This is a genomic window from Paractinoplanes lichenicola, from assembly GCF_016785085.1.
Taxonomy (GTDB): Bacteria; Actinomycetota; Actinomycetes; order Mycobacteriales; family Micromonosporaceae; genus Actinoplanes; species Actinoplanes lichenicola.
Window position 1 is genome coordinate 1 of record NZ_JAENHO010000011.1, and the last position, 56,698, is coordinate 56,698.

At 69.7% G+C, this 56,698-nt stretch carries 54 protein-coding genes (1 of these 54 cut by a window edge); 15 read left to right on the forward strand and 39 right to left on the reverse strand.

Annotated features, from left to right (window positions below; translation table 11 throughout):
• Positions 1–328: 328 nt before the first annotated feature.
• From JKJ07_RS33760 to JKJ07_RS33770, 3 genes are read right to left on the reverse strand one after another with little or no spacing between them, the layout of a single operon-like run.
• Positions 329–937: a LysE family translocator gene (locus JKJ07_RS33760; protein WP_307834542.1), complete on the reverse strand. Its 609-nt coding sequence runs from the start codon at positions 935–937 to the stop codon at positions 329–331.
• Positions 934–1,428, reverse strand: a complete 495-nt coding sequence (locus JKJ07_RS33765; RefSeq protein WP_202996008.1) for an SMI1/KNR4 family protein — start codon at positions 1,426–1,428, stop codon at positions 934–936. Before JKJ07_RS33765 ends, JKJ07_RS33760 begins: the two co-directional genes overlap by 4 nt.
• Positions 1,425–2,192 (reverse strand): hypothetical protein, encoded by a 768-nt coding sequence (locus JKJ07_RS33770; RefSeq protein WP_202996009.1) that lies wholly within the window; start codon positions 2,190–2,192, stop codon positions 1,425–1,427. Before JKJ07_RS33770 ends, JKJ07_RS33765 begins: the two co-directional genes overlap by 4 nt.
• 58 nt (positions 2,193–2,250) lie before the next feature.
• Here JKJ07_RS33770 and JKJ07_RS33775 point away from each other — a divergent pair, with 58 nt between their 5' ends.
• From JKJ07_RS33775 to JKJ07_RS33785, 3 genes are all read left to right on the forward strand, one after another.
• Complete coding sequence (locus tag JKJ07_RS33775) at positions 2,251–2,859, forward strand: DUF4232 domain-containing protein (RefSeq protein ID WP_202996010.1); 609 nt, start codon at positions 2,251–2,253, stop codon at positions 2,857–2,859.
• Positions 2,860–3,203: 344 nt separating this feature from the next.
• Positions 3,204–3,515: a hypothetical protein gene (locus JKJ07_RS33780; protein ID WP_202996011.1), complete on the forward strand. Its 312-nt coding sequence runs from the start codon at positions 3,204–3,206 to the stop codon at positions 3,513–3,515.
• On the forward strand, positions 3,508–5,109 hold the full coding sequence (locus JKJ07_RS33785; protein WP_202996012.1) for a hypothetical protein: 1,602 nt from the start codon (positions 3,508–3,510) through the stop codon (positions 5,107–5,109). The genes JKJ07_RS33780 and JKJ07_RS33785 overlap by 8 nt, the downstream gene beginning before the upstream one ends.
• 31 nt (positions 5,110–5,140) lie before the next feature.
• On the opposite strand, the gene JKJ07_RS33790 is transcribed toward JKJ07_RS33785, so the two are convergent.
• From JKJ07_RS33790 to JKJ07_RS33805, 4 genes are all read right to left on the reverse strand, one after another.
• Positions 5,141–5,797: a phosphate signaling complex PhoU family protein gene (locus JKJ07_RS33790; RefSeq protein WP_202996013.1), complete on the reverse strand. Its 657-nt coding sequence runs from the start codon at positions 5,795–5,797 to the stop codon at positions 5,141–5,143.
• Positions 5,798–5,947: 150 nt separating this feature from the next.
• The gene (locus JKJ07_RS33795; protein ID WP_202996014.1) at positions 5,948–6,406 is read right to left on the reverse strand and encodes a nuclear transport factor 2 family protein; all 459 of its coding nucleotides are present in this window, start codon (positions 6,404–6,406) and stop codon (positions 5,948–5,950) included.
• Positions 6,407–6,481: 75 nt separating this feature from the next.
• A complete protein-coding gene (locus JKJ07_RS33800; protein WP_202996015.1) occupies positions 6,482–9,628 on the reverse strand; it encodes an NACHT domain-containing protein in 3,147 nt (1,048 codons plus the stop codon).
• Positions 9,629–9,918: 290 nt separating this feature from the next.
• Positions 9,919–10,635 carry a DUF4386 domain-containing protein gene (locus JKJ07_RS33805; RefSeq protein ID WP_202996016.1) on the reverse strand — a complete coding sequence of 239 codons (717 nt, stop codon included), beginning with the start codon at positions 10,633–10,635 and terminating at the stop codon, positions 9,919–9,921.
• Positions 10,636–10,687: 52 nt separating this feature from the next.
• Between JKJ07_RS33805 and JKJ07_RS33810 the strand changes: the two genes are divergently transcribed.
• Positions 10,688–11,344 (forward strand): TetR/AcrR family transcriptional regulator, encoded by a 657-nt coding sequence (locus JKJ07_RS33810; RefSeq protein ID WP_307834543.1) that lies wholly within the window; start codon positions 10,688–10,690, stop codon positions 11,342–11,344.
• A 56-nt stretch (positions 11,345–11,400) separates the two neighbouring features.
• Here JKJ07_RS33810 and JKJ07_RS33815 read toward each other — a convergent pair whose 3' ends face one another.
• Positions 11,401–12,498, reverse strand: a complete 1,098-nt coding sequence (locus JKJ07_RS33815) for a diguanylate cyclase domain-containing protein (protein WP_202996017.1) — start codon at positions 12,496–12,498, stop codon at positions 11,401–11,403.
• A 180-nt stretch (positions 12,499–12,678) separates the two neighbouring features.
• Between JKJ07_RS33815 and JKJ07_RS33820 the strand changes: the two genes are divergently transcribed.
• On the forward strand, positions 12,679–14,571 hold the full coding sequence (locus tag JKJ07_RS33820) for a Na+/H+ antiporter NhaA (RefSeq protein ID WP_202996018.1): 1,893 nt from the start codon (positions 12,679–12,681) through the stop codon (positions 14,569–14,571).
• A gap of 120 nt (positions 14,572–14,691) precedes the next feature.
• Here the strand turns inward: JKJ07_RS33820 and JKJ07_RS33825 are convergent, their stop codons facing one another.
• Complete coding sequence (locus tag JKJ07_RS33825) at positions 14,692–15,042, reverse strand: hypothetical protein (RefSeq protein ID WP_202996019.1); 351 nt, start codon at positions 15,040–15,042, stop codon at positions 14,692–14,694.
• Between the two features lie 120 nt (positions 15,043–15,162).
• Between JKJ07_RS33825 and JKJ07_RS33830 the strand changes: the two genes are divergently transcribed.
• Entirely contained in the window at positions 15,163–17,679 is a 2,517-nt protein-coding gene (locus JKJ07_RS33830; RefSeq protein WP_307834544.1) for a tetratricopeptide repeat protein, read from the forward strand.
• A gap of 26 nt (positions 17,680–17,705) precedes the next feature.
• Here the strand turns inward: JKJ07_RS33830 and JKJ07_RS33835 are convergent, their stop codons facing one another.
• Positions 17,706–18,686, reverse strand: coding sequence for a hypothetical protein (locus JKJ07_RS33835; protein ID WP_202996021.1), 981 nt, complete (start codon positions 18,684–18,686; stop codon positions 17,706–17,708).
• A gap of 47 nt (positions 18,687–18,733) precedes the next feature.
• A complete protein-coding gene (locus JKJ07_RS33840) occupies positions 18,734–20,131 on the reverse strand; it encodes an Nramp family divalent metal transporter (protein WP_202996022.1) in 1,398 nt (465 codons plus the stop codon).
• 178 nt (positions 20,132–20,309) lie between these two features.
• Between JKJ07_RS33840 and JKJ07_RS33845 the strand changes: the two genes are divergently transcribed.
• Positions 20,310–23,261 carry a 3-keto-alpha-glucoside-1,2-lyase-like domain-containing protein gene (locus JKJ07_RS33845; RefSeq protein WP_202996023.1) on the forward strand — a complete coding sequence of 984 codons (2,952 nt, stop codon included), beginning with the start codon at positions 20,310–20,312 and terminating at the stop codon, positions 23,259–23,261.
• On the opposite strand, the gene JKJ07_RS33850 is transcribed toward JKJ07_RS33845, so the two are convergent.
• Positions 23,258–25,510 (reverse strand): putative bifunctional diguanylate cyclase/phosphodiesterase, encoded by a 2,253-nt coding sequence (locus JKJ07_RS33850; RefSeq protein ID WP_202996024.1) that lies wholly within the window; start codon positions 25,508–25,510, stop codon positions 23,258–23,260. The two genes, JKJ07_RS33845 and JKJ07_RS33850, sit on opposite strands and share 4 nt — an antisense overlap.
• A 167-nt stretch (positions 25,511–25,677) precedes the next feature.
• Here JKJ07_RS33850 and JKJ07_RS33855 point away from each other — a divergent pair, with 167 nt between their 5' ends.
• Entirely contained in the window at positions 25,678–26,169 is a 492-nt protein-coding gene (locus JKJ07_RS33855) for an anthrone oxygenase family protein (protein WP_236030387.1), read from the forward strand.
• Here the strand turns inward: JKJ07_RS33855 and JKJ07_RS33860 are convergent.
• The 6 genes from JKJ07_RS33860 to JKJ07_RS33885 form a co-directional block, all read right to left on the reverse strand.
• Complete coding sequence (locus JKJ07_RS33860; protein ID WP_202996025.1) at positions 26,166–26,789, reverse strand: response regulator; 624 nt, start codon at positions 26,787–26,789, stop codon at positions 26,166–26,168. The genes JKJ07_RS33855 and JKJ07_RS33860 overlap by 4 nt on opposite strands.
• Positions 26,786–27,964 (reverse strand): GAF domain-containing sensor histidine kinase, encoded by a 1,179-nt coding sequence (locus JKJ07_RS51950; protein WP_202996026.1) that lies wholly within the window; start codon positions 27,962–27,964, stop codon positions 26,786–26,788. The genes JKJ07_RS33860 and JKJ07_RS51950 overlap by 4 nt, the downstream gene beginning before the upstream one ends.
• Positions 27,954–28,325 (reverse strand): hypothetical protein, encoded by a 372-nt coding sequence (locus tag JKJ07_RS33870; RefSeq protein ID WP_202996027.1) that lies wholly within the window; start codon positions 28,323–28,325, stop codon positions 27,954–27,956. Before JKJ07_RS33870 ends, JKJ07_RS51950 begins: the two co-directional genes overlap by 11 nt.
• 86 nt (positions 28,326–28,411) lie before the next feature.
• On the reverse strand, positions 28,412–28,561 hold the full coding sequence (locus JKJ07_RS33875) for a DUF6461 domain-containing protein (RefSeq protein WP_202996028.1): 150 nt from the start codon (positions 28,559–28,561) through the stop codon (positions 28,412–28,414).
• A gap of 144 nt (positions 28,562–28,705) precedes the next feature.
• Positions 28,706–29,068 carry a nuclear transport factor 2 family protein gene (locus tag JKJ07_RS33880; protein ID WP_202996029.1) on the reverse strand — a complete coding sequence of 121 codons (363 nt, stop codon included), beginning with the start codon at positions 29,066–29,068 and terminating at the stop codon, positions 28,706–28,708.
• Positions 29,065–30,069, reverse strand: coding sequence for a quinone oxidoreductase family protein (locus JKJ07_RS33885; RefSeq protein ID WP_202996030.1), 1,005 nt, complete (start codon positions 30,067–30,069; stop codon positions 29,065–29,067). The genes JKJ07_RS33880 and JKJ07_RS33885 overlap by 4 nt, the downstream gene beginning before the upstream one ends.
• Positions 30,070–30,156: 87 nt before the next feature.
• Between JKJ07_RS33885 and JKJ07_RS33890 the strand changes: the two genes are divergently transcribed.
• From JKJ07_RS33890 to JKJ07_RS33900, 3 genes are read left to right on the forward strand one after another with little or no spacing between them, the layout of a single operon-like run.
• Positions 30,157–30,678 carry a MarR family winged helix-turn-helix transcriptional regulator gene (locus JKJ07_RS33890; RefSeq protein WP_202996031.1) on the forward strand — a complete coding sequence of 174 codons (522 nt, stop codon included), beginning with the start codon at positions 30,157–30,159 and terminating at the stop codon, positions 30,676–30,678.
• Entirely contained in the window at positions 30,675–31,616 is a 942-nt protein-coding gene (locus JKJ07_RS33895; RefSeq protein ID WP_202996032.1) for a phosphotransferase family protein, read from the forward strand. Before JKJ07_RS33890 ends, JKJ07_RS33895 begins: the two co-directional genes overlap by 4 nt.
• 9 nt (positions 31,617–31,625) lie before the next feature.
• Positions 31,626–32,072: an NUDIX hydrolase gene (locus JKJ07_RS33900; protein ID WP_202996033.1), complete on the forward strand. Its 447-nt coding sequence runs from the start codon at positions 31,626–31,628 to the stop codon at positions 32,070–32,072.
• Between the two features lie 160 nt (positions 32,073–32,232).
• Here the strand turns inward: JKJ07_RS33900 and JKJ07_RS33905 are convergent, their stop codons facing one another.
• The 10 genes from JKJ07_RS33905 to JKJ07_RS33950 all read right to left on the reverse strand — a co-directional run bounded on the left by JKJ07_RS33905 (position 32,233) and on the right by JKJ07_RS33950 (position 41,178).
• Entirely contained in the window at positions 32,233–32,919 is a 687-nt protein-coding gene (locus JKJ07_RS33905) for a GNAT family N-acetyltransferase (protein WP_202996034.1), read from the reverse strand.
• A 152-nt stretch (positions 32,920–33,071) separates the two neighbouring features.
• A complete protein-coding gene (locus JKJ07_RS33910) occupies positions 33,072–33,503 on the reverse strand; it encodes a DUF4259 domain-containing protein (protein WP_202996035.1) in 432 nt (143 codons plus the stop codon).
• A gap of 146 nt (positions 33,504–33,649) precedes the next feature.
• Positions 33,650–34,006, reverse strand: coding sequence for a hypothetical protein (locus JKJ07_RS33915; protein WP_202996036.1), 357 nt, complete (start codon positions 34,004–34,006; stop codon positions 33,650–33,652).
• A 116-nt stretch (positions 34,007–34,122) separates the two neighbouring features.
• On the reverse strand, positions 34,123–35,358 hold the full coding sequence (locus tag JKJ07_RS33920; RefSeq protein ID WP_307834545.1) for a DUF6461 domain-containing protein: 1,236 nt from the start codon (positions 35,356–35,358) through the stop codon (positions 34,123–34,125).
• 62 nt (positions 35,359–35,420) lie between these two features.
• Positions 35,421–36,812 (reverse strand): pyridoxal phosphate-dependent decarboxylase family protein, encoded by a 1,392-nt coding sequence (locus JKJ07_RS33925; RefSeq protein WP_202996038.1) that lies wholly within the window; start codon positions 36,810–36,812, stop codon positions 35,421–35,423.
• A 9-nt stretch (positions 36,813–36,821) separates the two neighbouring features.
• Positions 36,822–37,769 carry an ABC transporter substrate-binding protein gene (locus JKJ07_RS33930; protein WP_202996355.1) on the reverse strand — a complete coding sequence of 316 codons (948 nt, stop codon included), beginning with the start codon at positions 37,767–37,769 and terminating at the stop codon, positions 36,822–36,824.
• Positions 37,766–38,362, reverse strand: a complete 597-nt coding sequence (locus JKJ07_RS33935) for a GTP-binding protein (RefSeq protein WP_202996039.1) — start codon at positions 38,360–38,362, stop codon at positions 37,766–37,768. The genes JKJ07_RS33930 and JKJ07_RS33935 overlap by 4 nt, the downstream gene beginning before the upstream one ends.
• Positions 38,346–38,687 (reverse strand): DUF742 domain-containing protein, encoded by a 342-nt coding sequence (locus JKJ07_RS33940; RefSeq protein WP_202996040.1) that lies wholly within the window; start codon positions 38,685–38,687, stop codon positions 38,346–38,348. Before JKJ07_RS33940 ends, JKJ07_RS33935 begins: the two co-directional genes overlap by 17 nt.
• Complete coding sequence (locus JKJ07_RS33945) at positions 38,684–39,109, reverse strand: roadblock/LC7 domain-containing protein (RefSeq protein WP_202996041.1); 426 nt, start codon at positions 39,107–39,109, stop codon at positions 38,684–38,686. The genes JKJ07_RS33940 and JKJ07_RS33945 overlap by 4 nt, the downstream gene beginning before the upstream one ends.
• Positions 39,110–39,120: 11 nt before the next feature.
• Positions 39,121–41,178: a sensor histidine kinase gene (locus tag JKJ07_RS33950; RefSeq protein WP_202996042.1), complete on the reverse strand. Its 2,058-nt coding sequence runs from the start codon at positions 41,176–41,178 to the stop codon at positions 39,121–39,123.
• A gap of 147 nt (positions 41,179–41,325) precedes the next feature.
• On the opposite strand from JKJ07_RS33950, the gene JKJ07_RS33955 reads away from it, so the two are divergent.
• Entirely contained in the window at positions 41,326–41,958 is a 633-nt protein-coding gene (locus JKJ07_RS33955) for a DUF2278 family protein (RefSeq protein WP_202996043.1), read from the forward strand.
• A 112-nt stretch (positions 41,959–42,070) separates the two neighbouring features.
• Positions 42,071–42,922: an NAD(P)H-binding protein gene (locus JKJ07_RS33960; RefSeq protein ID WP_202996044.1), complete on the forward strand. Its 852-nt coding sequence runs from the start codon at positions 42,071–42,073 to the stop codon at positions 42,920–42,922.
• Positions 42,923–43,261: 339 nt separating this feature from the next.
• Here the strand turns inward: JKJ07_RS33960 and JKJ07_RS33965 are convergent, their stop codons facing one another.
• The 4 genes from JKJ07_RS33965 to JKJ07_RS33975 form a co-directional block, all read right to left on the reverse strand.
• A complete protein-coding gene (locus JKJ07_RS33965) occupies positions 43,262–43,879 on the reverse strand; it encodes a hypothetical protein (protein WP_202996045.1) in 618 nt (205 codons plus the stop codon).
• 118 nt (positions 43,880–43,997) lie between these two features.
• Positions 43,998–44,525, reverse strand: coding sequence for an alpha/beta hydrolase (locus JKJ07_RS33970; protein WP_202996046.1), 528 nt, complete (start codon positions 44,523–44,525; stop codon positions 43,998–44,000).
• 100 nt (positions 44,526–44,625) lie between these two features.
• A complete protein-coding gene (locus JKJ07_RS52465; protein WP_438871459.1) occupies positions 44,626–44,790 on the reverse strand; it encodes a DUF7662 domain-containing protein in 165 nt (54 codons plus the stop codon).
• Positions 44,791–44,867: 77 nt separating this feature from the next.
• Positions 44,868–45,296: a hypothetical protein gene (locus JKJ07_RS33975; protein WP_202996047.1), complete on the reverse strand. Its 429-nt coding sequence runs from the start codon at positions 45,294–45,296 to the stop codon at positions 44,868–44,870.
• A 580-nt stretch (positions 45,297–45,876) separates the two neighbouring features.
• Between JKJ07_RS33975 and JKJ07_RS33980 the strand changes: the two genes are divergently transcribed.
• Both JKJ07_RS33980 and JKJ07_RS33985 read left to right on the forward strand, forming a co-directional pair.
• Positions 45,877–47,610, forward strand: a complete 1,734-nt coding sequence (locus JKJ07_RS33980; RefSeq protein WP_202996048.1) for a phosphatidylglycerol lysyltransferase domain-containing protein — start codon at positions 45,877–45,879, stop codon at positions 47,608–47,610.
• Positions 47,607–48,863 carry an alpha/beta hydrolase gene (locus JKJ07_RS33985; protein WP_307834546.1) on the forward strand — a complete coding sequence of 419 codons (1,257 nt, stop codon included), beginning with the start codon at positions 47,607–47,609 and terminating at the stop codon, positions 48,861–48,863. Before JKJ07_RS33980 ends, JKJ07_RS33985 begins: the two co-directional genes overlap by 4 nt.
• Positions 48,864–48,974: 111 nt before the next feature.
• Here JKJ07_RS33985 and JKJ07_RS33990 read toward each other — a convergent pair whose 3' ends face one another.
• The 7 genes from JKJ07_RS33990 to JKJ07_RS34025 all read right to left on the reverse strand — a co-directional run.
• Complete coding sequence (locus JKJ07_RS33990) at positions 48,975–49,190, reverse strand: hypothetical protein (RefSeq protein WP_202996049.1); 216 nt, start codon at positions 49,188–49,190, stop codon at positions 48,975–48,977.
• A 174-nt stretch (positions 49,191–49,364) separates the two neighbouring features.
• Positions 49,365–50,666: a nitrate/nitrite transporter gene (locus JKJ07_RS33995; RefSeq protein WP_202996050.1), complete on the reverse strand. Its 1,302-nt coding sequence runs from the start codon at positions 50,664–50,666 to the stop codon at positions 49,365–49,367.
• A complete protein-coding gene (locus JKJ07_RS34000) occupies positions 50,663–50,962 on the reverse strand; it encodes a Rieske (2Fe-2S) protein (RefSeq protein WP_202996051.1) in 300 nt (99 codons plus the stop codon). Before JKJ07_RS34000 ends, JKJ07_RS33995 begins: the two co-directional genes overlap by 4 nt.
• Positions 50,959–53,397, reverse strand: coding sequence for a nitrite reductase large subunit NirB (gene nirB / locus JKJ07_RS34005; protein ID WP_202996052.1), 2,439 nt, complete (start codon positions 53,395–53,397; stop codon positions 50,959–50,961). Before nirB ends, JKJ07_RS34000 begins: the two co-directional genes overlap by 4 nt.
• On the reverse strand, positions 53,397–55,430 hold the full coding sequence (locus JKJ07_RS34010) for a molybdopterin oxidoreductase family protein (protein ID WP_202996053.1): 2,034 nt from the start codon (positions 55,428–55,430) through the stop codon (positions 53,397–53,399). The genes nirB and JKJ07_RS34010 overlap by 1 nt, the downstream gene beginning before the upstream one ends.
• Positions 55,431–55,498: 68 nt before the next feature.
• Positions 55,499–56,284 carry a sirohydrochlorin chelatase gene (locus JKJ07_RS50400; protein ID WP_307834547.1) on the reverse strand — a complete coding sequence of 262 codons (786 nt, stop codon included), beginning with the start codon at positions 56,282–56,284 and terminating at the stop codon, positions 55,499–55,501.
• On the reverse strand, positions 56,281–56,698 hold the final stretch of the coding sequence (locus JKJ07_RS34025) for a uroporphyrinogen-III synthase (protein ID WP_202996054.1). It continues 689 nt past the right edge of the window; only the last 418 of its 1,107 coding nucleotides appear in the window; its start codon lies off the right edge, out of view — the gene reads right to left on this strand; its stop codon occupies positions 56,281–56,283. Before JKJ07_RS34025 ends, JKJ07_RS50400 begins: the two co-directional genes overlap by 4 nt.

A 56,698-nucleotide genomic window follows, 5' to 3' on the forward strand; every position in this document is an offset into this window, starting at 1 on the left:
ATCCGCAGCAACGCCCACTACCGGGCAATCGCCACCGCCAACCGCGCGGCACTCGCGCACCAAACGCGCAACCAACACCGATCCGCAGCAACGCCCACTACCGGGCAATCGCCACCGCCAACCGCGCGGCACTCGCGCACCAAACGCGCAACCAACACCGATCCGCAGCAACGCCCACTACCGGGCAATCGCCACCGCCAACCGCGCAGCACTCGCGCACCAAACGCGCAACCAACACCGATTTCCAGCAAACGCTCACTATATGGGCGGTCGCCACCGCCAACCGCGCAGTACTCGCGCACCAAACGCCGATGTGCAGGAACGCTCGCTATCGGGCGGTCGTTACCGCCAGCCGCACGCCGAGGGCGATCAGTGCCACGCCGGTCAGCCGGTCGATCGCGCGGCGGACCGGGGCGCGGTCGAGCAGGCGACGTAGGGCGGAGACGAGCAGGGCCACGCTCGTGAACCAGACGATCGTGATCGCCACGGCCAGGCCGGACAGCACCACTGTGTCAACGATGCCGGGGTCGGCCGGCAGGAACTGTGGCAGCAACGCCACGAAGAACACGGCCGCCTTCGGGTTGAGCACGTTGCAGAGCAGGCCGTCCCGGAAGGCCGCGCCTCTCGACTTACGCGTACCCGGTTCGACTGTCGCCGCCTGGCCACCCGAGCGCAGGGAGCGCACCCCCAGATAGAGCAGGTACGCCGCCCCCACCAGCTTCAGCGCGGTCAGGGCACCCGGCGCCCAGGCGATCAGCGCCGCTACCCCGGACGCGGCCGCGGCCGCCCAGACGAACACGCCCGCGGCGATGCCGGCCGCGGTGGCCAGCCCGTGCCCGCGGCCCGACACCACCGAATGGCGCACGACGACGGCGAAATCCGGCCCCGGCGACATCGCACCCAAGGCGACCACCAGGACGAACGCCCACACGTTCACGACCCGACCAGCGCGTGCGGGTCGAGCGTCCCGGAAAGCCAGCGCGTCAGCCACCCCGAGAGCGTCAGGTCGGCTGCGAAGATCTCCCGGCCGTCCAGGAACGAGAGGCGCCCCTCCGGGCTGCGGCAGTCGAGCACCGCCCACACCGCATACCCTGAGTCGCCCAGGATCACGACGCCCGGGGTCCACGGCGGGTCGCCCGGGTCGGCGGGGGTGTCGCGCCAGTCGACGTAGTCGCCGAGCATCGAGCCGACGCAGCCATGACCGTTCTCGCCGACTCCGTTGACCCCGCAGGACGGCCCGAAGCCGCCGTCGGCCACCTCGAGATAGAGGCGGCGCAGCAACGGCGGGAACGGGTGGCCGATCAGCGCCTCGGCGGCGGCCACGGCTTCGGGAGTGGCGGGCTCGTGGTCTAGATGCCAGTCCCCATCGCAGGGACGCCCGGCCCGCACCCGCTCGCGGACGGCCACGAAGATCTCGTCGTCGGTCACGGCCGCTTCTTCGGGTCGCGGGCCCGCAGCTCCGGCACCCGCGCCACTGAGCCCACGCCCGCCGTGCCCCGTTCGACGGCGAGCAGGGACAGAAGCCGTACGGGGTGGTCTGTCTCGGCCGCCGCCTGGAGCCGGTGATGGCCGTCGAGCAGGAAATGGGTGAGCGCCCAGTGGGTGTAGTGGTCGGGCCCGTCGGCGCCCGCGGGTTCGCTCACGTCGAGCAACGACACGGCAACCAGCGTCGGCGTCTCCCCCGAGGCCAGCTCGGCGGCGTATTTCTCGACCTGCGCCCGCTCGTTCCAGGACGGCGGGACCATCGGCACCACGAACTCGTAGAAGTGCGCCTCGTCGTCGACCGCGGTCTCGAACGTACGGTAATAGGGTGTTCTCGGGTAAACCGGCAAGCCCCAGAACGAGTCGAGCCCCCACGTCGCCACCTGCTCCTCGGCGAAGTAGTCGCCCGGCCCCGACGGTTGCACGAGCCGCGGCCGCACCTCCAGCAGCAGCGGCTGATACTCCCCCCGCGGCAGCAACGACCCGAACGCCTCGATCGGATCGTCCCCCTCGGGCGAGAACGTCTCGGTCGAGCCCGCCCGCCGCTGGAACAGGATCTGGCAGGTGCCGCACCAGAACGTCAGCTCGAACGCCGGCTGGCCGTCCACCAGCAGCAGCCGCTCACGGCTGGCCTCGTCATCCTCCGAGAAGGTCAACCGCGGCTCATCCGGATCGCCCAGCGTCCGCACCGGCTCCACACTCAGCAGCACGCGGCCCACCTTAGGGCTTCGGGCTCCCGCTCGCATCGATTAGCTAAGGTCCCTTCCCATGAGGGCCCGCCTGTGTCTGCTCACCGCCGGCCTGGCCTTCCTGCTCGCCGGCTGCACGGACGACCGCCCGTGGGCCACCGCGCCGCCCGCGTCCCCCACTTCGAGCGCGAGCCCGTCCGCCGTGGCCCCGTCCTTCCCCTGCGCCACCCTCCGGACGGAGGCGGTCGACGCCGCCATGGGCCTGCGAGCCCTCGGCATCAGCCTGATCAATTGCGGCCGTACGCCGTACGAGGTCGACGGCTACCCCGAGGTGCGCGCGCTGGACGAGAAGCAGGCCCCACTCGCCGTCGAAGCCCTCGAGGGCGTGGGCGACATAGCTCCCGGCATTCCTTACCGCGACGCCGCCCCGAGCCCGTTCACCTTGGCGCCGGGCGCCCGGGCCACCGCGATCATCGTCTGGCGCAACAAGTACGACGACCCCAGCAAGCCACCGCTCACCGTCCCACTGCTGCGGATGGCGGTCCGCTCCGGCTACCCCGCCCAGGTGCTGACCCCGGAGGGCGGCCTCGACCTGGGCACCACGGCCCGCTTCGGCGTCAGCCCCTGGCTGCCGGTTTCCGGCGCCGCGGCCACTGACCAGACCTCACTCACAGTGCCGCGTCCCTAGAGTCATCGCCGTCATCGTCGAACGTGGGTGAATCCCACCAAGCTTCCCGAGATGCTCGTACGCCTTTGCCGGGCCACGCCCAGACCGACGGCTGTCCGTCAGGATCAAGTGCGGCGGGTGATCGGGGGAGGCGATGCCGTGTCAGCGCTCCCGGGCGGCACCGAGATTCACGGCTACGCCGGCAAGTTCCTCGACGTCGGCGGCCCCAGCACTGCCAACAGCGCCCTCGTCCGGATGTGGGACGGCGTCGCGTCCCCAACCAGAAGTGGACCATCGGCGGTTAGCGTTCGAGGTGGGAATCAGTGAGAGGAGGCACCGTGGTGCCTGAGCAAGCAACTCTGATCGTGGAGGCCGACCAGGAGTCGGCTCAGGCGATCGTGACCATGCTGGACACCTTCGGCGTGACGGCCCAGGCCTCGGGGCGGCGCAACCTCGACGGGGCGGCCATCACGTCCTGGCTCGTGGTGGCCGGCCTCGCGGTGAAGACGGCCCCCGACATCCTGCGCGCGCTGGCTGAACTGGTGAAGGAACTGCGGCTCGGCAGCGTGACGGTGGACCTCGAGAAACAGAAGATCAAAATCGATAGGCCGGGCCGGGCGCAGATCCGCGAGCTGATCGACAAGATGGGCGACAACCCACCGGACGACGATGCTTGACCAATCCGTACTCGAGCAGATTGCCCGATCACAGGCCGGGGACGGGGTGCGGATCTGGCGGCACGATCGTGAGCCGATCAGCCCGATGAACGCAGTCCTCGACGTGGTGGACACGATGGTGTCGCATCCCTACTCGATCTTCTGGGTCAGTGGCGGAGCCCCGGAGACGTTCTCGCTACCCGACCTCGACCCGGCCGTCGTCCTCTTCAGCACACGGCATCTCGAGATGATGGGACAACTCCGCGGCATCCTGACGACGTTCTGGCTGGACGGCCCGATGCTCGAGGCGGTCGCGGAGCAGGTTTCGCTGCGCATCCTTGCCGAGCTGACCCTTCGGCAGGGCGACCCGGCGCTCGCGTGTCACCTGATGGCCGAGTCCTTGAGCAGGACGACTGTCGACTTTCCACGGATGACGCTGATGGGTCTGGAGCGTGAACCGATCAGTGAGAGCTACCTGTCCGTCTGGTTTTACGGCCTGCTGCACGAGATGGGACACGTGGCGGCCCGGGAACGTGATCACACCAGGAGGGGCGGGCCGGACACCTATCTCGGGTCACTCGCCGACGCCGTCCTCGGCAAGTACTTCGGCGATCACTCGGAGGCCGTACGGAAACGCCGGGCCGAGCTCGAACGGATCGACGCGCTCGACTCGGCCGTGCTCACCGCCGAGATCGATGCCGACCTGTTCTCGGTACAGGCCTTGTTCGAGGGAACTTACCGCGTCTTCGAGCGCAGCGGCACGCTCGACCAGCTCAATGCCGGCCGCCTGGCCAGCGACGTCCTGCTCATGTTCGGCCTGTTCCACGTGCTCAACAGCTGCGCCCTAGCCGTGCGCCTTCGGGACGGGGCCGACGCCGCCGACCTCTACGGCAACGTCGCCAACGCCGTCCGGCTGAACGTGATCATCGACTTCCTGGCTGAGCTGCTGACCCGGACCGGGACGTCCGAGCCCGGCGAGGAAGACGTTGCCGGCATGCGGCAGAAACTGGTCGCCGCCCACGATCGCATCAACGCCCGATTCACCACGTTCGACCGCGGACATGCTCTCGCGCTGCGGCTCTGCCTCTTCCCACACGAGCGCCGGTTGGACGCGATCGGTGGGCTTGCCGCATTCCTCGACAAGCAATTCTCATCCGCGGTCGCCGGACCGGACATCCGCCATTTCCTTGCGCTGGCCGATTCGCTGGACATCTCCCATCCCGACCTCGACCTACTGGTCGAGCTGGCCTCCACACCCGGTAGCGCGAAAGAACTGCTGGCCGACCGGCAGCGGATCTTTCTACTTCCCTGGGTCTCCGGCGACGGCGTCGATATGCCCTTCCTCCTTCCGGGGCGGGACAAGCAGGTCGCGTTCGTGTTCGGCGACGACGAGGTCGCCCGGGTCTTCGTCGAGGAATCCCGGTCCATGCTGGCGCCCAACCTCGAGCTCACCAGCCGCGTGGTCGTGAGCCCGACCGAGCAGAACGTCGTCATCACGGTCGCGCTCAGCGTTCCGGAAGGCGTCCGGGACCAGCTGAGGGTGGTTTTCGAGGGCACGCCGGAGTTCGGCGAGCAGTTCGAGCGGCTGGCCGACGGCTCGTTCTGGCCCGACTGACACTCAGCCGGGCTTCAGGCCGGATTCGGCCTCAATTGGACGATCGAATTCCGTTGTCTGCACGCGTCAGTTCGACCACGCGGTTGGCGACGTTGACCGCGTGGTCGGCATATCGCTCGTAGAAACGCCCCAGCAACGCCCCATCCACAGCCGCTTCGACGCCGAGCGGCCAGTCCGGGCTCAGCATGACCGCGAACAGGCGGCGATGCAGCTGGTCCATGGCGTCGTCGTCCTGGTCGAGGCCGGCCGCGAGTTCCGCGTCGTGATCGGCCAGCACGTCGACCATCTTCTCGGCGAGCCGGTCGGCCACCTCGCTCATCGTCGTGAACAGGCCGGTCAGCTCGGGGGCGACCGCGGGTGCCGGGTGCCGGCGCAGGGAGGAGCGGGCGACGTGGACGGCCAGTTCGCTCATGCGCTCGAGATCCGCGGCCACCTGGACGGCGGTCATGGTCGCGGGGAGCTCGTCCGGGCCCAGCTTGCGCCGGCCGACCAGGTCGTAGACCCTGTCCTCGACCAGCCGGAAGAGCACGTTAATCTCGGCGCCGCGCTCGATGACCTGCTGGGCCGAGGTGTGGTCGGCGGCGAGCAGGGCCTGGCTGGCCTGCCGCATCGTCTCGCGGGCGGCCTTGGCCATCGTGACCAGCGTGCCGCCGACCTGGGCCAGGTCGCCGTGGAATCCCTGGGGCATGACCTCTCGCCGCCTCCCGCTCATGTCGTCGTCAACGGCCCGCTGATGGCGGCCATGACTCAAGGATGTCCAGCGTCCGAGGAGTCTAAGCCTCCCGGCCCCGCATAGATCTTGCCGACAAGGAAAGTGACGAGATCGTCGCGGAGCGGACTACTGCAACGGGAAGTCCTGCCCGCGCTCGGACTCCGGGCGGGGGCCGAAGATGCGACGTTCGCTCTCCGTGATGGCCAGGTCGTTGATGCTGGCCTCGCGGCGACGCATCAGCCCCTCCGCGGTGAACTCCCACAGCTCGTTGCCGTAGCTGCGCCACCACTGGCCGCTCGCGTCCCGCGATTCGTACTGAAAGCGTACGGCGATGCGGTCCTCGGTGAAGGACCACAGGTTCTTGCGCAGCGCGTAGTCGAGTTCGCGCTCCCACTTCGCGGTCAGGAACTGGACGATCGCGGGCCGGCCGGTGACGAACGTGTCGCGGTTACGCCACACCGAGTCCTCGGTGTAGGCCAGTGACACCCGTGATGGGTCGCGGCTGTTCCAGGCGTCCTCGGCGGCCTGCACCTTCTGGCGGGCGGTCTCGAGGGTGAACGGCGGAAACGGTGGCCTCTCAGTCATAAGGTGAACCGTAAACCCGCAACATGTCGAATGAGTAAGGTGGTGGCTGCCCCGACACTGACGTCCGCGACGCCGCTATGCGCCGAGACGGGGCCTAGGATACGTGCGGCTGTTGATCCTGTTTATATTGTCGCGGGACTCGCCGCATGCCTTCAAGAGGCGAACGATGAATTCAACTTCGACACGCTGCCGAGCGTACGAAAGTACAACATCACTCTTGATCGCCTCGGTCAACTCCTCTCGGGACCAGGGCAGCTCAAGATAGAAGCTGCACAAGAAGACAGCGCACCGAATACGCCTGAACTCTTCTCGTTCGGACGATTCCAGCCGCGCGTTCAAGAAAGAATTCAATACCGCCGGCTCGACGCCTAGCGCCTCGAACCCCCACTTCCCGGTGAGCGGCGTCGACATCAGGGCCCACGGAATCTGCTCCTCGTAGTCACCATCCCGTTCCATCCAGGACCGCAACAGCCACTGCTGCAGTTTATTGTTGACCCTGACCGATCGAATGTTCTGACCTGACCACCCGATTGCCCAGAGAGCGAGCACCCGGCCCGAGACGCCCAACTTTCCGGAATAGAGAAGACTCGCAGCCAATTCTGCCGGTCTCCGCAGTTGGGATCTGGTCGAATATCCAACAGGAACCGGAACCAAAGCCTCCAGGGCGGAACCCCGGTGAAGACACACAAATACTAATAGGGCTAATCCTTGGAGCAACTCATCCTCCTCCGCGCCCTGGAGCAGGACCACACAGGATGACAGCAGGCTGGCTACCGGCTCACCGGCGAACTTGGCCCCATTCAGATTCACGAAGACCGACATTGCCTGATCTATGTAACCCGAGGACTTGACCGCCCCGGCGACATACTCCCTCAGGCTCAGTTCGTAGCGCGATCCGATGATGTCGAGCGCAAGATTGCCGTGCTCGGAGGTGTGCACGATGAGGGAGAGTGCTTTTTCAAGAAGTAGCGGCGTCACAGGGACGTCGTCCGCGAGGCAACCCGCGATGTTTTCGATGTAGGGCAAGGTCGCCGACGAGTAGCGGTTCCAGGATTCGGCGGCCGATTCGGAGGGAGCAGGAATCTTTGAGACACTCGAAATCAGCTCAGCCATCACGGTCGAGGCGTTCCGCCCGGACAATGCCGCAGTCAGTACGACGACTTCGTGCCATGAAAGCTCAGCGAGATACGGCTTGATCAGTTCGATGGTGGGCAGTTCCGCCAGTTTCGCCGGCAGCCAGCCCTCCGCCACGGCCCGGGCGCACAAATACTCTTGAAAGGTGAGGTGTTTGAACTCATAGATCGCTTGCAGTGTTCCGTCACGAACGTCATGCCCGGCGAGGGTCAGCAGACTGCTTCTCTCTTCGATCTTCGCAATCATCTCCGAGACGGACAGGCGCGCATGCATCAGCAGATCGGGCATTTCACTACGCGCTTTTCGCAGCAGATTCCGCAATTCACTTTCGGAGATGCTCTGCTTCCCTTCCGTCATCATCGCATAAGCAACGAATCCGAGTTGGGGCAGCGCCTCGTCGGGGTCCACCGGGCTGTGGCCTTCAACATTCCAAGTCATCAACAGGACTTCGACGGCCTTGCCGTAGAGAACTGACCTACGACGAGGCATCTGCCCGACCCCACGCCGCACGAGGAACAAAATGGTGAGAAGGAGCGGGTTGGACGCAAGACGCCGGACTCTGTCGATACTGCAGATGCTGACGGCCAACCGGCGAGCATCTTTCTCCACTTCGGAGCTCTGGCCGACCGTGACTCGGTGCCAGGCCACGGAGAGATTTTCGATGTCGTCGTCCGACAGTTCATGCACGAAGTACGTAGTGCACATTTCCGCCACAGTTCCGGCAATGGGGCGAAATCCTGCTTCCCGCGAAGTGGTAACCAGGCGAACCGCGGGATATACAGCCATGAAGGTCCGCAGTTGCGCGGCAAACTGCAGCTTCTCGGCGATGTCGCCGATCTCGTCCAGTCCGTCGAGCAGAAGAAACAGAGATCCATCGCGCAGTGCTTCATGAACAGCCTGGCTGAATGCGGCACGAAGATCCGGTCTTTCTGCCCTGGAGATCTGCTCCTCGAGCATATGCACGATCGAGTATGCGGATCGCCCGGTGATCTGCCTGCATCTGACCACGATGGGTAGGCATCGGAGCACAGGCAAGCCGTCGCGGATCTCCTCGCGGCGCGGTTCACTCGCGTAGGCAACGGCCAGCCTTTTGATCAAGGTTGACTTTCCGCTACCAGGCGGACCGAGTATGGCGAGTCGCGCGTGGCTCGACAATGCTTTACCCAGGGCCACTCCTCTACTCGTCGACGCACTCTGGTATTCGTGGTCGTTGACGTCGGCATGTGAGTAATCAGGATCTTCGTCGACGACGGTCGACTCCGGCGTGTCGGTCAAGCGCGTGGGCACGTAAAGATTCTCCAACCGAAATCTTCGCCCACCGATCTCTTGATCGGCCTGCAGACCTTCCAGTGTGATGCTGCCGAACTCTCGACACAGATAGTCGCGGTAAACAGAAGCCGCCTCGCGCACCTGGTCCGAAGCAACAGGACTTCCAGCGATCACGCATCCTTCCTGCGCCAGCAACGGAGAGGCTGTGGCGGCAGAAAGTGCGTGGCCGTCGGCGTGTATGAAGCATGCGTGAGACGGCGCTCCCGGCCCTACGCCGTAATAGATGCCCCACGCCCAGCCGAGGCGACTGGCGACGATTTCGACAGATCGGACGGAGAGACCTTCAGGAAGAGAACGAGAAACAACTCGCCGGGCGCTGTCGATCGCCCGATCCCGGCTCACCAGGAATCCGCTTTTTTGAAGACGATCGCATAGTTGCGCCGGCCCGATCAGGGCAATCCTGCGTCTCGCGAACTCGGACTCCTGCTCGATGGCCGGCGCCGTGAACCCCGAGAGCGAGATGAAATACCCGGAGACCGGCTGAGCAGTTCTGTTCTGCTCCGCCTGGAGAACGCCGGCGAACTTGTTGACGTCAGCCCCGCCGATGGTTTCCGTGTGCGCCTTGCACTCTGCACGTAACGCCTTCTCCTCGAACTCGTGAACTCCGACGATATCGAGTTCGCGGCCGCTTCGCGCCAGGTCGTACTGGAGGTCGACGAATCCCAAAGAATGGAAAAGGTCCCCCATCAAGCGCGTAAGGATGTCGCCCTTCTCGTTCGAGTTGCCCGATACAACTCGAATTTTTGGAATCTCGTCCATTTACCGCTCCCACGAGAGGCGACTTGCGGCCCGTCAGGTCTGCTTGCAGAGACGCTTAGTATTCCCCCGCGAGTGGGTTTTGTCATCCACACGAAACACGATGGGGCCCGGCCGCGGCCTCCTTCATGCCGTCGACAGCCGACGTTCGCTCGAACGAGTCTGCGGACTTCTCATTACTTCGAGTGATCATTCAGGTACTGAAACGGCTTGATGGGGCCGGCCGATCGGTTGCAATACATGAGGCGCCACAGTCTTCCCGAGGAAGTTCCTCGCCCGGTTCCGAACGAGAACTACGCGGCTTGGTTCGATCCAGTTTGCCTGGTCGGTGCGGTCTCGTCGCTGATGACCTGAGCATTTCGCGCACCCGTGACGGTGCGCCGAACGCCGACGATCAGCAGGTAGCCGATCATCCAGAACTCGCCGATGGTGGCCGGGTACGCCAGCAGGTCGGCGATCAAGGCGGCGTCGGGCAAGGCGTAGCGGAGGAAGGCGCTCAAGACGTAGCCGGCGCCGCCGGCGATGAGGAGCCAGCCGAGGGCTCGGGGCATCAGGCCGGAGCTCAGCACGCACCAGCCCATCGGGATCAGCCAGAGGCCGAAGAAGATGGCGCCCACGCCCCAGAGGTGGTCGCTGGCCAGGTAGAGGGTCTGCACCAGGGCGGCCGGGTCGCCGTACGGATCCTCCGCCACCGACAAGGCCGTAGCCAGCAGGGCCGCGCTGATCAGGATGGCGAACGCGTTGGCCAGGCCGAAGGCGGCGATTCCGAACGCGGCCGGCTGCCGGAAGAGGCGGTGGAACCAGACGGCCGCGAGGGCCTGCGTCAGCACGGTGAGGAGCTCGAAGACTATGCCCGCGCGGGCCAGCGACGGGTCGGCGACCAGGTTGGCCAGCGTGGCCGCGGCATTGTCCGGGTCGAAGAGTTGCGGGCGGATGAGCAGGAAACCGAACGCGCCACCGATGGCGAGCCCGAGATAGAGGAGCCCGGTGACGCGGGCCGTACGGATCATGACGCCTCCCAGCCTTACGTTGTAAGGTAACCATACGTTGTAAGGTCAAGCCGTGGCGACGAGGACTCCGCTGACCCGCGAGCGTGTGCTGGAGGCGGCCGTCGCGCTGGCCGATCGGGACGGGCTGGCCAAGCTGACCATGCGCGGGCTCGCTGCCGACCTGGGCGTCGAGGCGATGTCGCTCTATCACCACCTGCCGGCCAAGCAGGCCCTGCTCGACGGAGTGGTGGAGACCCTGCTGACCGAGGTGAGCGCCGCCGTCGCCGCCGAGGACGAGAAGGATTGGCGCGCCCACCTGCGCAATCAGTTCCTGAAGGCCCGGCGGGTCATGCTGCGGCACCCGTGGGCGCCGGGCCTGATCAGCTCACGGACGTCCGTACCGCCGACGGTCTTCGCCTACTACGACGGCATCGTGGCCACCCTCGTCAGGGCGGGCTTCGACTATCACCTCGCGCACCGGGCGCTGCACGCCTTCGGCAGCATGCCGCTCGGCTTCGCGCAAGAGATCTTCACGGTGGGCGAGACGGGGGGCGACTCCGAAGCCGACATGGCCGCCATGGCCCAGGCGCTGCCCAACATCACGGCGATGGTCGCGTCCGAGATCCACAACGTCACCGACCCCACGCTGGGCTGGTGCGACACCCAGACCGAGTTCGAGTTCACCCTCGACCTGCTGCTCGACGGCCTCGAAAGAAAGCGGAAAGGCTAGGGTCCGTTTTGTACCTGTGGCGGGGCTGCGGCCGGGCCCCAGTGACAAAACGGACCCTAGGCCACCCAGGGGCGTTTGGCCCGGTGGCGCTGCTTCGTGCGATACATGTCGGCATCCGCCGCGGCGGCGAGCTGGGCGAAGTCGGTTCCTGTCGGCCCGTACGCGTGTCCGATGCTCGCGCCGACCTTGCGCGGCCCGCCGCGGGTCTCGATCGGCTCGCCGAGCGCGGCGTGGATGCGTTCGGCCGTGTCGCGCAGCACCGCGTCCACGGCGCCGCCGGTCACCACCACGATGAACTCGTCGCCGCCGGCCCGGGCGAGCAGATCCTCCGGCCGGACGAGCTGGGTCATGCGATCGGCCACCGTGCGCAGCACCTCGTCGCCCGCGTCGTGGCCGCCGGCGTCGTTGACTGCCTTGAAGTCGTCGAGGTCGATCACCATCACGCCGACCTGGCCGCCGGACCGCCCGGCCAGGTCGTCGGTGAAGGCCCGCAGCAGGGCCCGGTTGGCCAGCCCGGTCAGCGGGTCGTGGGTGGCCGCGTGGGCGAGGCGGGCCCGGCTCTCGGCCAGCTCGTGGTGCAGGCGGGCGTGGTGCACGGCGATCGAGGCGTGCTGGGCGAACAGCTCGAGCATCTCGCGCTGCACCGGGCCGGGCAGCCGCCCGTCGAGGGGCAGGTCGACGCTGAGCACGCCGGCCAGCTCGCCGGTCGGGGCGGTCAGGGGCGCCAGCAGCATGTCGTCGGGGTGCCAGCCGTCCGGCGACTCGGGGATCGGGAGCGTGCCCGACGTCCAGGTGATCATGTCGTCGGGCATCGTGCTGCCGTGGCCCACGAAGAACAGCGAGCCCCACCGCTCGGCCTTGCCGAACAGCTCGTCCCAGATGGCCAGGGTCGTGCGGGTGCCGAGCAGCGAACGCCGGATCTCCTCGGTGCCGTCGGCCGAGACGACCAGGAAGTCGCCGTCGGGCTGGAGCACGTTGATGACCGCCACCTCGAACCCGGACGCCCTGGTCACCCCATGCACCACCGCGTCCATGGTCGCGGTCAGGTCGAGGCTGGCATGGACGGCCCGGCTGACCTCCTGCAGGGTGCGGAGGCCTTCGAGCTGTGCGAGGGCGTCGGACAGCCGCAAGGACAGATCCTCGATGTCTGACAAACCGCCTCCCCGAGCGGGCCGGGGCATCCGTGCCGCGAGCCTGAACACCGGATCTTATCCAGTTCGCGAGGCCCGCGCGTGCCACCGTCTTCCGCGCGGACCGGCGTACGGGGAACCGGTCTTGATAGGCGCTGGTCACAGACGGTGGAAAGGCGGCGCGCGAAGTGCTTGGGTTTGTCCGTGAGTGAAGCCACCGAGCTGAGCGACTCCACCTCGACGACCAGGTGGAGCCATCGGGTCACGACGCCCCTGCGTGAGTTCCTGCGGACCGAGGCCGGCAGCGCCGGGGTGCTCGTGGCCGCCATCGTCGCCGCGCTGCTCTGGGCCAACCTGGCCGACGGCAGCTATGAGTCGTTCTGGGAGACCCCGGTCAGCCTGCGGTTCGGCGGCGAGGGCATCGAGCTGGGCCTGCGGGAATGGGTCAACAGCGGCCTGATGACGCTGTTCTTCCTGGTGGTGGGGCTGGAGGCGCGGCGCGAGTTCGACCTGGGCGATTTGCGCGACCGGCGCCGGTTCGTGCTGCCGGCGCTGGCCGGGGCGGCCGGGATGGTGCTGCCGATCGGCATCTTCCTGGCCTTCAACCACGGCGGGCCGGGCGCGGCGGGCTGGGGCGCGGCGATGTCGACCGACACGGCGCTCGCGCTGGGCCTGCTCGCGCTGGTCGGGCGTAACGTGCCCGTGCAGGCGCGGCTGTTCCTGGTGACGGTGTCCGTCGTGGACGACGTGGTCGCGCTGATCGTGATCGCGGTGGCCTACTCGGAGGAGTTCCACCTGATGCCGCTGCTGCTGGCGGCCGCGGTCTACGGGTTCACCCTGCTGCTGGTCCGGGCCGGCGTCCGCAGCGGCTTCATCTACCTGCCGTTCTGCCTGGTCATCTGGGGCGCGACGCTGCAGAGCGGGGTCGACCCGGTGGTCTCGGGGCTGGCGATCGGCCTGGCCGCGGCCGCCTACACCCCCGCCCGGGGCGAGCTCGAGCAGGCCAGCGACCTGTTCCGCTCGTTCCGCGAGCAGCCCACGGCCGAGTTGGCCCGGTTCGCCCGGATCGGCGTGCTGCGCTCCCTGTCCCCCAACGACCGTTTGACCCGTACGTGGTCCGGCGTGTCGAGCTATCTGATCGTCCCGCTGTTCGGCCTGGCCAACGCGGGCATCGTGATCCATGGCGACTTTCTGGGCCAGGCTCTCATGTCCTCGGTCACCGTGGGCATCTTCCTCGCGTACGTGGTGGGCAAGCCGATCGCCATCACCGGCGTCTCCGCCCTGGTCACCCGGCTCAGCGGCGGCCGCATCCGCCCCGGCGCGGGCTGGGCGTCGGTGCTGGGCACGGGCACGATCGCCGGCATGGGCTTCACGGTGTCGTTCCTGATCGCGAACCTGGCGCTGGAGGAGCCGCAGCTGTCCGAGGCCAAGCTGGGCCTGCTGCTCGGCATCGTCGCGTCGTCGGTGGTCACGTGGGCCGTCTTCTTCGTGACGAGCCGCCTGCCCAAGCCGCGCAAGGCGGTGGCGCTGCTGGGCGACGTCGACGAGCTGACCGACCTGATCCCCGAGGTCGACCCCGACCGCGACCACGTACGGGGCCCGGCTGAGGCCTCGGTGACCCTGGTCGAGTACGGCGACTTCCAGTGCCCGTACTGCGGGCGCGCCGAGCCGACCGTACGGGAACTGATGACCGACGACGACCTGCGTTACGTCTGGCGGCACCTGCCGCTGACCGACGTGCACCCCCAGGCCCAGCTGGCCGCGCAGGCCGCCGAGGCCGCGGGCCTGCAGGGGCAATTCTGGGAGATGCACGACCTGCTGATCGACCGCCAGGAGCACCTGCGGATCGCCGACCTGATCGCCTACGCCGGGGAGCTCGGCCTCGACCAGGACCGCTTCCACGCCGACATGATGCAGCCGATCTGCAAGGACCACATCACCGCGGACCTGGAATCGGCCGACCTCAGCGGCGTGTCAGGCACGCCCACGTTCTTCATCAACGGCCGCCGCCACTACGGGGCGTACGACGTGGCCACGCTGAAGGAGGCGATCCGCGTGGCCCGCGTACGGGCGAAGATCGCCGCCAAACGCCGCTGACTTGCTGACCCCGCCATCGGGCGAGGACAAGCTGGCGGTCAGCAGCTGAACGCTGGTGCGGGACCCGGGCATTCAGGCCCGCACCAGCGCTCAGAGTCGTTCACGCCTCCCGATCGGAGGTCAGCCGAACCACTGGCGGTCGTAGCTGAACACGATGGCCGTGTCGCCGTTGCTGCAGGCGGCTTCGCTCCACTGGCCGCTGCCGACCCCCCACCACAGGCCGCGCTTCCAGTAGTCGCTCGTGGGCCAGGTGGCGTCGCACTTGACCGCGGCGCGGTACTGGCCGGTGCCGGACGTGCAGATCGCCCGGCCGACGGTGTACCAGCCGCCCCGTTCGGCCCGGCAGTTGGTCGGCTCGGCCGCGGCCGGGCCGACGCCGGCCAGCGCGACGGTCCCGGTCGTCAGCATGGCCACGGCGGCCAGGCCGGTCAGCGCGGTGCGAACACGTCGTCCTGGTGCGAGGTTGAGCATGAGATTCCCCCTAGGTCGACCGCAGATGCGGTTGCTTACCGACGACTATCCGAGATGGACGGGCGGGCCGGGTTCGTTCCCGGACGATCCCGGATGCGGGCGATGGCTACAGTGAGAGCCGTGCCAGCCGATCGATCGACGTCACTTCCCGACCCCGGCGTGGCCGGCTCGATCGACGGCCTCGTCCAGCAGTTGCGCCTGCTCAAGGTGTGGGCCGACGACCCGTCGTACGAGGCGATCGCCGCTCGCATCAACCAGAGCCGGCGCGAGCAGACGAGCCGGGCCACCGTCGCCGACTGCTTCAAGCCCGGCCGGCGGCGGCTGCGGGCCGACCTGGTGGTAGCGATCGTGCAGGCCCTGCACCCGGACGGCGGCTACGTCGCGCAGTGGCGGCAGGCGCTGCGCACGGTCGGCGGGGCGACCAGGGCGGCGGCCCAGGTGCGGGTGCGCGACGCCCTGCCGCCGGAGCTGCCCGGCTTCACCGGCCGGGCCGCGGAGCTCGACCGGTTGCTGGAGCCCGGCCGGGTGGCGGCGATCGAGGGCATGGCCGGGATCGGCAAGACCCAGCTGGCCCTGCAGGCGGCGCACCACCTGGTTCGGCGCGAACGCTTCGACCGGGTGTTCTTCGTCGACCTGCGGGGCTTCCACCCCGATCCGGGCCAGCCACCGGCCGAGCCGACCGCCGTCCTGGACGGCCTGCTGCGGCTGCTCGAGGTGCCCGGCTCGAAGATTCCGCACGATCCGGGGGCCCGGGCCGAGCTCTGCCGCGAGCGCATGGCGGGCCTGCGCGCCTTGGTGCTGCTGGACAACGCGGCCGGAGCCGACCAGGTCCGGCCCTTGCTGCCGGGCACGCCGGGCAGCCGGGTGCTGGTCACCAGCCGCTCCCCCATGGCCGGTCTGCGCCCGTCCGTGCAGCTGACCGTCGGCGTGTTCAGCGCCGATGAGGCCCGGCAGTTCCTCAAGAGCGCCACCGCCGGCGTCGAGGCCGGCGAGGACCCGGCCGCGGCGACCCGCATCGCGGAACGCTGCGGCCACCTGCCTCTCGCGCTCGGGCTCGTGGCCAGCCACATGCGCGCCACACCCGGCTGGACCCTGACCGATCACGCCGACCGGCTCGACGAGCGGCACCGCGACCGGCGGCTGGAAAGCGGTGTCGAACTCGCCCTCGACCTGTCGTACCGGCATCTCGATCCTGGCCTGCGCCGGCTGCTGCGGCTGCTGGCCCTGCACCCCGGGGCCGATCTCGAGCCGTACGCGGTCGCGGCGCTGCTCGGCGCCGGCACCGGCACCGCCCGCGAGCACCTCGACCACCTGCGGGGCGACCACCTGCTGCAGGCCGGGGCGCCGGGCCGGTTCCTGTTCCACGATCTCGTCCGCGCGTACGCCTCGGTTCGCGCCCACGAGGAGGACCGCCCGGCCGAGCGCCGGGACGCGCTGACCCGCCTGTTCGACCATTACCTGGCCACCGCGGCCGCGGCCATGGACCTGATGCGCCCGGCCGAGGCCCACCTGCGGCCACCGGCCGCGCCGGCCGGCACCCCGTCCCCGGCACTGGCCGACGCCGACGCCGCCCGCGCCTGGCTCGACGCGGAACGCCACAACCTGGTCGCGGCGGCCACGCACGACCGGCCGGGGCACACGATCCGGCTGGCCCGCACCCTGCACCGCTATCTGACCGAGGGCCACGACAGCGACGCCGTGATCGTGCACTCCCACGCCGTCCAGGTGGCCGCGCGCATCGGCGACGTGGCCGGCGAGGCGCACGCCCTGCGCGACCTCGCCTCGGCCTGTCTGGGACTGGACCGCTACGACGAGGCGGACGAGCACCTGCGGTCCGCGCTGGAGCTGTTCCGCCAGGTCGACGACCCCGGCGGCCAGGCCCGCACGCTCAACAACCTCGGCATCGCGGCCGACCACGCCGGGCGCTGGCCCGAGGCCACCGAGCACTTCGCCGCCGCGCTGGCGCTGTTCCGGCGGGCCGACGACCCCACCAGCGAGGCCCGTACGCTCAACAACCTGGCCTTCCTCGAGGGGCTGCTGGGCCGCGGCGACGCCGCCGTCGAGCACTATTCGCAGGCCCTGGCGCTGGTGCGGCGGGCCGGCGACCGGATCGGCGAGTCCAGCGCGCTGAGCGGCCTCGGCCTGGCCGAGGCGCGGTGCGGCCGGCTCGAGCCCGCCGCCGAGCATCTGCGGCTGGCCCTGACCCTGGCCCGGGAGCTCGGTCACCGGGCGTTGGAGGCCGACGCGCTGGAGTCGCTGGGCGTGCTGGCCCAGCGCCTCGACCGGCTCGACGAGGCCGCCACCCGGCACCGGCAGGCGTTGGCCATCTATCGGGACGTCGGCTACAAGTACAGCGAGGCCTGGTCGCTCAACGGCCTGGGCGAGACCGCCCAGGCCGCCGGTCGCCCGGCCGAGGCCTTGAACCACCACGCCGCCGCCCGAGCCATCGCCGTCGAGATCGGCGTCTCGGAACAGCAGGCCCGCGCGGACGCCGGCCTGGGCCACGCCCACCACACCCTGGGCGACCTCGACGAGGCCCGCGGACATTGGGAGCGGGCCGCATCCCGCTACGCCGCGCTGGGCATGCCCGAGGCCGGCGAGATCCGGCGCGCGATCGCCGATGCCGCCCACCGCTGAAGCGGCGAGCGGCATCCCCGCGACGATCAGACGGCGGTACGCGGGGTCAGGCGGCTCGCGGCCGGCACCGGGGACGGGAAGCCCAGCACCGCCAGCTTGCCCCGGACCTGGTTCTCGGCCTGGCAGTCGGTGGTGCAGGCCGTCGGCGGGTTGGCCACCTCGGTGGCGTCCTCGCCGGTGACCATGCCCATGCGGCCGCCCGAGGCGACGTCCCAGATCGACGTGGCGCCGCAGTGGTCGCGGGTTTCGGTCAGGCCCAACGTGTTCGTGAAGTCGGGACCACAGGCAGGTTCGAGCACGCGCGTGGCGACCTGGGCGCTGTCGCGCAGGACCAGGCGGGGGGCCGTGTCGCTGGCGATGTTGACGCGCGGGGTCACCCGGACGCAGGCGGGGCCGGCCGGGCCGGTCGTGACCGAGGTGCATTCGGAGCCGAGGAATTGGCCGAGGCGGGCGCGGAAGTTCGGGTTGTCGTAGTAGAAGGTGGTGTCGGCCAGGGTGTGGGTGATCCGGGTGGCGGTGCCGTCGCCGCGGGCGGGTTCCATCTGGAAGATGCCGCCCTGGGCGCAGTCCTTGGCCTGGATCTTCATGCTGAGACCACCGGGGCCCGTACGGGAGATGACCATGTCCTCGTCGCGCAGCTCGAGGCTGATCGCGCTGCTCAAAGCCAGACCGCGGTGGTCGGGGACCTTGCTCGCGAAAACAGGGGTGAAAGAGCCACCGGTCATGTCGCCGGCGTTGGCGGCGCCCGTGAAGGCGTAGTCGTACAGGGCGAAGGTGGCCGGGTCGACGGTGAAGCGGGTGTACTTGCCCTGCACGGTGAACCGGCCGGCGGGCGCGGCGACCGTACCCCGGAAGCGGTCCTTGGTGCCGGTCTTGCCGAGGACGGTATAGCTGCCCCCGATGCAGAACTTGCTGCTGGCGGCCTGGGCGGCGGGCTGGGCCGCGACGACCGCGAGCGGCACCACGGCCAGGGCGGCCAGGGCCGCGAACGTGCGCTTGATTGACATGCGAAGCACTTTCGCGGCCCGGCGCCTAAGACCGGGTTAAAGCGGCGCTAAAAGACCCGGTCGATGAACGTCGCCACGGAGAGCACCCCGAAGAGCGCGAACGACCAGATCAAAGCCCCCAGCCGTACGCCCCGGACGCGGATCGGCGCGGGCAGGATCCGCCGGTTGATCAGGATGAGCAGGGCGGAGTAGATGAACATCATGAATCCGCCGACGACGGCCGAGATGATCAGCAGGACGATCGGCTGGTCGAACCCGGCCACCAGCACCACGATGCCGATCGCGACCAGCCCCCAGACCAGGCCGGCGTAGACCTTGCTCTCGTCGGCGCCCCGGGCGTACGAGGTCTTGATGACGTCGGCGGCCAGCCGGCTGGTGTAGTCGACGATGCCGAGCGCGGCCGCGAAGAGCGAGAACGCGCCGATGATCCAGAACAGGTACTGGAACCAGGAGCCGACCCGGTCGGCCAGCACCTGACCCTCGATCTCGAGGAAGCCGATGCTGTTCTCCAGGCCCTCGCGGCCGAAGACGGTGGAGTACGCCAGCAGCGAGGTGAACAGGATCGTCACGAAGGTGATGAGCACGAACGTGGTCAGCTGCTCGATGTTGGCGAACTTCCACCAGCCCCGCCAGCGGCGCAGGTTCTCCTCCGTCGGCTCGAACACGTAGCCCGTGCTGGGGGCGGCTTCCGACTGCCCGGTCACCGGGCTGACGAGCCTGGGGGCGTACGTGCCCATGCCGTAACCCTTGTCGCGGATCCAGTTGGACTGCACCAGATTCTGCCCTCCCCCGGCCCCGGCGAAGGCCAGCGCGCCGAGCAGCAGCGCGAAGCCGAGCTCGTCGATGGGCAGCCGCGGCCGGGTCACGACGTCGGGCAGGTCGCTCCACGCCGACGCGCCGACCGCGAAGATGGCCGCCACGACGAAGAACGTGAGCACGGCGGCGACCTTGAGCATCTGCGCCCGCTCCAGGGCCACGTAGACGACCGGGGCCAGGGTCAGGATCAGGCCGATGGCGGTCAGCATGCACACCGCGATCACGGTCTTGTTGCCGCCGAAGATGTACGTCGTGAGGGTGGCCGAGCTGGTCGCCCAGCCGGGCCACAGGTTCGCGAAGTAGGTCAGGACCGCGAAGAACAGGCCCCAGTGCCGCCAGTAGCGGCTGAACCCGGTGAGCGCCGTCTCGCCGGTGGCCAGGGTGTAGCGCTCGATCTCCATGTTGAGGAAGTACTGGGTGATCAGCCCGACCAGCGCGGCCCAGACGAAGACCAGGCCGACCTGCGAGGCGATGTACGGGAACAGCACGAACTCGCCGGAGGCCAGGCCGACCCCGGCGGCGATGATGCCGGGGCCGATGAGCTTGCCGTAGCGGCGGGGCTCGTCGGGCAGCTCGCGGATCTCGGGTGCGGGCAGATAGCGGGTCGGGAAGGCGTCGGTGGTCGCCACGGCCGCTCCTCACGGGATCTCCACCCTGGACAGTCCGGAACCGGCGTGTCAAGGCTCCCCCTACTTTCGGCTCGTACGGGAAAACTTTTGTCCAATCGACGGAAAGCCATGGACTTTCCAACGAAAGCAAACGAAGGTATTCACCACCCTGAATTCACGCGGTAACCCTGGAGTGCCGATGAAACGTTTGTTCGTGGCCGCCCTGCTCGTCGGGACGTTCACCGCCGCGCCGGCCTACGCCGCCGCCGATCCGCCGCAGGAGCCGGGCGTCACCCTCCGGACGTACGACATCGGCCTGCCGATGAGCAAGGTCTGCGAGCTCAAGCCCAGCCAGACCCCCAATGTGGACAAGTTGATGACGAACATCGACTGGTCCACCACCGAGCAGTTCGGGCTCAACGACAACTTCGTCACGCACGCGCTGGCCAACCTGACCGCGCCGGCCGCGGGGGCGTACACCTTCCGGCTGGTCAGCGACGACGGCTCCAAGCTCTACATCGACGACGCGCTCGTGGTCGACCACGACGGCCTGCACGACGTCGAGCCGCCCGGCGAGGGCACGGTCGAGCTGACCGCGGGCGTGCACAAGCTGCGCGTCGAGCACTTCGACAAGACCGGCGGCCAGCGGCTGACCCTGTCGTGGAAGACGCCGGGCGCGGGCGACTTCGAGGTCGTTCCCACGAGCGCGCTGACCACCGACGCCGGCGTCGTCCGGGTGACCGCGCCCGGCCAGAAGGAGTGCGCCGAGGGCACCGACGCGCCGGGTGACGGCCTGCCGCTGAACGCCGTGAACCCGGGGTACACCCTGACGAACCTGCGCCCGCCGGGCTTCGAGCCCCAGGTCACGGGCATCGCGTGGCGGCCCGACGGCAAGATGCTGATCAGCACGTGGGGCGGCTCGGACAAGGTGCTGGGCGAGGTCTACCTGGTCTCCAACGTCACCGGCACGACCGGGCCGGAGAAGGTCACGTACAAGAAGATCGCCGAAGGCCTCAAGGAGCCGATGGGCATCGCCGTCGTCGACGGCCTGGTCTACGTGTCGCAGAAGCACGAGCTGACCGAGCTCAAGGACACGAACTCCGACGACGTGCTCGACACCAAGCGCACGGTCGCGACGTGGCCCTTCGGCGGCAACTTCCACGAGTTCGCGTTCGGCCTGCTCTACAAGGGCGGCAACTTCTACATCAACCTGAGCGTCTCGATCAACCTGGGCGGCGCGACGACCGACCCGCAGCCGGTCGGCGGGCGCGGCACGCACATCGTGGTCAACCGCAAGAGCGGCAAGGTCACCACGGTGGCGGGCGGCCTCCGTACGCCCAACGGCATCGGCTGGGGCGAGGGCGGCGACATCTACGTCACCGACAACCAGGGCGGCTGGCTCCCCTCCTCGAAGCTGCTCAAGATCTCCGAGGACGCGTTCTACAACCACTTCACCAACCCGGACGGCAAGTTCGACGCGAACCCCGTGACGCGGCCGGTGCTGTGGATCCCGCAGAACCAGATCGGCAACTCCCCCAGCACGCCGGTGCTGCTCAAGTCGGGACCGTACAAGGGCCAGTTCGTGATCGGCGACGTCACGTACGGCGGGCTGCAGCGGGCCGCGCTGGAGACGGTGCACGGCGTCGAGCAGGGCGCGATCTTCCGGCACACGCAGGGTCTCGAGGCCGGTGTCAACCGGGTGTCGATCGGGCCGGACGGCGCGCTCTACGTCGGCGGGCTCGGCGCGGACGGCAACTGGGGCCAGGAGGGCAAGCTGCGGTTCGGACTGCAGAAGCTGTCTCCGAACGGCAAGAACGTCTTCGACATGAAGACGATGAAGGCCACCCAGACCGGCTTCAAGGTCGAATACACCAAGCCGCTCGCGGCCGCGACGATCGAGGGCCTCAAGGCGAAATACACCGTCGAGCAGTGGCGCTACGTCCCCACCGCGCAGTACGGCGGCCCGGAGGTCGACCGCGAGACGCTGACGGTGACCGACGCGAAGGTCTCGGGTGACAAGAAGACGGTGACCCTGACCGTCCCGGGGCTGCGCAAGGACCGGGTCGTGCACCTGCGCTCCCCGCGCCCCTTCGCGGCCGCCGACGGTGAGACGCTGTGGAGCACCGAGGCCTGGTACACGATGAACGAGAAGCCCGGCCCGCAGACCCAGCAGGTCTTCTACGAGGCCGAGGAGGGCAACCGGGAGGGCGGCGCGTCGCTGGCCACCGACCACCGCGGCTTCTCCGGCATCGGCTTCGTGGCCGGGTTCGGCTCGCTCAACGCGTCGACCACCAACCATGTCACGGTCGACAAGGCCGGCGACTACAAGGTCGGCCTGCGTTACTCCAACGGCCCCAACCCGTTCAGCGGCACCAAGACGGTCAGCGTCTACGTCAACAGCAAGAAGATCCGGCAGGTGTCGCTGCCGTCCACGGTCACGTGGGACGAGTGGGCGTCGGTCTACGAGACGCTCAAGCTCTCCAAGGGCGTCAACACCATCCAGTGGCGGGTCGACGCGTCCGACTCCGGGCACGTCAACCTCGACCAGATCAGCGTCCGCAAGCCCAGCACGCGGATCACGCTCTTCGACGGCAACGGCCTCGACAACTGGCAGCACACCGACGGCCGGCGCCCGCAGTGGCCTTTTAAAGAAGGAGCCGCCACCGAGGTCTGCTGCGGTGACATCCGTACGCTCGAGGCGTTCGGCGACTACAAGCTGCACGTCGAGTTCAAGGTGCCGCTGCTCCCGCCCGACGTGACCGGGCAGAACCGCGGCAACAGCGGCGTCTACCAGCAGGAGCGCTACGAGATCCAGATCCTGGACTCGTACGGGGACACGACGCTCGACAACAACGAGGCGGGCGCGATCTACACGGTCAAGGCGCCCGACGTGAACATGGCGACCGCCCCCGAGACGTGGCAGAAGTACGACATCACGTTCCGGGCGGCCCGCTACGACGAGGCCGGCGCCAAGACCGAGAACGCCCGAGTGACGGTGGTCTGGAACGGCACGACCGTCCAGAACAACGTCGAGATCCCGAACGGCACCGGCGGCAACATCCCGGAGGGCCCGGCCACCGGCGCCATCCGCCTGCAGGATCACGGCAACAAGGTGCAGTACCGCAACATCTGGATCGAGCCGGTCGCCTAGGCCGCGGCCGGCACCGCCTCCCACTGCGGCGACGCGGCGATCATCTCGGTGGTCGCCGCGGCGTCGGCGGGACGGGCGTAGAAGTAGCCCTGGGCGGCGTCGCAGCCGAGGTCGATCAGCTTGGCCAGGGTCGCCTCGTCCTCGACGCCCTCGGCGATCGCCCGCAGCTTGAGCGAGTGCGCGAGGGCGATCATGGCGCGGACCACACCTTCGCGGGCCTCGTCGACGGCGATGTCCGAGACGAAACTCCGATCGATCTTGAGCGCGTCCCAGTGGCGGTCGGCCAGGCGCGACACCGACGAATAGCCGGTGCCGAAGTCGTCGACCGCCACTGCCACGCCGTGCCGGCGCAGCTCGGCCAGGGTGCCGGTCATGACCGTGTCGTCGACCAGGGCCGTCTCGGTCACCTCGAGGATCAGCGTCTCGGGGGGCGCGTCGTGCGCCTCGAGCGCGGCCAGCACCAGCGGGACGAGCCTGGCGTCGCTGAGCTGGCGCGGCGACACGTTGACGGCCACCGGCGGGCGCCAGCCGAACTCGCGCTGCCAGACGTCCTGCTGCGTCAGCACCTGGCTCAGCACCTGCTCGAACACCTGCCCGATGACCCCGACGGTCTCGGCGTGCGGCACGAACGCGTCGGGCGAGAGCAGCCCACGTTCCGGGTGCCGCCACCGCACGAGGGCCTCCAGCGCGTACAGGCGGCCGGTCGCGAGGTCGATCTCGGGCTGGTAGAAGCATTCCAGCTCGCCGTTGGCCAGGGCGTGGCGCAGGTCGGTGTCGAGCTTGAGCCGGGCGCCGGCCTCGGCCGCGTACCGGTCGTCGAACCGCTCGGCCCGGCCCCGGCCGCCGCTCTTGGCCCGATACATGGCCGTGTCGGCGTCGCGCAGCAGCTCGGCCGGGTCGGCCTTGTAGTCGTCGGTGGTCCGCACGCCGACCGACACCGAGGGGTAGAGCTCGACGCCGTCGATGACGATCGGCTCGGTGAACGTGGTGACCAGCCGCTCGGCCACCACGTCGGTGTCGGCGTCGGAGGCCTCGGGCATCAGGATGACGAACTCGTCGCCGCCGAGCCGGGCCACGATGTCGCGGCCGTCGCGCACCGAGGCGACGATCCGCTCGGCGATCGTGACCAGCATCCGGTCGCCGGCCGCGTGCCCCAGGCTGTCGTTGACGTCCTTGAACCGGTCGAGGTCGCAGAACAGCAGCGCGACCTTGCTGCTGCCGTCGGCGGGCAGCTCGGCCAGCGCGAACGTGAGGCGGCGGAGCAGCTCGGTGCGGTTGGGCAGCCCGGTCAGCGAGTCCTGGGTGGCGCGCCGGCCCATGTCGCGCAGCGGGCGGCGGATCCGGATGGCGGCCAGGCTGGCCGAGACCAGGACGGCCACGCTGACGAGCTGGTCCGCGCCGTCGACGGTCACCGCGGCGTACGCGTCGAGCAGCAGCACGCCCGCGATGACCAGCATGTACCGCCGTACGCTCAGGATGTTGGTGGAGACGTGCAGCGGGACGTTGAGCTGCGGCATCTGCGGGTGCAGGGCGGCCGCGCCGAGCAGCAGCGGCATGAGCATCCAGCCCAGGTCCATCCAGCCGCCGGACTCGTACGTGCCGTTCAGGCTGGCCGTGGCGTAGTAGGCGTCCGAGACGAACCAGGCCACCATGCCCGCCACCAGCAGCCGGGCCGGCGCGCGGCGCATCTCCATGCTCAGGCCCGCCCGCAGCGCGCCGAACAGCACGATCAGGGTGCCGACCGGCGTGCCCACGGCGACCAGGACGGCCAGGCCGTTGCCGCCGCCGCTCAGGGTCGGGCCGATGATGTGGATCCAGTACTGCAGGGCCAGCGGGACCGTGAGCACGCCCGCCTCGAGGATGCTGTCGCGGCCCGCGTGATGGCTCAGCCGCACCACGGCCAGGACGGCCAGCAGGTGCGCCGCGATGTAGAGCACGTCGGCGACCGACGGGAACGGCGGGTCGGCGTGCACCACGTCGTAGCCGGCGAAGATGACGTCACCGGCCGCCGACAGGGAGAGCGCGGCGGCCAGCATCATCCAGGCCGCCCGGTTGCGGGGCCGGCCCCGCCGCAACCCGATCCAGGCCGCCACGGCCCCGGCGGTGTTGATCGCCGGGAACATCCAGTTGGTGACCTGGTTGGGCGGGAGCACGACGTAGGCGACGGCGGCGGCCAGGCCGACCAGCAGGAACCACAGCCACGCCCGATTCGAACGGGTCGCGCCGGGTTCTCGCGGCAGTGCGGGCATGGGGTCTCCGGCCGGTTGCGCCTGAGTTGCGGACTCGGTGGTGATCGGCGGCGCGGGGGCCGACTTGACGGGACGTCGGACAAGTCACACCCCGCCTGAGCCCATCGCTTATGGGCCCTGGATCCTCAGCGATGTTCCGCGGCGCGGCCCGCCGGTTGACTGGGGGCATGTTCGCATTGAGAGTGACCGCACTGATCGCGGCGACGATGACCACGGGTCTGATGGCCGGCGTGTTCGGCCTCTATCAGCACACGGTGATGGTGGGGCTGGGCCGCAGCGACGACCGCACCTTCATCGGGGCGTTCCAGGCCCTGGACCGGGCGATCATCAACCCCTGGTTCATGCTCAGCTTCGGCGGCGCCCTGCTCTTCACGGCCGTGGCCGCCTTCCTCAGCCCCGGACGCCAGATCCTGCCCTGGGTGCTGGCCGCGCTGGTGCTCTACATCGTGGTCTTCGGGATCACCGTCGCCGTCAACGTGCCGATGAACGACGCGCTCAAGGCGGCCGGCTCCCCCGACACCATCACCGACCTGGCCGCCGTACGGGAGGCTTTCAACGAGGCCCGCTGGGTCGCCTTCAACCTCGTGCGCACCATCGCCACCACCGCCGCCTTCGGCTGCCTGTGCTGGGCACTGGTCGTGCGGGGCAAGCTCGGTTAGAGGCCGGCGTCCCGGGCCCGGGCGATCGCCTCGGCCCGGCTGGCCACGTGCAGCTTGGCGAAGACGTTGCTGACGTAGTTGCGGACCGTCTTCGGGCTCAGCCCCAGCGCCCCCGCGATCGCGTCGTTGGGCCGGCCCCGGGCCATCAGCTGCAGCACGTTGCGCTCGCTGGCCGTCAGTCCCGGGAACGGATCGGCCGGCCGGGCCGCGAAGAACGTCACGATCCGGCCCGCGACGGCCGGGCTGAAGAGGGCCTCCCCGCGGGCGACCGAACGGATGGCCCGCGTCAGGTCCTCCTCGTCGGTGTCCTTCAGGACGTAGCCCCGGGCACCCGCCCGCAGCGCCGCGAAGACCGAGTCGTCGTCCTCGAACATCGTGATGACCAGGATGTGCGGCGGCTCGGCCAGGGCGGTCAGGCGGCGGATCGCGGTCAGGCCGTCACCGCCGGGCATGTGCAGGTCGAGCAGGATCAGCCGGGGACGCAGGGACTCGGTCAGGGCGACGGCCCCGGCGCCGTCGGTGGCCTCGCCGACCACCTCGACGTCGGGCATCGTGGCCAGCAGCGCGCGCAGGCCCCGGCGGAACATCGGGTGGTCGTCGGCGATCAGGACGGTGATCATCGGGTGGCCCGCGGGACGGTGACGACGACCTCGGTGCCGCCGCCGGGGGCCGGGCCGATGTGCAGCGTGCCGCCGAGCTCGGTGCTGCGTTCGCGCATCGAGCGGTGGCCCACCCCGGGAAGATAGTCGCCGGGCAGGCCGCGGCCGTCGTCGGTGACGGTCAGGGTCACGGCGTGCGGATCGGTCGCCAGGGTGATCGTGCAGCCGGTGGCCTCGGCGTGCCGGGCCGCGTTGTGCAGGGCCTCGGCGGCGATGCGATAGAGGGCGACCTCGACGGCCGCCGGCAGCGCGGGCATCGGGTCGGGGGCAGTCACCACGCGAGGCAGCCCGGTCAGGTTGCGCAGCGCCTCGACCAGCCCGAGCTCGTCGAGCATGGGCGGGCGCAGCTCGTAGACCAGGCGGCGGATGTCGGCGGTGGCCTGGCGGACGTCGGCCCGCAGCTCGGCCGCCAGCGCGGTCGCGGCGGCCGGGTCCGGCTCGATGCTGCGCTGCAGGACGCCGAGCCGCAGGGCCAGCGAGGCCAGCGTGGGGCCGAGACCGTCGTGCAGGTCGCGGCGGATCCGGCGGCGCTCCTCCTCGCGGGCGGCCACGAGCTGCTCGCGCGACTGCTGCACGGCGGCCGACAGCTCGGTCGCGTGCAGGGTGATCGCCACCTGGCGCCCCAGGTCCTCCAGCAGCCGCATGTCGGCGGCCGACAGCCGGTCCCGGCGGCGGCGCGCGCTGACCCGCAGGGTGCCGACCGGGTGGCCCTGGAACGTGAGCGGGATGGCGGTGATCGGGGCACCCTCCGGAGCCGCCCCGTGCGAGGTCACCACCCGCCCGTCGGCCTCGATCTCGACGTACGGGAGGCTCATGGTGCTAGCGAGGGCGGCCGCCACCGAGGGCAGAAGCTGGCGGGAGACGTGGCCGGCCACCTCGTACGCGTTGTCGCGCTGACCGAAGGCGAGCTGGTAGACGCTGCGGTCGAGGTGGGCCGACACGGGGGCCCAGCTGGCCGCGACCACGGCGAACGCGATCGCGTGCGACCACCAGGGGATCTCGTCGAGCGAGCCGATCGGCCGGTGCGGCCAGGTGGCGGCCACCGCGCACAGGGCGGCCACCACGAAGGCGTACCAGATAAGCAGGAACGGGTAGAGCAGCTGGTAGAGCCGCCGGGCCGCCGCCTCAGACCGCACTGACCACCCGTTCCCGCCACAGGCAGAGCGAGATCACCGTGACGTGGTGCACGAGCATGACCGACGCGAACGCGATCGCCCCCGCACCCGTGTCGAACAGCAGCGAGCCCACCGCCTGGATGATCCAGAACGCGTTGACCGCGATCAGCAGCACCGCGCCCCACTTCTGCAGGCGCCAGGCCCCGTACGCGGCCACGAGCGCGACCACGTCGGAGGTGAAGCTGCCCAGCACGAGCGCGAACGGATCGCGGCTGTCCTCCGCCCCGAGCACGAGGTTGGGCAGGTCGAACGCCACGATGCCGATGATCGCCACCAGCACCGACAGCACGGCCGCGACTTTCAGCGCGGTCGATCGGGTCATGAATCCCATGAGAAGGCCTCCCGGTCTTGCTTGTCGAGGCCTTCACGCTAGAAATCCCGCGTCCCACCGGTCACGAGGCCGATGTCCTACGTGTTCGGGACACCCTCCTGGGACGCGAACTCGACCAGCTCCGCCCCGTCACGCACCCACAGGAACCGCGGGTCCTCGTGCTCCGAGGCGTACAGGGTGACCGTCTCGGTCCCGCGGGACAACGCCTCCACCACCTCGGGCAGCACAAACCCTTTCCCGTACGGGTCCTGGCCGCCCCCAACCGCATCGAGCCCGAACCGGGCGCTCCTCGCGACCTGCGTAATCCCCCAGGCCGTAGCGCGCGACCGGGATGTTCCCGGTGGCCGGGCACGACGCGCCCTCGGCCGCGGCTAGCTCGGTGCGGGGTCGAAGAAGCCGTACACCGTGGCGAGCCGGCCGTTCGCCGTGTGTGCGATGACGTCCATCCCGGTGGCGATCGGTTCGCCGGCTTCGGGCCCGAACTCCCAGCCGAACCGGGCCAGCTCGTGGTGGGCGTCGATCGGGCCGGCCGGCCGGAAGGTCACGCCGGGGTGGAGACGGTGGAAGCCGCTGATCATGGCGTCGATCTGGTCCGGGCCGGTCGCGGCGTTGACCGGGTCGAAGTATCGGCCGTCCGGTTCCCAGATCGCGTCGATCTCGGCTCGGCGGTGTGCGGACTCGGTGTCGTTCCAGGTGGCCACGTAGCGTCCGACGAGCTGGGCGATGTCGATCACGGGACGAGGACGACCTTGCCGATGGTGGCGCCGCGTTCCAGCAGGGTGTGGGCGGCGGCGGCTTCGGCCAGCGGGAAGCTCGTCACGCGCGGGAGCGAGACCGTGCCGTCGGCCAGCCAGCCCATCAGCTGCCCGGTGATGGCACCGGTCTCCGCCTGGCGGTCGGTGAACCAGTAGCCGACGTTGAAGCCGATCAGCTCGTGGCCCGGGGCGGGGTTGAACAGCGACGCCTTCACCGCGGCGGAGTCGATCGGGCGGTCGTACTCGCCGACGTAGCCGTAGGCGACCACCCGCCCGAAGGTGGCCAGGACGGAGAGCGTCTCGGCCAGGTGGCCCGGCCCGGTCAGCTCCAGGGCGACGTCGACTCCGCGGCCACCGGTGAGCCGCTTGATCTCCTCCGTCCAGCCGGGCGCACGGTAGTCGATGACGTGGTCGGCGCCGAGATCGACCGCGATCTTCCGCTTCTCCTCGGTGCCGGCGCCCGCGATGACGGTCGCGCCGAGGGCCTTGGCGACCTGCACCGCGTAGCTGCCGAACCCGCCCGCGGCCGCCGGCACGAACACCGTCTCCCCCGCCTTCAACCGGGCCGCCCCGATCAGCAGCACGGCCGCGCTCACACCGACGACAGACAGACCCGCCGCCCGTACGGGATCCAAACCGGCCGGCACCGGGAACAGGCCCTCGGCCCTGGTCGCGACCAGCTCGGCGTAACCCCCGTTGCCCAGCGGACCGGCCTGCCCGAAGACCCGGTCACCCACTGCCAGGCTCTCGACGCCGGCACCGAGCGCGACGACCGTGCCGGCCACCTCCGCACCCGGGACGAACGGCAGCGGCGTGGGCATGTCGAAGGGCACACCCTTGCGGCGCAGGACGTCCATGAAGTTCACGCCGGCCGCCTCGACCCGGACCAGGGCCTCGCCGGGTCCGGCCTGCGGGTCCGGCAGTTCGACCAGCTCGAGGACGTCGGCCGGGCCGGTCTCGCTCATCTGCATGGCCTTCATTAAGCTCAACTCCCACGACTTATGTGGCTGGCCAAGCAAATGCTTGGCTGGCCCCATATTTATGTGGCTGGCCCTGTATTGCAAGTGATGGTCACCACAGCAGAGGAGATGCCCGTGGCCCCGGACGACACCGAGCCGCCCATGCACACAACCGCGCTGTCCGCGCTCGCGCCGTTGAGCTTCGGCACGCTCACGCTCTGGCGGGCGATGCACAACTTCGCCAACGACATGCTGCTCGAGCTGGGGCTCTACCCCGGCCAGGAGCTGATCCTGCTGCAGCTCTACGACGCCGACGGCCAGACCCACACCGACCTGCAACGGGCCGTACGGCTCGACCACTCCACCGTCTCGCGCACCGTCCGGCGCATGGAACAGGCGGGACTGCTCACCCGCAGCCCCGGCGAGAAGGACAAGCGCGCCATGGTCGTCTCGCTGACCGAGCAGGGGCGGGCGCTGCAACCCCGAGTCGTCGAGTTGTGGTCGACGGTGGAGACCGTGATGACCGAGATCCTCACGAACGACCAGCAGAGCGACTTCATCGAGCTCGCGAGCCGCCTGGAACAGAAGCTGCTCACGGCCCGGCTCAACGCTCGGCGAACATCCTCATGACCGACGGCGACTGGCGGGAAGGCGGGTTCCGGCAGCGCCGCCCCTCCGCGCAGACCCTCGACTGGGTCGCGGCGTCGATGGGCCCGAGCAGTCGCGTCGTCGGCTGGCGCCGGTTGACCGGTGGCGTCAGCTCGGCCATGCATCGGCTGACTGTCGAACGTCAACGAACACGCACCTTCGTCGTCCTGCGGCAATACCCGGACGACCTCGGCCTGCAGGCGAGCCTGGCCCAGGAGATCGCCAATCTGGGCGTGGTGGCGGACAGCGGGCTTCCGGTCCCCCGCATCCTGGCTTCCGATGTCGGCGGCGCTTCAACCGGGGGCATACCCTCGTTGCTGATGACCCGGCTGCCGGGGCATGTCGGCCTCAGCCCGGCGGAACCTCGAACGTGGCTGACGAGAATCGCGGAACTTGCCGCGTTGCTGCACTCCCTCGATCTCCCCGCGAAAACGTTCGACCCCTGGACGGATTCCTGGATCACTCCACCCTTCCGAGTGCCGGCCGGAGCCCAAAAGCCGGCCGTATGGAAGGCGGCCTTCGACGCCATGACAACGCCGCCACCGAGGAACACCACCGTCTTTCTGCACGGCGATTTCCTGCCCGTCAACCTGCTGTGGTCACGCGGGAGGATCACCGGGCTGACCGACTGGAACTCCATCCACCGCGGATCACGCGCGATCGACATCGGACACTGCCGGCGATACCTGGCCGCCCTCTACACGCCCGAATGGGCCGACCAACTGCGGTCGCTCTACGAGTCGATCGCCGGGGTGACTCTCGACCCGTGGTGGGACCTGTACGCCCTGCTGCACTACAACGACGACGGCCCGAAGTGGATCGAACGTCAGGTCGCCGGCCGTCACCCCGTCGACGTGCCCGGCATGACTTCCCGGGTCGAGGCCACCGTCGAGACAACGCTACGACGCCTCGATCGTTAGGCTCACTCGATGCCGTTCCGAGCCGCAGTCGCCGTCTACGGAATCCTCCGCGACGGGCCCCGACTGCTCCTGATGCGCCGGGCGAACACCGGCTACCGCGACGGGCAATACAGCCTCCCCGCCGGCCACCTCGACGGCGGCGAGGACGCAATCTCCGGCCTGATCCGCGAGCTGCGGGAGGAGCTGGCAATCGAGGTCAACCCGCCCGACTGCCACCTGGCCCTGCTCCTGCATTCCGCAGCCGAGGACGCCGACGACTCGGAATACCTCAACCTCTTCTTCAACGTCGACACTTGGAGCGGCGAGCCCCGCATAGCCGAGCCAGACAAATGCAGTGAGCTGCAATGGTTCGACGAGCACGCACTCCCGGCCGACCTGGTGGACTACGTAAGGGTCGCGCTGGCCGCCATCGCCCGCGGCGAGCCGCTGGCCCTGCACGGCTGGAGAGCTACCTGAGGTATCCCCGGCAGAGATGGGTCGGGGTGCGCCCCGAACGCCACCGCAACAGCCCCCCGGTCCCGGCGACGAGCCGGAATCAGCAGCGCCACGGCCAAGCCCAGCAACAACCACAACTGAGCGGCGTCGACCACGGGCAACCATGGGAGCCGCACAGACGTCACCTGGCGGTTCGGACGTTTGGCGTCGACGGCAGGCCCAGCATCTCCGATGCGCCCGGCGAGAGACCCACGACGGTGCAGGCCTCCGGTGACCGGCGCCAGTCGGAATGCCGGAGCGTCAGATTGACCTGTTCCACCCGCTTTCCGTCCGCGGCTCTGGTCGTGGTGCCGTTTTCTTGATAGCCCATCGCCCGCGAGACCCCCAGCGAGGCGTGGTTGGTGACCCAGGCCGCGGTGTCGGCCCGCTCGGCGCGCAGCCCGTCGAAAGCCAGGTGCAGGACCGCCTCACGCAGGGCCGTGCCGTAGCCGGCTCCCTGGAACTGGCGGCCCACCCAGGAACCGGTGGAGACGGTCCTGGTCACGGCGAAGTGCTGCGCTCCGATCTCCTGCACACCGACGATGACGCCGTCGATGCGGGCAGCCAGCATCAAGTTCCACTTCTCGGGCCGCCAGTCGGCGAACGCGGCCCAGTAGTAGCGCAGGAAGCGACGTTCGGCCTCGGGTGACGCGACGTCTTCCCATCCGCCTACGGGTGTACGCGGGAGGTATTGGTTCTGCGGGTCATAGATGCCTCTTGCAGCAAGCCGCGCGAGCGCCTCCAGCGCTTCCTGGTCCGGTACGAACAAATCGACCGTAGGCGTGTGCACACCTATGCCAAGGACAGGCCAGATATCAACGAGCGCCATACATACAGCATGATCTACGCCGACCAGACACTCATCCCCGGTTCAGCCATCTCAGGTGAGGCTGCGCGCAGCGTCGAGCGCCGTCAGTAACTTCGAGGACGACTACCTACGCCAGCTCGAGCTGCTCGCCCGCGATGTGGTCGACGCTGAGCTCACTGGTTGATCGCCTCCTCGAGGGTTGCGCGAATGGACCGCACCGAGGCGAGCGCCAGCGGATACGACTCCTCGGACTCTTCCCACAGGTCGCGCCATTCCGAATCCTCCCGGACGATCCGGTCGAGAGCTCGCACCGCTATCGCAGGGACATCGTCGTCCACCTCGACGCTGCCGCCTTCCAGCAGGAAATCGGGCGCATAGGCAGTATCGACCGCCGTCCCGCCCGGCAGCTGCGACGCGACAACGGCCGCAGCAGCGATGGCCTCCTCCGCTTCGCCGCTGTCCAGGTACTCGTCACCGTGCTCGGCCACCCGGCTCAGCACTTCGCGGATCAGCACAGGTCGTTCCTCCGGCGCAGCCTCGTCCAAGTCACCGCACCAGTCGGCAGCAGTGTCGTTGTCGAACGGCCCAACGTCCCAGGCACCCATGCCGACTCCACCTCGTCGATTGCTTCCCCACCCGCCGGGAGCCTAACGCCTACTGATCAACAACTCGCCGGGTTCTCCGGCCCCCGGCGCCTTGGCAACAGCGGAAACCCGCTCGGCGCGCACGATCCGCGGCAAATGAGTGCGTCTCACGAGCGCAGCAGCGTGTCCTCGATGAAGACCGCCGGAAGAATCTGGATACGAGCGCGCCCGGACCAGCCGCTGGAGCCGGACTCGAGGATGACCTCCGCGCCGAGCCCTGTCTTGGCCACCGTCAGCAGCGTGGCCATCTCGCGGAACATGTCGAACACGATCCCGCCGTCTCGATGGTGGCGTACCCGAACGCTGTCGTCGGTGACATCCCAAGTGATCTGAACTTGTTCGGCGTCCGTGACCGGGATCCGCAACTCGCGCACGTACTCGCCACCCGATATGCCTTCCGTCTTGGGCGAGACACCGAGACAATCCAGCCAAGCCTCGTCGCTGGCTACTTCGAGTTCGGGCACGCTCGCATCCTATGGGGCGTTGCCGGCGAGTGCGTGATCCGATCCTCGCGGGCGAACACGCACGACACCGGGCTGACCAGCGCGCGACTCGCGGCACATCCGGATGCGGTCATTGATCAATTGCGCCGGGTGAAAAGCTCGGGGAATGCTCGGCGTAGGTCGGCGAGTGCGCGGCCGTGGTGGGAGATGTCGACCATCACGGCGGCGCGGAACGCGTCACCGAACTGCGCTACGGGTGAATCCGGGAGCGGCCCATCGATAAGGGTGAAAGCCTGCTCGTGGCGCCAGCCGAGGGGTGCCTGTTCCCCCGCCGGGTGCGACACCGGGTCCGGAGCCGACGTCAGCCGGCGCCGGATGGCCTCTCGGTCGCCGGCCGGGATCGATTCCCCGCGGTCGAGGGCGTCACGCCGCGGCATGAACCAGGGCTGGTCGAGTAGCTCGGCCTTGGCGAAGACCCAGTCGCGCATCCATCTGGCGGCTGCCCGCACGAGGTGCTGATCCGCGTAGGCCAGTCCGACCGGCAGATCCTGGTCGTGGGTCGCAAGCCAGAGCCCAACCTCGCCGGTGGCCTGGACGCGCGGATCGCGGATGCCGTAGATCGACCACGGATCGTCGAGCGGGTCGTACCCCGACCCGGCATCGGCCAAATCCTGCTGTGCTTGCGCGAGCGCCCCTGGATCGATCAGAGCACCGAGCGGATCCGGTGCAAATGCGCACCGGAACATCGCGTTTCCCAACAGGGCAGGAGTGAGCCGTACACCGGTGATGTGATGCATCAACGCGAGCGTCAGTGCTTTGAAGTCCTCGACCACCTCCTCGCCGAAGCCCAGCTCAGCGAGCACCTGGTCGAGCCGCCGCGGATCCGTGCCCCACCGGTCGTCGTCGCCCGCCGGGCAGAAACCCACCTGAACGTCGCCGTCGACCGCCCAAAGAAACTCCGGCGCAGTGTGCTCGGAACGATAGAACGTGACTTGCTCACCACCTGCGGACAACACAGGTATTACCTGCCTATCGGTGCAGAAGAAGCCGTTCGGCTCCACGATCATGGTCCATCCACCGACGTCGGCCACCGCCAGGAACACAAGTCCGTCACCGGGATCGAGATCCACGTACGGCACGTTCGCGTTCCCCTGGAAGTCGATCGGATCCACGCCGCCGAGCCGGGCCAGAACCTCCCCAGGGCTCGAGGCCCGCACAAAGGTCAGGCAAAAATCCGGGCCCAGGGGCAGATCTTGAGAGAACCACCGGAAATCCTCTGCCGCAGACCCCACAGGTCGAGCTTGCCGTCTCGCCGCTTGACCCGAGCGGAAACGCCGGGAATCAGGTGCAGAGCACGAGTCCAGCAGCGTCACGAACGCCTCGACGCGCGTTGCTTGCGCGAAAGGGTGGACGGGAGATCAGGATCGGCGGGCCGTCAGCGGAGGTCTTGGATCAGTTGGCGGATCACGTCGACGAAGAAGTCGATGTCGGATTCGGTGGTGCGCCAGTTGACGATGGCGGGGCGCAGGGCGACCTTGCCGTCGTAGACGGTGGTGCCGGCGTAGACGCGGCCGTCCTCGAGCAGTGCGGCGCCCAGCCGCCGGTTGAAGGCATCCAAGTCGTTGACGCCGGGTGGGGCCGCGCGGAAGCAGACGATGCACAACGGCACCTCAGCCAGCCGCTCGATGTCCGGCGCGGCATCCACCAGGCCGGCGAGGCGCTGGGCCAGATCGAGGTGCTTCTCGACCATGGCGCGATGACCCTCCTTCCCGTACGCGGCCAGCGTCGCCCAGATCGGCAGGGAGCGGGCCCGCCGGGACGACTCGGGGCCGGTCAGGGCGTAGCCGGCGGCCGGATCGCCGGCCCCGGGCAGGTAGGCCGCGCCAGGCATCCCGAACGCCGCACCCAACCGGCTCGGATCCTTGACCAGGGCGAACCCGCTCTCGTACGGGACGTTGAGCCACTTGTGCCCGTCGGCGGCGATCGAGTCGGCGCGGTCGATTCCGGTCACTAGCCCGGCCGTCCGGGGCGACAGGGCCGCGAACAAGCCGAACGCGCCGTCCACGTGCAGCCAGCAGCCGAACTCCTCGGCCAGGTCGGCGAGCTCGGCGATGGGGTCGAAGTCGCCGGCGTTGACCTCGCCGGCGTTGGCGATGATGACCGCGGGGGCGCCGCGCAGCGAGGTGAGGTGGTGGCGCATCAGGGCCAGGTCGACCCGGCCGACGCCGTCGCGGGCGCAGACTGTCACCGAGTTGCGGCCGTGGCCGAGCATCTGCAACGCCTTGCGGGCGCTGGCGTGCACGTAGCCCGACGACAGCACGGGCATGCGGGGCAGCTCGGCCAAGCCGTCCTCGGCCGTGTCGACGCCGTGCTGGAAACCCCACCAGCTGGTCGCGCAGCCCAGCGACGTGAAGTTGGCGAACGTCGCGCTGCCGACCAGGGCCCCGCCCCAACTCGAGGGCAGCCCGAACAGCTCGCGCAGCCAGCTCAGGGCGACCGTCTCGGCCTCGTGGGCGAACGGCGACGAGATCTTCGAGAACGCATTCTGGTCGAGCAGGGCGGCGGCCCAGTCGGCGGCCAGCGCGGCCGGGGTGACGCCGCCGGTCACGAAGTGGAAGAACCGTGGACCGGACGAGGTGGTGCCGGCGGCCGTGCCCACCGCCAGCAGCCGCTCGATCACGCGGGCCGGGTCCTCGCCCGCGGCGGGCAGCGGGCCGCCGAGGGAGGTCAGCAGCTTGAGCGCGTCGCGGTCCTGCACCGGGCGGGTGGCGAGCGACTCGAGATAGGGCCCCGCGGCCGCGTGCACCTGGCCCAGCAGATCCGTCATGGGTGCAGGCTACTGCGGCAGCCACTCCTGCCAGGTCGCCCGGTTCGCGTCGAGCCAGCGCCGGGCGGCCTGGTCGGGGCTCAGCCGGGCCACCGTCAGGTCCCGGGCCACGGCGTTCTGGTCGTCGTCGGTCCAGGCGAACCGTTTGATCAGCTCGGCGGCGGGGCTGCCGGATTCGGCGAATCCCTTGCGGGCGATCTTCTCCAGGTCGTACGGCTGGTAGTCGCACGCCACCTTCTTGGGGTCGCTGTCGCAGCCGGGTGTGTAGCGGGGCAGCGTCACGTGCGCCAGGTCGATCTCCGACAGCAGCCACTGCGGGGCGTAGAAGTAGCCGATCAGCGGGGTCCGGCTGCGCTCGGCCCGGCGGAACGCCTCGATCAGCGCGTTCTCGCTGCCCGCGTAGACGACCGTGAAGTCGAGTTTGAGGTTGCGGATCAGCGCGGCGTCGTTGGTGACGAAGGACGGGTCGCCGGCCAGGAACTGCCCGCGCTGCCCGGACGCGCCGGTGCGGAACAACCCGGCGTACTTGTTGAGGTTGCGCCAATCGGTGATGTCCGGGTGCGCGGCGGCCAGCCAGGGCGGGACGTACCAGCCGATCACGCCCTTGTTGCCGGTCAGGCCATGCTCGACGGCCACCCGCCGGTCGTCGATGTAGCGCTTCTTGTCCTCGTCGTGGCCCCAGTTCTCGAGGATGACGTCGAGGTCGCCGCGGGCCAGGCCCTGCCAGGAGGCGTCCTCGGTGAGGTCCCGGGTCTCGACCGTGCAGCCCAGTTCCTGCCGCAGCAGATAGCTGACGACCGCGACGTTGGCCGCGTAGCCGACCCACGGGTTCACCGCGATCCGTACGGTGCCGCACGGAACGGCGATCGGCACGCCGGGCGCGGGGGTGATCGCCGTCGTCGAGGCCGAGCAGGCGCCCAGGGTAGCCACGAGTGCGAGCGCGGCGAGGGCCCTCACCACGGCGCCGCCGCCTGCGACTTGGCCAGGCGCTGGGTCAGCACTTCCTCGGTCAGGGCCATCAGCACTCCCTTCACCGAATCCCGGCGGCGCGCGTCGCACTCGACGACCGGCACGCGCGGGTCGAGGCCGAGCGCGTCGCGCACCTCGGCCAGGTCGAACCGCCGCGTGTGGTCGAAGGCGTTGACGCCGACGAGGAACGGGATGTCGTGGTCCTCGAAGTAGTCGACGGCGGCGAAGCAGTCCTCCAGCCGCCGCGTGTCGAGCAGGATGATCGCGCCCAGGGCCCCGTCGACCAGGTCGTCCCAGAGGAACGCGAACCGGTCCTGCCCCGGAGTGCCGAACAGGTAGAGCAGCAGGGCGTCGTCCAGGGTGATCCGGCCGAAGTCGAGCGCCACGGTCGTCGTCGTCTTGGCCCGTACGGCGGAAGTGTCATCGACTCCCAGCGAGCGCTCGGTCAGCTCGGCCTCGGTCACCAGCGGCTCGATCTCGCTGATCGCCCCGACGAACGTGGTCTTGCCGACGCCGAACCCGCCGCTGATGACGATCTTGACGGCGACCGGGGCGGACACGGCACTAGAGCGCGCTGACACGGTCCCTGATCCTCTCGATCAACGCGAGCGGGAGCTCGCCGAGCTGGTCCTCGATCCGCAGATGCCCGGCCGCCACCAGGTCGGCCGCCAGCACCCGGACCACGCCGAGCGGCTGCCGCAGCGCCGCGGCGACATCGGCCACGGCCTGCGGGGTGCGGCACAGTGCGACGATCCGGCGGGCCTCGAAGCGCAGCGGGGCGGCCAGGGCGGCCGGGGTGGCGTGCAGCAGCGTCTCGACCCGCAGCCCGTCGGTGCCGGGCCGGGTGCGCCCGCCGGTGACCATGAAGGGGCGCAGGAACACGTCGTCCGGGGCGTCGGAGCTCATGGCCGCAGGTGCCGGCGGGAGTCGGCGATCAGCGCCGGGGTCAGCATCGCGCCGAACCGGTCGGCGAGGCGCGAGATCTCGTACCCGACCAGGCCGACGTCGCTCTCCGAGCCGGCCACCACCCCCAGGCAGCTGCCGCCGGGCATCACCGACACGAGCAGGAACCCGCGCCGCATCTCGATCATGATCAGCTTGAGGCCGTCGAAGTCGTACCGGCGGGACGCGCTGCGGGCCACGCTGGCCAGGCTCGACACGATCGCCGCGAGGTGGTCGGCGTCGCCGCGCTCGAGCCCGTCCGACGCGGCCACGAGCAGTCCGTCGGAAGACACGGCCACGGCATCCCGTACGCCGTCGGTCTGCTGAACGAAGGTGGCGAGCAGCCAGTTGAACTGCTGCCGATCGGCCGTGGCCTGCACGTTCATCGGTGATCCTCCTAGTGCGGGCCGGCGCCGCGGGCCACGCCGCCGCGGAACGCGTCGAGCCGGGCCCGCACGTCCTCGGGGTCGGCGCCCAGGTCGTCGGCCGAGGGTGGGGCGGGCACCGGATGCAACCGGGCCACGCGTGGGGTGCGCGGCGGTCGTCGGGGCAACCCATTGGCCGTACGGGCGGGGTCGGCCTCGGACGGCGGGCGCTGTTTGGGCAGTGCGGGCGCCGGGAGATACTCGACGGTCACGGCGGGCATGAGGATCTCGGGCTCGGCCGTCAACGCCGCCGGCAGCACCACCCGGGCCGTCACCCCGGTGACCGGCGACGGCGTCAGCACCACCTCGGCGCCCAGGTCGCGGGCCAGCCGGCCGACCACGTAGTGCCCCAGATACCGAGCGGGCGCGGCCAGGAAGTCGCCCTCGCCGCGCAGCCGCCGGTTGGCCTCGGCCAGGTCGGTCTCGGTCATCCCGATGCCCTGGTCGACCACCGCGATCAGATACTGCTCGCCGATCAGCCGGCCCTGGATCTCGAGGTCGGCCTCGGGCGAGGAGAAGGCGAGGCCGTTCTCGACCAGCTCGGCCAGCAGGTGGGCGACGGCGGTGGCGGCGGCGCCGATCAGCCGGGTCTCGTCGACGCGGCGCAGGGTGACCCGGCGGTACTCCTCGACCTCGGAGACCGCGGCCCGGATCACGTCCTCGACGGGCACCGGCTCCGACCACGACCGCGGGCCGGACGCTCCGACCAGCACGAGCAGGCTCTCGGCGTTGCGGCGCATGCGGGTGGCCAGGTGGTCGAGCTCGAACAGGTTGGCCAGGCCGCCGGGGTCGGTCTCCTCGCGTTCGAGCCGGGTGATCAGGGCCAGCTGGCGGCGCAGCAGGTTCTGGTGGCGACGGCCCAGGTCGGCCAGGGCCTCGGTGGTGCCGCGCCGCAGCTGCGCCTGCTCGGTGGCCAGGGCGTACGCGGTGGCCTGGACCCGGCCGAGCGCGCCGGCCAGCGACTGGACCTCGGCGGTGGCGCCCGCCGGTGGCCCGATCGCCGGGGGCGCGGCGTCCTCGTCGCCCGCGGCCACCCGCCGTACGGCGTCGGGAAGGTCTTGCTCTGCGAGGTGATCGGCCCGCTCGGCCAGCTCGCGCAACGGCCGGGCGATGGACCGCGAAGCGACGACGGCCAAGTAGATCGCGCCGGCCAGCCCGAGCAGCACGATCGCGCCGAGCCCGCCCATCCGCCGCGCGGCCTGATCGCGCAGCTCACCCGCGCGGGCCTCGATGACCGAGCCGGCGTGCTGCTCCAGCCGCAGCAGGTCGTCCAGGACGGTGGTCAGCGCCGACCACCACGACTGCGGGTTGACCTGCAGCTCGCGGTTGTCGCCGGAGGCCAGCGCGACCCCCTCGAAGTAGCGGGCGACCTGGCCGGCGCCGGTGCCGAACACGTAGTCGGCCGAGGCCTGCTGCGCGCCGGTGGCGTAGCGGGCGAACGCGCTCAGGGCAGTGTCCTTGGCCGAGCGCATGGTGACGAACTGCAGGAACTCGCCCGCCCGGAACCCGCCGGCCGAGAAGACGCCGTTGAGGAACGCGCGCTCCTGGGCGATGGCCTCCTTGGCGTCGCCGAGCGCCTCGAGCACCCGCGCGTCGCGGCGCAGCTCCGGGTCGTCGGCGCCCGCGAGCCCGGTGTCGAGACGGTTGAGCTCGGTGATCCGTCCGGTGTAGAACGCGAACGCGTCCGCGCGGGTGATCGTGCCGGTGTCGGTGGCCGTACGCACCCCGGCCAGCGCGCCGAGCGCCGACGCGTCCGCCTCGCCGCGCAGTTGATCCACCCGTACGCGGGCCGGGGCCAGCTCGGCCCGGAAGCCCTCGTTGCCGCCGAGCAGCCCCGCCGCCAGCCCGCGCTCGGTCTGCAGCTCCTGCACCAGATCCTGGACCGCCAATGCCCGGCGTACGGCCGCGGCGGCGTCGGCGGCCCGCCGGTAACCCCGCGCCTCGATCGCGACGACGACGGCCAGCAGCACGAGGGCGGCGGCCACCGGCAGCGCGAGGGTCCGCGCCACCCGGCGGCGAATGGTGGTCACAGGAACTCACCTCAGTCGATCTCGACGCGCCGTGTTCGGACGGCGTCGGAACGCTATCGACGGGGTCGAGTCATAGTCCACGGCCGGACGCCAAGACAACCCGAAAGAGGCTGTCGGCGCCGTGGCCCGCCCTGGTTGACTGCGAGCATGCCTTTCGGTCGCTACGGCGTGCTGGCCGGCACGCTGCACCGCCACTTCCGCGACCGCCCCGACGACCAGGGCCGCTGGTTCCACGTCAACCTCGAGGTGGACGCCCCCGACGGCCGCTACCGCTGCGCGGTCGACGTGGACAGCAAGAACACCACCACCGGCGTGCAGTGGAAGACCTACACCGTCGCGCCTTCCGCGCTGGGCCCGGTCACCGCCCTGCCGCCCGGCTATCACGAGCTGGCCCGGGTCAACGGCTCGGGCGCCCTCGACTACCAACGGCACCCGGTGCTGGCCGACCTGCCCGGCTGCCTCTCCTTCCTGCGGCGGCTGCTGCCCCCACCCCGCCGCTGGACGACCGGCTCCAACCTCGACGCCGCGGCCGCCCTCGAACCGATCCTGGAACCCGGCCGCCGCATCCTGGTCTTCGGCGAGCCCTTCGACCACGGCCTGGGGGTCCACAACGTCCACCAAAACCAAGGCGACCCGTACGGCTCCCAGTGGTGGGACGAGAACGGCATCTGGCAGGACGGGGGAACGGCCACTTTCCGCCCCGACGGCCGCCTCGACATCTTCATCTCGAAGTTCTCCACCCAATCCGACCACACCGACAACGACGGCCACCCCGGGTGATCTTCGGCGGCGGCCGCCGTGGATTGCGGCCGTGAGCTGACCTGATTGATCCGTAGCGTCGCCTCCGAGCCGGGAAATCCGCCCGGCGCATGCGGAGAGATGCGGATCGCTGATGACGATTTTGGTAACGGGCGCCACCGGAGCGGTCGGGCGCACCCTGATCAGTGCCTTGGTGAGCGCCGGCGCGCAGGTACGTGCGGTGAGTCGCAAACCGCGGGAGGCCGAGCTGCCGGACGGCGTCGAGGTGGTCGGAGCTGATCTCACCGTGCCGTCGACGTTGACCGCGGACTTGTTCGACGGGGTGGACCGGATGTTCGTGTTCCCGGTCGACCGCGGAGTCGCCGAGGTTGTCGCCGCCGCGACGGCTGCCGGGGTACACAGATTCGTCGTGATGTCCTCGCTTGCCGCGGCGGGCGAGTTCCCTCGTGACATCGGGTCGGCCAGCCACACCCATCATCTGGCGGTGGAACAGGCAGTGACAGCTCGCACCGACGACTGGACCATCCTGCGGCCGGGCACGTTCGCCACCAACCTGCTCTCGTGGGCCTGGCCCATCAAAGCCGGAATGCCGGTCCGAGTGCCGTACCCGCACTCCGCTCAGGCGCCGATTCATGAGGCGGACATCGCCGATGCCGCCGCCGTCGCCCTGTTGCGTGACGGCCACGAAGGCCAGATCTATCCGCTGACCGGCCCGCAGTCGCTCACCCGGATCGACCAGGTCGCCGCGATCGGGGCCGCCATCGGCCGCGACATCCCACTCGAAGAGATCACCCCGGCCGAGTTCCGCGCGGACGTGGCCCGGTTCATTCCCGAGGACATCATCGCCATGCTGCTCCACTACTGGTCAGACACGGTCACCGAACCCGACCTCGTCCGGCCCGGCGTGCGCGACCTCACCGGCCGGCCGGGCCGCACCCTCGAACAATGGGCTCGCGACCACCGCGCCGACTTCACCGCCACCTGACCGAGACACCGGGCGTGATCGCCAGCCATCGGACTCCACCGTACGGTGGGTCAGTCGGCTGGCGGCCGCCGCACTCATCGGGGCCCTCATGAGAGTCACCGCTTGGGTTTTGCGCGGTTGACAGCCCGCTCCCACTCCCCGATGAGGGTGTCCGCGATCCCGGAATCCGTCCGGCCGGACTCGACCATGCCAATGTATTCACCGGCGTACTCCACCTGGAAAGACGCGCCGTACTCATCCGAGAGCCGACAGATCTCGCCGGTGGATCCGCGGTGATGCCGACCAGCGACCGGGGTCGAACGGCAGGCTGAGCCGTGATCCGTTGGACGTGGGCCGTGGTCATGGACTCTCGGCGAGGCGGGTCAGGGACGTTCGAGTGCTTTCGATCAGGGCGTTGCCGAGCGCGTCCACGTCGTCGCAGGGGCGCGACGGTATGCCGGCGTCGGTGCCGAGGCTGATGGTGAGCCTGAGGTTCGAGTCGAGCACGTCCAGGCTTACGAAGCAGAACGCCTTGCCGTCGACATTCCTTGCCTGCGAGACGAGGTGCGCAGCTCGGCCGAGGTTCGGGACGTCGCGTGGATTTCCCTCAGTCTTGTTGTATCGCCACTCGATCCACGCGACGGCCGCGTTCGCGCCGTACGCGAGTTTCACTGTGCCGTAGCTTGCCCAGAGGCCGTCCTCGTTTTCGACGACGTAGGAGCAGGCGCCGGCTTTCGCCGACGGTTGCGGTCGCAGCGGGGGGTGGTCGAGGCGAGTGGCGACGGCCGAGAGGTCGAGACGGGAGCAGACGTCGCTGGTCTCGCGGTAGCGTTCGTCGTTCGATGCGTGGGCGACCACGCCGCCCGTGCCGACGAGCGCAACGATCACCACCGATGAGAGGAACGCGCCGATCCAGGCGGGTACGAGGCTGGGCCGGGACGGCGGCGGGTCCCAAAGCTCAGTCGAGGTATCGATCACCGCGAAACGGTATGCCATCAGGCGGCGGCGTGTGGACCGGTCTCAACTTCAGGTTGCCTGGCGAACAAGACCACTTTGCCAAATCCGAACAGCGCGCCGCCCCTTCCGCCGGTGGGCGTTAGTCGAATTGGCGGAGAAACCCTTCCATTGCTGTTCCGACGTCGCCGAGGGCGTCGGTGTATGCGCGTAGCGGTCCCGGTGGGCGCAAGCCGTGATCCCCGTCGGGGATGGTGATGACGGTCTTCTTCGTCGCGACGGCGACGTCGGGAAGCCAACTGCGATCGCGGGTGCCTCCGACGAGAAGTGCGGGCGCCGGGTTTCGGGTGATCGCCTCGGCGATGGCCTCGACGTGGAGAAGCGGCGTGAGCCAGATCGCGGGAAGTTCCTGTTCGGCTGCGAGTACGGCGGCGTACGTGCCGAGTGACTTGGCGATGATCACAGGTTGCGCGGCATTCAATCTGTGCAGGGCGGCCAGGACATGTGCCCTGACGAATGGTTCCGGTCCGACATCCAGAAGGCCGTCGGGAACGGTCCAATGTATTGTCTCCGTGGGTATTTCGCGATCGCGGAGCGCCTCATCGGCGAGGTCGAGCAAAGGGGCCTGCGGGCCGTAACCACGCCCCGGGACGATGATGCCGCCGATCATTCGACGACCTTAACAGCCGCCGAAGCATCTCATTGTCCGCCGCTGTCCGGGCCTGCACGGGGGCAATCATGGCTGACCTCGGGCAAACGGAGGGCGCCGCTCAAATGACGATGCGCGTGAAAACAACCTGGTGAGTGGCCCGTTCAGCAGCCGCCGTGTAGCCGGCGGCCATCCAGCCGAGGCGGCTCTGAGTGTGCGTGTTTTGTGGCGCGTCCTCGTTGCTCCACCAGGCGTCGTGCCGGTAGGCGCTCGGTGGTAACCCCAACGCGCCAGGACACAGGCCTGCGGGGCTGGCCCGTAGCGTCGCGACTTGTTACCCGCGGCTCGACACCGGTACATGAGTTACAGGTGGCTGAGGACCACCACGCGCACCGAGTAAGAGGGGTTGTCAGCTGGCTCGACGTCGTACCTCACCCGGACGATCTGCCGATCGTCGAGGTAGAGCGCTACCTGCTGAAGCGACCCGAGGTGGGAGAGATCGAGGTTGATCGGGCTGCTCTTGTCCTGCAGGACGTCGCCGATGCCGCCGAGATAGTTGGTCGCGTCGCCGGCGGGGCGCCCGCGCGGCGCTCGCAAGGTCACGTCGAGGCCCACGAGGCGGTCGGTTACGTTCCAGCCGACCGACCGCGAGGCAACTGCAGTCGCCTCGAGCAGCTCCCGAACTCGCTCATGCTGTCTGTTGTTGGCCGAGAACAACGACAATGCCTCGTTCTTGATCGGCGGCCATCCCGGCACTTCGAACGCGATCTCTACCGCGTCACTCGAGCTCATTTGTTCAGTCTCGATTAAAGGGTGGCTGTGTGGAAGGCCGACCGGTCTTCCGCGAGTCACCTGCAGGGCGGTCCAACGATGCCTTTCCAGCCTTCTTGGGTCCGTATCGCCTTCTACGTCGGTGGCGAGGCGGAATGCGAGAGGGCTGCTTACGCGAGCAGGTGCCAGATGCGTAGGTGATTCGAGCGGATGTGGGCCTGTGGCTACGGTTACCGTCGGCGCTGCGGCGCGAGCGACTGAGCGGCCGGCAGCCATCGAGGGGCCTGACACCGGACTCGTACTTGAGCAACTACGACGACGCATGAGGGCGTGGGAGAAGGCTGCCGGCGCGGCCGACGATGAAGGTGCGCTTGATATCAGCGTCTCCTGCGTCGGCGGCGGGCAGCTGGCTGTCACGTATGGAAGCAAGCCGCCTCGGTCTGTGGTTCGTCGAGGGCTGGCCGCGTTTCTCGTAGTGCGACGGGGAACTAGCCGAAAGTCGTAGGGGTCTTGTTCATCATCTCTACCCTTGGCCGACGCGGCGGCGGGGCGGGGCGGGGGACGATGGCCCGGCTTCGGACGGGTGAGGGTGGCGGGGGTTATGGCTGACAGCGCGGTGACGGTGGACAAGCGGGAGCAGCAGCAGGCCCCGCGGAGGCCTGCCTGGCGGCCGCCGCCGTCGCGGGTCGGGGTGGCGCGCGCCGTGCAGGTGGTGGGGGCGTTCGACGCGGTGTTCGCGGTCGTGCCGGGCTGGCATCATCGGATGGTGACGCTGGCGCATCTCATGCCGACCACCGGCATGCTGACCGCGCGGGCCGCGACCGGTGTCGTCGGGTTGCTTCTGGTCTATCTCGGCGCGGGGTTGCGGCGGGGCAAGCGGCGGGCGTGGCAGCTGACCACGGTGCTGTGTGCGCTCAGCGTGGTGTTGCACCTGGCCAAGGCCACGGTGGCGCCGGCCATCGTGGCGGCGGGTGTGCTGGGGGTGCTGCTGATCGAGCGGGACCGTTTCCACGCCCGGGGGGATGCGCGTAACCGGTTGCGGGCGCTGTGGGTCTGCGCCGGGTTCCTGGCCGCGGGGTTCGTGCTCGGGTTCCTTGAGGTGGCGTTGCGCGCCGGGCAGCTCGCCGGGCAAGCCGGGCCGGGGCTGTGGGCGCAGCATGTCGTGCTCGGCATGGTCGGGGTGACCGGTCCGTTGCACTTCCAGCACGCGATCACCGGTACGGCGGTGGCCGTCACCACCGGTACGTTCGGGTTGCTGGGGTTTGCCGCGGGCGCCGTGGTGCTGTTGCGGCCCGGCACGCGGCGGGCCGGGTGGGCGGCCGGCGACGAAGCCGAGGTGCGGGAGCTGCTGGGGCGGCGGGGTGACGGGGATTCGCTGGGCTACTTCGCGCTGCGGTCCGACAAGCTGATCATTTGGGCGCCGTCGTGCAAGGCGGCCGTCGCCTACCGCGTGATCAACGGGGTGAGTCTGGCCTCGGGCAATCCGCTGGGCCTCCCGTCGGCCTGGCCGGACGCGATCGCCGCGTGGCTGGCCGACTGCGCCGAGCACGGCTGGACCCCGGCCGTCCTGGCCTGCGACACGGCCGGCGGCACGGCGTACCGGCGCTTCGGTCTGGACGCCATCGAGCTGGGCGACGAGGCGATCATCGACGTGGCCGGGTTCTCGCTGGACGGCCGTCCGATGCGGAACGTGCGTCAGGCCGTCGGCCGGGCCCGCCGGGCCGGATACACCTGCGAGGTGGTGCGGCAGCGGGATCTCGACGACGTCTCTCTCGAGCAGGCGCGGCACTGCGCGGTGGCGTTCCGGCAGGGTGGGGTCGAACGGGGCTTCTCGATGGCGTTGTCGCGCTTCGGCGATCCGGCCGACGGCGACTGCCTGCTGGTGCTGTGCCGCGACGGGGAGGGCCGGCTGCGCGGGCTGCTCCAGTTCGTGCCGTGGGGTGGGGCCGGCCTGTCGCTCGACCTGATGCGGGCCGACCGCGCCGCCGACAACGGGCTGATGGAGCTCATGATCGTGAGTGCGGTCGAGGCGGCCCCGGCGTACGGGGTCCGGCGGGTCTCGCTGAACTTCGCGGTGCTGCGGTCGGTGTTCGCCCGGGCCGAGCAGCTCGGGGCCGGCCCGGTCACCCGCATGGGGGCGCGGGCGCTGCGGGCGGGCTCCCGGTTGTGGCAGATCGAGTCGCTCTACCGGGCCAACGCCAAGTATCAGCCGAGCTGGCAGCCGCGTTTCCTGTGCTTCCCGTCCGCGCGTGACCTGTCGCGGATCGCCGTGGCCGCGCTCAGCGCCGAGGCGTTCCTGCCGGCCGGTCGCGGCGCCCGGAAGCCGGGTCCGTGAGCCTGATCGGCCTTCCGCTGATCATCGTGGTCGGTGCGGCCGCCGTCACGGTGTCGGCGGTGACCGTCCGATTGTGGTCACGCGGCGGCCGCCGTCGCCGGTTGGTTTCCCGTACGGTCGGCGTGCTGCTGGCCGACGTGCTCATCGTCGTCACGGTCGCGCTCATCGACAACCGGGTGCAGACGTTCTATCCGTCGTGGGCCGATCTGGCAGCCGACGCGGGACGCGCCACCGGGCACGCGCTGAGCATCGACTCCACCACCACTGTCGCGTTGGGGGTCGCGGCGGTGCTGCTTACGACGTACGGGCTGGCGCGCTTCTGGGACGGACGGCGGTGGCTCGGCCGTACGGGGCTGGTCGTGCTCGTCGTCGTGTCGTCGGTGACTGTGAGCGCCCTGCAGGCCAACCGGCTGACCACCACGTACGAGTCGTGGTCGGCGCTGGCCGGCCGCTCCGTCCCGCTGTCCGCCGGGCCGCCGTCGCCTGGTGGCGGCCGCCTGCTCACGGTAGTCGTGCCCGGGCACGCCAGCGGTCTGAACCTCACCATGGGCGTCTACCTGCCCGCCGCCTACGACCTGCCCGGCGGTGCGGACCGGCGGTTCCCGGTGATCGAGGCGTTCCACGGCTATCCCGGGTCGCCGAACGTGTGGATCCGGCGGCTCGACGCGGTGCCCACGCTGGACCGGGAGATCGCCGCGGGCCGGATGCCCCCGGCCGTCGTGCTCTTTCCGTACCAGACACCGCGCCGCCTGCTCGACACCGAGTGCACCGAGCTGGTCGGCGGCCCGCGCACCGAGACTTTCCTGACCGCCGACGTCGCCGCCTGGGCCACCGCGAACCTGCGTGTCCGCACCGACCGCGCGGGGTGGGGCCTGATCGGCTACTCGGCCGGCGGTTTCTGCGCGATGAACCTCGCCCTGCGCCACCCCGGCCGGTACGCCGCGGCCGCCTCGCTGTCGGGCGACGCCGGCCCCGGCATCACCGTCGGCGACGGCAGCGAGAAGACGACCAACAACGTCGCCTGGCGGCTCGCCCACCTGCCGCAGCCGCGCATCTCGCTGTACGTCACGTGGGCCGCCGACGACGCCCAGTCCCGCGACGGCTCGCGCGCGGTCGTGCGGGCGGCCCGGCCACCGATCGCGCTCACCGCCGTCGAACTGCCGCGCGGCGGCCACAGCATGGCCCTGTGGCGGCGTATGGAGGGGCCGGCCTTCGACTGGCTCGCCGACCGGCTGACCGCCGGCGGGCGGTGACGCCGACGGCGCTGTTGCTCCAAAAAGGACCTGCCTGTCGTGCCCGATGGCACGGACATCAGAGCGTCGAGATGGATGCGCCCCAGGGATCGGAGAGCGGCAGGCGGACGATCAGTCGCCGCTGCTGGAGCTGTCGCTGGACGAGCTGTCGTCGCTCGACGAGTGGGAGTGCCCGCCGCCGACGTCGAACGTCGGTTCTGCGCCGGGGGTCTGGCCGTGGCCGGTTGTGCCGAATGCTCGGTGGCCTGAGGCGCGGCGTGCCCTGGTCGCCTTGATCACGCCGAAGGCAGCGAAGCCGACGAGGATGATCAGCAACAAGAATTCCATGCCCGGCAGTGTTGTCCACCTCAGCAAGTCGGAGCAACAGGGCGCGTCGTGCCCGGCCATCGGGGACATCCCGGTCGCGCGCTACGGCCTGGCCGATTTCGCAGGTCGCGAGGAGCGCCCGGTTCGGACCCCTTGCGTTTGTGGACGGGCACGACTCGTACGGGAAAAGGTTTTTCAGACTCGCTGGTGGGCCGGGCGCAAATAGACCGCCCACGTGACCAGGACGCAGACGGCGTAGAAGGCGATGAATGCAACGTATGCGGCGTCGGCCTCCTTGGTGGTCAGGAAGGATTGGCGGAAGGCCAGGTTGACCAGCACGCCGCCGAAAGCACCGATGGCGCCCGCGATGCCGATTACTGCGCCGGAGAGGCGGCGGGCCTCGTGGTCGTCGTGGGGGTGCTTGCGCTTGAAGATGGCGGGGATCATTTTGTACGTCGAGCCGTTGCCGATGCCGCTGAAGATGAACAGGGCGATGAAGCCGACGATGTAGAGCGGCAGCGAGCGCAACTGGGCCGCGATCAGGACCGTGGTGGCGCCGAGGGCCATGGCGATGAAGTTGACGAAAGTGACGCGGGCGCCGCCGAGTCTGTCGGCCAGGGCGCCGCCGACGGGGCGGATCAAAGAGCCCAGCAGCGGGCCGAGAAAGGTGAGATAGGCGGCCTTGACGGGGGTGCTGAAGACATCGGCGAATTGCACCTGCAAGACCTGACCGAAGGCGAAACCGAAGCCGATGAAAGAGCCGAACGTGCCGATGTAGAGCAGCGACATCACCCAGGTGTGGGGTTCGCGGACGGCGTCGCGCATGCCGCGTTTCTCGGAGCGGGCCTGGGTCAGGTTGTCCATGTAGAGGGCCGAACCCAGCGCGGCCAACACGATCAGCGGGATGTAGAAGCCGGCGACCAGGCCGGGGTGGCCGGCGCCGAAGACGGCCAGCACGACGAGGCCGACCAGTTGCACGGCGGCCACGCCGAGGTTGCCGCCGCCGGCGTTGATGCCGAGGGCCCAGCCCTTGAGGCGGTCCGGGTAGTAGGCGTTGATGTTGGTCATCGAGGACGCGAAGTTGCCGCCGCCGACGCCGGCCACGGCCGCGATGAGGAGCAGGGTCGAGAAGTCGACGCCGGGGCGGATCAGGAACGCGGCCAGCAGCGACGGGACCAGCAGCAGGGTGGCGCTGAAGACGGTCCAGTTGCGGCCGCCGAAACGGGCCACGGCGAAGCTGTACGGGATGCGCAGGGCGGCCCCGACCAGCGTGGGCACGGCGGTGAGGAGGAACTTGCCGGCCGGGTCGATGCCGTATTCGGGGCCGAGGAACAGCACCAGCACCGACCACAGCGACCACACCGAGAAGCCGATGTGCTCCGAGGTGATCGAGAAGATGAGGTTGCGGCGGGCGATCGGCGCGCCGATCCTGTCCCAGAAGTCGCGGTCCTCCGGGCGCCAGTCGTCGATCCAGGAGCCGGGCAGGGTGGCGGTCATGCGTCCCCCAAAAGGATTTTGTCGTCGTCGATCAGGACGTCGTAGACGGTCAGGTCGGGCTGGCCGCTGAGCGAGCAGCCGGTGGTCAAATCCCAGGCGTTGAGGTGCAGCGGGCACAGCACCTGCTTGAGGTCGATCTGGCCGTCGGCGAGGGGGCCGCCCTTGTGCGGGCAGACCGCCTGGGTCGCGCGCAGCGAGCCGTCGCGCAGCCGGAAGACCGCGATCATCTGCCCGTCGACGGCGAACGCGCGTCCCTCGCCGGGCGGGATCTCGTCGACGCGGCCGATGACCCTCACGTCAGCACCGTCAGCGGCAACGACGTACGGAACTGGCCCGGGGTCGCCGGTTGGTCGCGGTCCTTCCACGGGTCGCGATACGCCGCCACCGAGGCGTCCATGGCCGCGTCGAGGCCGGCCGCGATGCCGTCCTTGTCGTCGACCACGATTTCCCGTACGCGGTCGATCCCGACCCGCGGCACGAAGGCGTAGGTGCGCTCGAGCCAGTTCGCGTTCTCCCGGTAGTACTGCAGGAACCGGCCGGTCAGCACCATCACTTCGGCGGCGCTGCCCACGGTCGTCAGCAGGTCGCCCTTGCGGATGTGGGCCCCGGCCGCGCCGCCGACGTAGATCTCCCACTTACCGCCGTCGATGGCGACCACACCGAGGTCTTTCACGTACGCCTCGGCGCAGTTGCGCGGGCAGCCGGTGACCGCGAGCTTCATCTTCCCCGGCCCCTCGATGCCCTGATAGCGCTCCTCGAGCGCGATGCCCAGGGCCGTCGAGTCCCCCACCCCGAACCGGCAGAAGTCCGAGCCGACGCAGGTCTTGACCGTGCGGAAGCTCTTCCCGTACGCCCAGCCCGACGGCATGTCGAGGTCGGCCCACACCTCGGGCAGCTTCTCCTTGGGGATGCCCAGCAGGTCGATGCGCTGGCCGCCGGTCAGCTTGACCATGGGCACGTCGTGCTTCTCGGCCACCTCGGCGATCCGGCGCAGCTGGGCCGGGGTGGTGACGCCGCCCTTCATCTGCGGCACGACCGAGAAGGTGCCGTCGCGCTGGATGTTGGCGTGCACGCGGTCGTTGATGAACCGGGCGTCGCGCTCGTCGACGTAGTCGCCGCCCCACATCATCTTGAGCAGCGAGGCCAGGCCCATCTTGCTCTTGGCATCCTCCTCCCCGCCCAGTTTGGCGAAGACCGATGACACCGATCTCAAGTCGTGCACGCGGATCGCGTTCATCAGCTCGGGCTTGGGCATCGGGATGCCGGGCACGTAGTAGCTCGCGGCCGGGTCCTCCTCGACCTCGCCCCCGGCGGCCCATTCGACGATCCGCTGCACGATCGGCTTGCACGTGCCGCAGCCCTTGCCGGCACGGGTCTTGTCCATCACCCCGCTGACCGTCTTGCAGCCCTGCTGGACGGTCGCGCAGATCGCGCCCTTGCTGACGCCGTTGCAGTTGCAGACCTGCTCGTCGTCGGCCATGTCCTCGACCTTGACCTCGCCCGCCGGGCCGCCCAGGTCGAACATCAGCTCGGCCCGTTCCTCGGGCAGCGCGAGCCCGCGGTCGAAGGCCTGCATGAGGAACGCGACCTTCTTGACGTCGCCGACCATGGTGGCCCCGACGAGCCGGCCGTCGCGGATGATGACGTTCTTGTAGATGCCCTTCGCGGGCTCGGTGAACGTCAGCGACTCGTCGTCGTCGCGCTCCGGTTCCTTGAGCCCCATCGAGGCCACGTCGACCCCGGCCACCTTGAGCTTCGTGGCCACCTGGGAGCCGTGATACTCGGCCAGCGGGTTCGTCCCGGTCAGGTGATCGGCGAGCACCTTGGCCTGATCCCAGAGCGGAGCGACCAGCCCGTACGTCTCCCCGCGGTGCTGGGCGCACTCCCCCACCGCGTAGACGTCGTCCTCGTCGCGTACCCGCATCCGGTCGTCGACCACGATTCCCCGTTCGACGGCGAACCCGCTGGCCGCGGCCATCTCGGCGTTGGCCCGGATCCCGGCCGCCACCACGACCACGTCGCACTCGATGACCCGGCCGTCGTCGAGCTTGACCCCGGTCACCGCGTGCTTGCCGAGGATCTCGGTCGTGCGGCCGTTGACCACCACCTCGATGCCGAGCCTGGCCTCGACGCTCTGCTTGAGCATGCCCCCGGCCACCTCGTTGAGCTGGGCGTTCATCAGGTGGCCGGCGGCGTGGATCAGGGTCACGTGCGGGAGGTGGCTCTGCAGGCCGCGGGCCGCTTCGAGACCGAGCAGGCCGCCGCCGATGACGACGGCGCGCTGGTGCTCCTTGGCGTACCGGATCATCGCCCGGGTGTCGTCGAGCGTGCGGAACGCGAACACGCCCTGGTGGTAGCCGCGGCCGGGCCGGTGGAGGCCCGGGATCGGGGGCACGAAGGCGCGGCTGCCGGTGGCGATGATCAGCTTGTCGTACGGGGTGGCCGTGCCGTCGGCCGCGTGGACCGTTCGCGCGAGCCGGTCGATGCGCTCGATCCGGGTGCCGGTGTGCAGCGTGATGCCGTGGCCAACGTACCAGGAGAGGTCGTTGAGGAAGATCCCGGACTCGTCCTCCACGCCCGCGAGGACGTTGGAGAGCATGATCCGGTTGTAGTTCCCGTACGGCTCGTCGCCGAACATGGTGATGTCGAAGTCGCCGCCGCGGGCGAGGATCTCCTCGACCGTACGGGCGCCGGCCATGCCGTTGCCGATGACCACCAGGCGTTGGCGCATCAGTCGGTTCCTTCCTTGTGCAAGGTGATCGTCACCGCGCAGGCCTTGAAGGCGGGCATGCGCGAGTGCGGGTCGAGGGCGGGGTTGGTCAGCGCGTTGGCGCCGGGCCAGTGGAAGGGGGCGAAGACGGTGTCCGGGCGGATGCCGTCGGTGAGCCGGGCCCGCAGCACCGCGGCGCCGCGGCGGCTGCGCAGCTCGACCAGGTCGCCGTCGGCGATGCCGTGCCGTCGGGCCAGGTCGGGGTGGATCTCGGCGCGGGGCTCGGGCAGCGCCACGGTGAGCGCCTTGACCCGCCGGGTCTGGTTGCCGCTCTGGTAGTGCTGCATGTTGCGCCCGGTCGTCAGGACGTACGGGAAGGCTTTGTCGGGCATTTCCGCGGGGTCCTGGTGGACGACGGGGAGGAGCCGCGCTTTCCCGGTCGGCGTCGGGAAGCTGTCCGCAAAAAGGCGAGGCGTGCCCGGATGGTCCTCGGCGGGGCAGGGCCAGAAGATGCCGTCCTCCCGCTCGATCCGCTCGTACGTGATTCCGGCGTAGTCGGCGATCCCCCCGGCGCTGGCCCGGCGCAGCTCCTCGAAGACCGTGCGCGGGTCGCTGGACTCCTCGCGGCCGAGCCGCCGGGACAGCTCGGCCAGCACCTCGAGGTCGGTCCTCACGTCCGGGGGCGGCGGCAACGCGCGCTTGCGGCGGAGCACGCGACCCTCGAGGTTGGTCATCGTGCCCTCCTCCTCGGCCCACTGGGCGGCCGGCAGGACGACGTCGGCCAGTTCGGCGGTCTCGGAGAGGAAGATGTCGGAGACGACGAGGAAGTCGAGCTTCTCGAGCTGCCGCCGGATCCGGTTGCTGTTCGGGGCGCTGACCGCGATGTTGCTCGCCAGCACCAGCAGGACCTTGAGGCGGTCGTCGGTGAGCATCTCGTACGCGCTCCGGCCGGGCCCCGGCAGCTCGTCCGGGTCGATGCCCCACACCTTCGCGACGTGCTCTCGTGCCGCGGGATCGTCGAGCTTGCGATAGCCGGGGAGCTGGTCGGCCTTCTGCCCGTGCTCGCGGCCGCCCTGCCCGTTGCCCTGGCCGGTGATCGTCCCGTACCCGGAGAAGGGTTTGCCGACCAGCCCGAGGGCCAGCGCCAGATTGAGATACGCCTGGGCCGTGTCGGTGCCGTTGCTGTGCTGCTCGGCGCCGCGCGCGGTCAGGATCATCGCCGGCCCCTCGGTGGCCAGCATTCTCGCGACGTGTCTCAGCCGGCCCTCGGGTACGCCGGTCATCCGCTCGACCCGGCCGGGCCAGTACGCGGTGACGGCCTGCGCCACCGCCTCGAACCCGGTCGTGCGCCGTTCGATGTAGTCCGCGTCGACATAGCCCTCGCGGATCGCGATGTGCAGCAAACCGTTGGCCAGGGCCAGATCCGTGCCCGGCAGCGGCTGCAGATGCAGGTGGGCGCCGGCCGCCGTCTTGGTCCGCCGCGGGTCGACGACGATGAAGCGGGTGCCCTCCAGGTATTGCATGCTGGGCGGCATCGCCTCGGCCGGGTTCGCGCCCACGATCAGCACCGTGTTCGCGCCCGCCACGTCCTCGAGCGGGAACGGCAGGCCGCGGTCGATCCCCAGCGAGCGGTTGGCCGCCGTGGCCGCGCTCGACATGCAGAACCGGCCGTTGTAGTCGATCGACGAGCTCCTGAGCGACACCCGGACGAACTTCCCGAGCGCGTACGCCTTCTCGTTGGTCAGCCCGCCACCGCCGAACGCGCCCACGCTGTCCCGGCCGTACGTGGTCTGGGCCTGGTGAATCGCCTCGACGATCCGGTCGAAGGCCTCGTCCCAGGACGCCTCGCGCAGGCCGTGGCCCTTGCGGACGAGCGGGGTGAGCAGCCTGTCCCGGTGGTCGAGCAGGTCGGCGGCCGAGAAGCCCTTGGCGCACAGGCCCCCCTTGTTGACCGGGAAGTCGCGCGGTTCCAGCCTGACCCGCGGGATCTCGGGGGTCAGCGTCATGCCGCACTGCAGGGCGCAGTAGGGGCAATGCGTATCGGTCGCCGTCACACCCCGAATACTCGGGACCGTTTGTTTACCGGCGGGACCGGTGCCGTTGCGCCGACGTACGGAAATCCCTACAAGCGGGCGGCGGCCGTTGTGAGAACCGAGTCGTAGCGTCGCAGGACAAGATCGGTTACGGCGGGGTCCTCGCAGAGCGGCGGGGTCACGTGGTCGGCGCCGGACTTGTGGAGGGTGCGGTAGAAGAGGCCGTCGGCCAGGAGGTAGGCGGCTATCGCGATGCGGCGTGCTCCGCGGGCGCGGAGGGCGGCTACTACGTCGGGGACGCGGGGGCCGGGGCCGGAGACGTAGCCGACGTGTGCGTTGTCCACATAGACGGTGTCTACGGCTGGGCCTGTGGATGACTCCGGTTCGTGCGGCCGGAATCGGGTAGCGTCCGCGCCGAGTTCTCTGCCCTTGGGTGGGCGGGGGAGGTGGTGGCACCCCGGCGATCTTGAAGTGAGGTCGGCGGCGAGCATCTCGACGTCGGCCCGCCAGGCGGGGTCCGAGGAACCGGCGGCGGCCAGCACCACGGCGTCGGCGGGTGGCAGGTGGCGCAGCAGGCTGTCGCGCAGCACGTCGTCGGGGCCGAGCGGGCGGCTCACGCGCGACGGAAGGCCGGCCACGGCATCGGCGATGTCCACCCGTACGTGATATCCGGCCGACAGCAGCAGCGGGACCACGACGGCGTCCGGGATGAGCGGGGCCACCTCGGCGATGCGGGGCTCCTGCACGTCGGCGTAGCAGAGGCGCACGTCCAGGCCGGGCCGGCGGGCGGCCACCCGGGCGACCAGGTCGCGGATCTGGGCCTGACCGGCGGGGCTGCGGGTGCCGTGGGCGACGGCGATCAGGGTGGGTGTCACGCGGCCGGCTCGTCCAGGCGCAGGCGGTAACCGCGTTTGATCACGGTTTCGATGTGGCGGCCGGAGCCCAGGGCCGTCCGCAGGCGGGCCACGGCCACGTCGACCGCGTGCCCGTCGTTGCCCCGGGGCAGCGCCGCGATCAGCTGGTCCTTCGAGACGACCACGCCGGGCCGGGCCGCCAGCGACGTCAGGATCGCCATCGCGGCCGGGGCCAGGGTGTGCGCCGCGCCGTCGATCAGGACGGCGTGACCGCGCATCTCCAGGGTGGAACCGGCCACCCGCAGCTTGACCGAGCGGCGCGGCAGCTCGTCGGTGACGGTCTTGATCAGCGCGCCGAGCCGGTAGCGGGCGGGCATCACCACGGGGATGCCGCGCTCGGCGAGCGGGCCGGCGGTCACGGGCCCGACACAGGCG

Excerpts from the sequence above, each read along its gene's own strand:
- JKJ07_RS33805 (WP_202996016.1), bottom strand. The coding sequence starts at position 10,635 with ATGATCCGTACGGCCCGCGTCACCGGGCTCCTCTATCTCGGGCTCGCC.
- JKJ07_RS33800 (WP_202996015.1), bottom strand. The coding sequence starts at position 9,628 with ATGGACGAGATTCCAAAAATTCGAGTTGTATCGGGCAACTCGAACGAG.
- JKJ07_RS33845 (WP_202996023.1), top strand. The coding sequence starts at position 20,310 with ATGAAACGTTTGTTCGTGGCCGCCCTGCTCGTCGGGACGTTCACCGCC.
- JKJ07_RS33775 (WP_202996010.1), top strand. The coding sequence starts at position 2,251 with ATGAGGGCCCGCCTGTGTCTGCTCACCGCCGGCCTGGCCTTCCTGCTC.
- JKJ07_RS33790 (WP_202996013.1), bottom strand. The coding sequence starts at position 5,797 with ATGCCCCAGGGATTCCACGGCGACCTGGCCCAGGTCGGCGGCACGCTG.
- JKJ07_RS33900 (WP_202996033.1), top strand. The coding sequence starts at position 31,626 with ATGCCGTTCCGAGCCGCAGTCGCCGTCTACGGAATCCTCCGCGACGGG.
- JKJ07_RS33825 (WP_202996019.1), bottom strand. The coding sequence starts at position 15,042 with ATGCTCAACCTCGCACCAGGACGACGTGTTCGCACCGCGCTGACCGGC.
- JKJ07_RS33970 (WP_202996046.1), bottom strand. The coding sequence starts at position 44,525 with ATGATCGGCGGCATCATCGTCCCGGGGCGTGGTTACGGCCCGCAGGCC.
- JKJ07_RS33995 (WP_202996050.1), bottom strand. The coding sequence starts at position 50,666 with ATGACCGCCACCCTGCCCGGCTCCTGGATCGACGACTGGCGCCCGGAG.
- JKJ07_RS33850 (WP_202996024.1), bottom strand. The coding sequence starts at position 25,510 with ATGCCCGCACTGCCGCGAGAACCCGGCGCGACCCGTTCGAATCGGGCG.
- JKJ07_RS33905 (WP_202996034.1), bottom strand. The coding sequence starts at position 32,919 with ATGGCGCTCGTTGATATCTGGCCTGTCCTTGGCATAGGTGTGCACACG.
- JKJ07_RS33890 (WP_202996031.1), top strand. The coding sequence starts at position 30,157 with ATGGTCACCACAGCAGAGGAGATGCCCGTGGCCCCGGACGACACCGAG.
- JKJ07_RS33835 (WP_202996021.1), bottom strand. The coding sequence starts at position 18,686 with ATGTCAATCAAGCGCACGTTCGCGGCCCTGGCCGCCCTGGCCGTGGTG.
- JKJ07_RS33785 (WP_202996012.1), top strand. The coding sequence starts at position 3,508 with ATGCTTGACCAATCCGTACTCGAGCAGATTGCCCGATCACAGGCCGGG.
- JKJ07_RS33795 (WP_202996014.1), bottom strand. The coding sequence starts at position 6,406 with ATGACTGAGAGGCCACCGTTTCCGCCGTTCACCCTCGAGACCGCCCGC.
- JKJ07_RS33945 (WP_202996041.1), bottom strand. The coding sequence starts at position 39,109 with ATGAACGTGCAGGCCACGGCCGATCGGCAGCAGTTCAACTGGCTGCTC.
- JKJ07_RS33895 (WP_202996032.1), top strand. The coding sequence starts at position 30,675 with ATGACCGACGGCGACTGGCGGGAAGGCGGGTTCCGGCAGCGCCGCCCC.
- JKJ07_RS33990 (WP_202996049.1), bottom strand. The coding sequence starts at position 49,190 with ATGGAATTCTTGTTGCTGATCATCCTCGTCGGCTTCGCTGCCTTCGGC.
- JKJ07_RS33870 (WP_202996027.1), bottom strand. The coding sequence starts at position 28,325 with ATGACCCGATCGACCGCGCTGAAAGTCGCGGCCGTGCTGTCGGTGCTG.
- JKJ07_RS33885 (WP_202996030.1), bottom strand. The coding sequence starts at position 30,069 with ATGAAGGCCATGCAGATGAGCGAGACCGGCCCGGCCGACGTCCTCGAG.
- JKJ07_RS33910 (WP_202996035.1), bottom strand. The coding sequence starts at position 33,503 with ATGGGTGCCTGGGACGTTGGGCCGTTCGACAACGACACTGCTGCCGAC.
- JKJ07_RS33940 (WP_202996040.1), bottom strand. The coding sequence starts at position 38,687 with ATGAGCTCCGACGCCCCGGACGACGTGTTCCTGCGCCCCTTCATGGTC.
- JKJ07_RS33960 (WP_202996044.1), top strand. The coding sequence starts at position 42,071 with ATGACGATTTTGGTAACGGGCGCCACCGGAGCGGTCGGGCGCACCCTG.
- JKJ07_RS33955 (WP_202996043.1), top strand. The coding sequence starts at position 41,326 with ATGCCTTTCGGTCGCTACGGCGTGCTGGCCGGCACGCTGCACCGCCAC.
- JKJ07_RS33975 (WP_202996047.1), bottom strand. The coding sequence starts at position 45,296 with ATGAGCTCGAGTGACGCGGTAGAGATCGCGTTCGAAGTGCCGGGATGG.
- nirB (WP_202996052.1), bottom strand. The coding sequence starts at position 53,397 with ATGCGCCAACGCCTGGTGGTCATCGGCAACGGCATGGCCGGCGCCCGT.
- JKJ07_RS33980 (WP_202996048.1), top strand. The coding sequence starts at position 45,877 with ATGGCTGACAGCGCGGTGACGGTGGACAAGCGGGAGCAGCAGCAGGCC.
- JKJ07_RS33925 (WP_202996038.1), bottom strand. The coding sequence starts at position 36,812 with ATGACGGATCTGCTGGGCCAGGTGCACGCGGCCGCGGGGCCCTATCTC.
- JKJ07_RS33855 (WP_236030387.1), top strand. The coding sequence starts at position 25,678 with ATGTTCGCATTGAGAGTGACCGCACTGATCGCGGCGACGATGACCACG.
- JKJ07_RS33860 (WP_202996025.1), bottom strand. The coding sequence starts at position 26,789 with ATGATCACCGTCCTGATCGCCGACGACCACCCGATGTTCCGCCGGGGC.